Genomic DNA, 55,838 nt, shown 5'->3' with positions numbered 1-55,838 from the left:
TCCTGTGTGACCGCGAAACGCGCCAGGCGGCCGCCAGCGCGCTGGATCTGGGAGGCAATGACCTGCTCGCGGGGGCATTCGATCCCGATGAGCTGGCGCTGCGGCTACAGAACCAGATCGCCCGCAAACGCACGGCGGACCGGCTGCGCGCCACGATGCGCGACGGGTTGCATGCGGCCGTCACCGATCCACTGACCGGTCTTTACAATCGCCGGTATGCCCTGCCCCATCTCGCCCGGGTCTCTCAGGAAGCGCAGTGCACGGGGCGTCGCTTCGCAGTGCTGATCGCCGATCTTGACCATTTCAAGCAGATCAATGACGTCTACGGCCACGCCGCGGGTGACGCGGTGCTTGCCGGTGTCGCAAGACAGATCAAAGAGAACCTGCGTGCCGTCGACCTTGTGGCGCGCATCGGCGGCGAAGAATTCCTGATGGTCCTGCCCGATACGGACAGCCACCGGGCACGGCGCACCGCGCAACGGCTATGCCAGGTGGTCCGCAACGCCCATTTTCTGGCACCGGGTCAGGACGTACCGCTGCGGGCGACGGTCAGTATCGGCATGGCGATGGGGCCCCGATGTTCTGCCTCCACGAACAACGAAGGCGACGATCTGCTGACACTGGCGGATCGTGCTCTCTATGCGTCGAAATCCGAAGGGCGCAACAAGGTCACGCTTAGCCGCGACGCCGCGTAGGCCCGCAGGTCTGCCAAGGAACCGACCGACACGCCGTAAAGCGGCGCGCCAGCCCGGGGGAACGCATCAGTCTCGCGGTGGTTTGCGGCGCCAACGGCGGTCACCGCCCGTCGCGAGGCGGTCGAGTTCTGCCTCCAGCCTGTCAGCATAGGCAGAGAGCTCTTGCGGGCTCATATCTGCCAGCCACTCCGCAAAGATCTTTTGTCCGGCCCGCTTGCGTTGTTCCGCCCGTTCCGACTGGCGGATAAGGACGTCATTCAGCGCCCCGATGTCCAGCGGTTCGGTTCTGAGAATGTCCAGCACCGTACCGTAATCCGCCATCAGCAGGCCGCGTTCGTCTTCGCGTGACACAAGGCTTTCGCGCAACCGCTTGCCGATCTGGCGGCGGTCGGCATCGCTCAACGCGCGCGTGTAGGGGGCAACCATGTCGCGTGACGGCGCCCGGCGATCACGGTCAGGCCCCAACGCCAAACTGCCCGCAACGATGCCAATCACCAGAAGGTTCAGCGCCAGCGACACAAACAGCAGCAAGCGCGGCCAGAGCCTGCGCTTACCGGTCTTGCCAGACTTGATCTCGGGATCCGCCATGTCTCAGCCTTCCGTCATCGCGATGTCGTATTCTGTCAGCGGATCAAGGAACCAGCTGTTCTCTGCATCAGAGCCCACGCCCATCAGCGCCGCCAGTTGATCCGAAACGGAGGTCGGGGGGTTCACACCGATCCACACCCCGGCAATGGTGGCTGCCGCAAGGCCGGTCAGGGCAGGCCAGCCGCCTATGCTGCGCAGCAGTTGCCGCAAGACGCTTTCTTGGCGTCGTGCGGGGGCGATGACCTTTGCCCGTTCGGCCTGCTCGACCAGCGCGTCGTCAAGGATACGCGCCATCAGGGCCGCGTCGGGGTCGGGTGTCGCCTTGCGGGCGGCATGGAAAAACGCTTCCAACTCGCTGAATTCCTGCTGCTTGTCAGTCATCGTAATACCCCAATTCGCCGCGCCGCCCGGCCAGTGCCTCTGCCAGCGCTCTCTTGCCCCGCGCGGTCAGACTTTCAACCGCGCGCGGACTGATGTCCATGATCTCGGCAATCTCGGGATTGCCCAGACCTTCGATATGCCGCAGCACCACGGCCTGACGTTGCCGCTCAGGCAGGGTCTGAAGCGCGCCCTGCAAGGCCTCGGCCCGTGCGACCTCCTGTAGACCTTGCTCTGCCCCGATGGCCGGGTCTTCAGGCTCCGGTATCGAGTCGATGTCCACTGATCGCCGCTTGCGCAGACGGTCGGTGCACAGGTTCGCCACGACGCGGTAAAGCCAGGTGGAAACCTTGGCCTCGCCCTGCCGCCAGTCCGCCGCGACCCGCCAAAGACGCAGCATGGCTTCCTGGGCGACATCCTCGGCTTCGGCCCGGTCGCCAAGAAGGCGGTAGGCGTGGCCCAGAACCTTCGGCGTCAACCGTGCGGTCAGCGCCCGCGCAGCCGCTACATCGCCGTTGGCATAAAGCACCAACAACGCATCGTCCGGAACGTCACTCATGGCGTCAAAGGGCATATCCATTGTCCGTCAAGGGCTAGCCTGTGCGGCGCGAAGGTGCAATGCGGGTCGGGCCCGGTTCAGGCCCGACCCATTGTCTTATTTGTTGCCGTGGCCGCGGCCGTGGCCTTTCTTGCCGCCACGCATCTTGTCGCCGCGCATCTCGAACTTGGCGAATTCCTCTTCCGAGATCACGCCGTCCTCATCCGCGTCCAGCCGTTCGAACATGCCCTTGCCATCACGGCGCGCGGTCATCTCCTCAAGGCTGAGCTGGCCATCATCATTGGCATCCATGCGCTCGATCATGCGCTCAACACCGCGCGCGGCACGGTCCTGACGCTGCGCCTCGACCTGGGCTGCCATTTCTTCGGCGCTCAGAAGGCCGTCACCATTGGCGTCAGCTTCTGCAAAACGCGCGTCACGCGGCGCGGTCAGTTCCTCGGGGCTCAGTTGCCCGTCAGCGTTGGTGTCCAGTTCGGAAAACTCCGGCCGGTCCATCATCGGGCCCCGTGCGCCACGGTCCCCACGGTCGCCATTGCCATGTGCGACTGCAACACTGCCCATTGCGATTGCGGCAACGGTGAGGCTGGTAAGAATGGTCGTGCGTTTCATGTGTCGTTATCCTTATTGCTTTACTGCTTCGAAACCGGCCTTTCGATCGGCTTTCTGGAAACTGATACGCGGCAGATCCGGCATCCCGTCGGTGAAACGCACTTTTTTCATCGCACCCGGTCACGTCGGCGTGATTTGCGACATCCGGACGCAAGGACAGGATGCCCACTTTTCAACGCGCGCCGCGAGGCGCATTTTCAGATCTGGAAACGCGAGGATCTGCAATGGCACTTGAGAATGTGACCGTCGAAGATGATGTGAATGTGGCGGCGGAACGCCCCATGATGCCAGCCATTATGAAAGGCTGGCGCAGACGTTGCCCGAATTGCGGCAATGGACCCCTGCTCAGCGGGTATCTGAAGGTGCGCGACACCTGCCCTGTCTGCCGTGAAGAGCTGCACCACCACCGCGCCGATGACGGCCCGGCCTATCTGACAATCCTGTTTGTCGGCCACCTGATGGCGCCTCTGCTGCATATCGCTTTTGTCATGTTCCGGCCCGAACCCTTGGTGCTGTTCACCATATTCGCGGTTGGCTGCGTGGCCTTGTCACTCTATCTTCTGCCAAGGCTAAAAGGGGTCATCGTGGCCATCCAGTGGGCGCGGGAGATGCACGGGTTTTCGCGTAGCCCGGCCTGACACGTTTTGAAAAGGCAGCGGCTTGACTGACACCGCAGACAAGACAGCCCTACGGGACGCCGCTACGGTGATCGTGGTGCGGGACGGCGAGGTTGCGCCGCGCGTGCTGATGGGACAACGCGGCGCAAAGGCCGCTTTCATGCCCAACAAGTTTGTCTTCCCCGGCGGCGCGGTCGATGCCGAAGATGCGCAGATCCCCCTGGCGGCGACACTCAGCACAACCTGCCGCACCCGTCTGGACGAGGGCGCCAAAGTCGGCATCTCGAACGCGCTTGCCGCCGCGGCCATTCGCGAGCTTTGGGAAGAAACCGGGCAAATTCTGGGGCGCCCCGGCCTCTGGCCCGGAAATCCCCCGCCTGATTGGCAGGGTTTCGCCGCGACGGGGCATGTGCCGGACGCCCGCGCGCTGCAATTCGTCTTTCGTGCCATCACCCCGCCCGGCCGTCCGCGCCGCTTCGACGCGCGTTTTTTCCTGCTGCGGGCCGAGGCGCTGATCACGGACCCGGATCATTTCGATGACGCCTGTGACGAGCTGAGCCATCTGCAATGGATCCCTCTGGAAGAGGTGCGCCACTTCGATCTGCCATTCATCACAGAGGTCGTTCTGGCAGAGGTCGCCGCGCGCCTGCACGACACCAACCCGCCGGATTCCGTGCCGTTCTTCAGGAATGATGACGAGGAAAGCCTGTTTTTGCGTCTGCGCGGCCGCGCGCCTAGTTCAGCAGAATAAGGCCAAGAATGCTGGCGGTCAGAAGGGCGATGCCCAACGCTTCGCGGCGGCTGATCTTTTCATTGAAGACCAGCACCGAAGCGGCGAGCGAAAAGATCACCTCGATCTGACCCACGGCAAAAACGTAAGCCGCGTTCTGCTGGGTAAAGGCCGTGAACCAGCACAGGCTGCCCGCCATGCCCGTGATACCCATCCAGACAGCAGTACGCCGCGCCGACCAAAGCGCAGCCAGCTGCCCCGGTTCACGCCAGTTCAGCCATAAGCCCAACGCCACGGTCTGGGCGACCGTTACCACGGCCAGAGAAACACCAGCGCGCAGCAGCGGATCATCGCTGCCCACCTCCAGCGTCGCGCCGCGATACCCGACCGCGGAAACGGCGAAGAACGCGCCAGAGGCCAGCCCCAAACCCGCCGCCCTGTTCCACAACCGTCGCGTCCAGTTCCCCTGCATCCCAGCCCCGTCCGACAAGACCAGAACGCCGATCAACCCCAGCAGGATGGCCGCGAAGGCGGGCAGGCTGATTCGGTCGCCCAGCACCACCAGACCCACCAGAACGGTCTGGATCACCTCGGTCTTCTTGAAGGTGATGCCGACGGCGAAATTACGCTGTGCAAACAGTGCGACCACGCACCATGTCGCCAGGATCTGCGTCAGCCCGCCGGTCAGCGCATAGGCCCAGAAAAGCCCCGTCAGCCGTGGCAGCTCTGCACCCGTCCAGGCCGCGTATCCAAGCGTCAGCGTGACGATAAAGGGCACCGAGTAGGCAAACCGCGCCAGCGTCGCCCCGCCCGAGGACAACGTCCCGGTGCTGAGGTGTTTTTGCAGCATGAAGCGCAGCGTCTGAAAGGCCGCAGCCGCGACCGAAAGGGCGATCCAGGGTTCCATCCCGCCCTATTGCCCGGATTTCAGACCCGTGGCCAGAGGGGGTGTGGCACCGGATCCTTGGCGCGCAGAAAATGGCGCCGGAATATCTGCCCGTAAGAGGCGTAGCGATACCCTTCATTGCGATCCAGATACCGCTCGGGATGCGCCCGGTAGAGCTTTGGCAGGCGGTACCAGGGCTGTCGGGGATGCATGTGATGCACCACATGCAGGTTGTTGTTGAGGAAAATCCACGCGAGCGGGCCGCGATCCTCGATGATGACGGTCCGGCCGCGCGCGCGCTCATGCGCCTGATGCTCCAGAAAGGTTCGGATCTTCAGGATCGACAGCGCGCCATAGCTGGACAGCAGGAAGGCCCAGACCGGCATCTGCCCCAGAGCGGACATCCACCAGACCACCAGCGCAACGGCCGGAATATGCGCCAGCCAGCCCGCCAGAGCGCGGCTATTACCTGCCCGGATCGCGCGCCAATCGGCCGCCATGAAGCTGATCTGCCCCACGGCTGGCCCGATCAGCAGTCGCCCTGCCAGCGTGTTGTTCACGCGCAAGACCCCTTGCACCCAGCCCGGCAATTCGCCCCAGACGGCGGGATCGAGATAGTTGCATTCGGGGTCGTCATATGGATCGGTCAGGATGGCGTCCTGATGATGGGCCATATGCGTGTCGCGAAAGCGCATATAGGGCACCACCAGCGTCAGCGCCGGGAAAACCAGTGCGGCATTCGCGTAGGGGCTGCGAAACGGATGGCCGTGCAACATCTCGTGGCTCAGCGAGCTGTGCAGCGCCGCCCCCACCGCGACAAGGACCATCCCCAAAGGCAGCCAGACCGCGGCGGCAAACGTCGTCCCCAGAACCCACAGCGCATAACACAGCATCAGCACTGCCAGTGTCGCCCATTCGAACCTCGTCACCTTGCCGATCGCCATCCTGTCCCCTTTTTCTGCTTCACAATTGGTAAGCTGAACGCGGACATGTCGGGAATTCGGAATGTAGTTAACAAATATCCGAGTTGATGATATTTATCACCATATGCAGAACATTACCGACAAACTCAGCCGCGCCACACAGTTTCGCGCTCGTCTTTCACAGGCAATGAAGGACGGCGATATGAGCCAGAGCGCGCTGGCGCGTGAAACTGGCGTGGATCGCTCGACGATCTCGCAGCTCCTGACCGGGGACGGCGGGCGCTTGCCCAACGCCCATGTGGTGGGTGCCTGCGCGGCGGCGCTGGGTGTTTCGGCAGACTGGCTGCTTAGCCTGTCGGACCGGCCCGAAAGCGCGGCGCGGATGCTGGCCGAAAGCCTGACGCTGACGGATGCGCCACGTGCGCTGATCGATGAACAGATATTCGCCTGGCACCGGGAGGCTGCCGGCTACAAGATCCGTTATGTGCCCGCGACCCTGCCGGATATGCTCAAGACCGACGCGATCCTGAACTGGGAATATACGCCTCAGCTTGGCCGCACGCCCGCGCAAGCGATCAATGCCAGCCGCGACTGGCTGGACTGGATCCGCAACTCTTCCTCGGATTATGAAGTCGCCGTGCCGATGCATGAAATGTCGAGCTTTGCACATGGCACCGGCTATTACGCCGGGTTGGATGCGCAGAGCCGTCACGAACAGATCGACCGCATGCTGACGCTCAGCCGCAACCTCTATCCCCGGCTCAGGCTTTACCTTTACGATGCGCGGCGGCTTTATTCTGCGCCGATCACCGTGTTCGGGCCGCTTCTCGCCGCGATCTATATCGGGCGTAAATATCTGGCCTTCCGTGACAGCGCACGTGTGCAGACCTTTGCGGCGCATTTCGACCATTTGGTCCGGGAGGCCGATGTCAGCGCCCGCGCACTGCCTGCATGGCTGGCAGAGCTCAAAGGCACGATTCAGTAAGGCATCGGATGCGCCTTATGCGCAGTGTCCAATGCCTCCAGCAGTTCCGACGACAGTTCCACATCAGCCGCGCCAAGGATGTGATCCAGCTGCGCCAAAGTCGTCGCCCCGAAGATCGAAGATGCCACAAACGGCCGCCGCGCCGACCAGGCAAGCGCCATTTGGGTCGGGTCGAGGCCGAAGTCACGGGCAACGCCCAGATACGCGTCGACCGCGTCCAGAACACGGTCGCCCTTGCGGCCCCCCATTTCCGGGCTCAGCGTCATGCGCGACCCTTCGGGAACTTTGCCCCCCTGGTATTTGCCGGTCAGATAACCACATCCAAGCGGCGAGAACGGCAAGAGCCCGATATCCTCGTTCAGGCAAAGTTCGGCCAGATCGGTATCGGCCAACCGGCACAGCAGCGAATATTCGTTCTGAAGCGTCTGGATGCGCGGGCCGCCCATGCGTTCAGCGATGGCATTCCAGGTCATCGTGCCCCAGACATCCTCGTTCGACATGCCGAAATGGCGGATCGTGCCGCGTTCGACCTCGCGTTGCAGCGCACCGATGCAGTCCTCCATATCCGCGACCACGTCGTCGCGGTTCTGCCCGGACGGGTCATAGCGCCAGTTCTTGCGGAACATGTAGCTGCCGCGGTTGGGCCAGTGAAACTGGTAGAGGTCGACGTAATCGGTCTTCAGCCGTTTCAGCGATCCTTCCAGTGTCGCGCGGATCGTCTTGGAGGTGATCGGCGCGCCCTCCCGGACAAAGTTTTGCCCCTCGCCGGAATGCTTGGTGGCCAGGATCACGTCGCTGCGGCGGCCGGTGCTGGCAAACCAGTTGCCGATGATTTCTTCGGTCAGGCCGACGGTCTCAGGCTTGACCGGGTTCACCGGATACATCTCGGCCGTGTCGATGAAGTTGATGCCAGCATCCAGCGCGCGGGCAATCTGCGCATGGGCGTCTTTCTCGGGTGTCTGCACGCCGAACGTCATGGAGCCAAGGCAGAACTCGGACACAGTAAGGCCGCTGCGGCCAAGCGGTTTCATCTTCATCGGGGCAGTCTCCTGTTGCGCGTGCGCCGGACCCTAATGCCTTCATCGGCGGGATTGAATCGGAAAATGCCCCTGATCCGGTTGATCCGGCCCGCCGTTGCAGGGATTTCAGCGCAGCGGTGCGGCCTCGGCAATATCGACCTGCGCCACGGCCACGGATTTCAACACCGCGAAACAGGTCTGGCCGGGGGCAAGCCCCATCGCCTCGGCGCTGCGGCGGGTAATGCGCGCCAACAGATGTTCGCCCCCAACTGCGAGCTGAACCACCACGCCGGGGCCGCCGCCACGGTGCAGGGCGCTGATCGTCCCTTCAAGGATATTGAGCGCCGACAGCCCCTCTGGCCGTGTGCGCGACAGGATCACGTCCTGCGCGAGGATACGCACGCGAAGTGGATCACCTGCTGCGCGATGAACTCCGGGCAGGAAAAGCCGCCCGCCGGGGGCCTCCAGCTCTGTCAGCCCATCGGGATGATGCGCGACCACCCGGGCCGTCAGCAAGGCACCGGCATCGCGCACGCCCATATGCGGCACAAGCACGGGGTCTGCCATCAACTTTGCTGCCGGGCCGGATCGCAGTACCTGCCCGTTTTCCAGCAGCACCAGATGGCTGGCCAGCCGCGCAACCTCTGCCACGGCATGGGTGACATAAAGGATCGGCACGCCCCCTTCGGAACACAGCCGATCCAGAAACGGCAGAATCTCTGCCTTGCGGGGGGCGTCGAGCGCGGCGAGCGGTTCATCCATCAGCAGCATGACCGGGTCGGACAATAGCGCCCGCCCGATCGCCACGCGCTGCGCCTCTCCCCCCGACAACGCGCCGGGGCGGCGTTCCAGCAGGTTTCCCAGGCCCAGAAGGTCGACAACACGATCCAGCCCCTTGGTATCGGAACGGTGCGCATAGGTCAGGTTGGCGCGCACTGTCAGATGCGGGAAAAGCCGCCCGTCCTGAAAGACATAGCCCAGCCTGCGCCGGGGCACCGGGACGGATATCCGCCCGTGCGTGTCCAGCAGCACGCGATCATTGACCACGACCTTTCCGGCATTTGGTTTCAGCAAACCGGCCACGGCCTTGATCACCGTCGATTTGCCAGATCCGGAATGCCCGAACAACACGGTCACGCCGGAAGGGGCCTCAAACGTCACGTCCAGCGTAAAGCCCGGAAAGCTGTGGTTCAGATCGACCGACAGGCTCATCGCCCCGCCACCCTTGCAGCGACCCGGCGGGCCATCACTTCGGAGACAAGCAAAGCGGCCATCGCGATCACCACGGAGACGATCACCAGCCGCAGCGCAGAGGCCTCGCCCCCCGGCACCTGCAGAAAGGCGTAGATGGCCGAAGGCACGGTACGGGTCTCGCCGGGGATGTTGGAGACAAAGGTGATCGTCGCGCCGAACTCTCCCATCGCCTTGGCGAAGGCGAGGATGGCCCCGGCCAGCACACCCGGCAGGATCAGCGGCAATGTCACAGTCAGAAACACCCGCAGGCGCGAGGCGCCAAGCGTGGCGGCGGCCTCTTCTAGCCCCGGATCAACCGTTTCAATGGCCAGACGCATGGCCCGCACCATCAGCGGGAAAGCCATGATCGCAGCCGCGAGTGCCGCCCCCGTCCAGCGAAAGGCCAGAACGACGCCAAAGGTGTTTTCCAGAAACTCGCCAATCGGCCCACGCCGCCCAAAGCCCAGCAGGAGCACATAGCCTGTCACCACCGGCGGCAGGATCAGGGGCAGATGCACGATCCCGTTCAGGATCTGCCGTCCCGGGAACCGCCCGCGCGCCAGCAACATCGCAACTGCCAGACCGAAGGGCAGGCTGGCCGCGACGGCCAGGCAGGCCACCTTCAGCGACAGGGCCACCGCCTGCCATTCATCTGGTCCAAGAAATGCCATCCCGGGGGTTTAACGTCCGGGGCAGGCAAGGCAAAGGGGCGGCAGGTATCTCATATTGACGGTGGGTCCTTGCAAATCGGTTGGTCCCGCGCAGGATGGGCCGGACAGAATCGGCTTGGCAAGGCCGCTTTGGTCGGGGGGGATCAAAAAGCACAACTCGCGACGCGAACTGTCGGGTTCGGGCAAGACCTGAGCGGCACAATTGCACAGGTAGACGACCATGACGCTTTTGATCTCCTTCGCCTCGCTGTTTCTTTCGGTTGTCCTGTTGCAACTTTCGTCGGGCGGCGTGGGGCCTCTGGATGCGCTGTCGGGCATCGCGCTGAATTTCACCACTGCCGAGATCGGGATGCTGGGCTCTTCGCATTTCGTGGGCTTTTTCATCGGCTGCTGGTGGGCGCCGCGCCTGATGGGATCGGTCGGGCATACGCGCGCCTTTGCGGCCTTTACCGCGCTTGGCGCCATTGGCCTGCTTGCGCATATGCTGCTGATTGATGCCTATGCCTGGGCGGTGATGCGCATTGCCACCGGTATCTGCGTCGCCGGGGCCTTCACCGTCATTGAAAGCTGGCTGCAAGCGAGCGTCACCAACGAGACACGCGGTCGCGCCATGGGCACCTACCGGCTGGCCGACATGGGGGCCGCGCTCGTGGCGCAGCTTATCATCTCGGTGCTAGAGCCCGCATCTTACGTGTCCTACAACCTGCTGGCTCTTCTTTGCTGTGCCGCGCTTTTGCCGCTGACGCTTTCGCGCCGCTCGCAGCCCGAAACGCCCGAAGCCCCCCGCCTGCATCCAAAGCTTGCCTGGGACCGGTCGCCCTTGGCCGTGGCCGGGGTGATCGTCTCGGCACTTTCGGGCGCATCGTTTCGGATGGTCGGCCCGGTTTACGGCGAAGGCGTGGGGCTGGAGATTGACCAGATCGCACTTTTCCTGGCCACGTTCATTCTGGGCGGCGTGCTGTCGCAATACCCGGTGGGATGGCTCGCAGACAAGTTTGACCGCCGATGGGTGCTGATCGGTTTGTCCGTTGCGGCTGTTTTCAGCTGCGCCGCAACAGTCATGATACAGGGGCACGGCACGACCGGGGTGATGATCAACATCTTCATCTTCGGGGTGACCACCTACCCAATCTATTCGGTCTCTGCTGCGCACGCCCATGATTTTGCGGAAAACTCCGAACGGGTGGAATTGTCAGCGGCCCTGATGTTCTGGTACGCCGTCGGTGCCATCGCCGCGCCGTATCTCGCATCAAAGCTGATGGTGGCATATGGTTCGACCGCGCTGTTCGCCATGATCGCCGTTGGCCATATCGTGCTGGTGATCTTTGGCCTGACCCGCATGCGCGCCCGCCCAACGGCTGAAAATCGTACTCGCTTTATCTACGCCCCGCGCACCAGCTTCATGATCGGGCGCTTGCTGGGACGGTCGCGCGAAGAAAACCTTCGCGGACAGGACGACTGAGCGCTTTGGCTGGCCTCTGACCTCTGGCCCTTGGCCGCGTTTGACGATAGAGGGGGGCGGACTGACGACAGGGATTAACATGGCACGCCATCTCATCACTTCGGCGATCCCCTATATCAACGGGATCAAGCACCTTGGAAACCTCGTGGGCAGCCAATTGCCTGCGGATCTATACGCCCGTTTCCAGCGCGCGCGCGGCAACGAGGTGCTGTTCCTTTGCGCCACCGACGAACACGGCACACCTGCCGAGCTGGCCGCTGCGAAAGCCAGTAAGCCGGTGGCCGAATACTGCGCCGAGATGCACGGCGTCCAGGCACAGATCGCAGAGGGGTTCCGCCTGTCCTTCGACCATTTCGGGCGGTCCTCCAGCGAGCAGAACAAGAAGCTGACCCAGCATTTCGCCGGACGCCTTGCCGATGCCGGGCTGATCCGCGAAGTCAGCGAAAAGCAGGTTTACTCCAACGCGGATGGCCGGTTCCTTCCCGACCGCTATATCGAGGGCACCTGCCCCAATTGCGGCTATGACAAGGCGCGCGGCGACCAGTGCGAAAACTGCACCAAGCAGTTGGACCCGACCGATCTGATTGACCCGCGCAGCGCGATTTCAGGCTCGACCGACCTGGAGGTGCGCGAGACGAAGCACCTCTATCTGTGCCAGTCGCAGATGAAGGACCAGCTGGAAGAGTGGATCGACACCCGCGAGGGTTGGCCGATCCTGACAACCTCGATTGCGAAGAAATGGCTGACCGACGGCGACGGCCTGCAAGACCGGGGCATCACCCGCGATCTGGCATGGGGCGTGCCCGTCAAGAAGGGCACTGAGGAGTGGCCGGGCATGGAAGGCAAGGTCTTCTACGTCTGGTTCGACGCCCCCATCGAATACATCGCCGCCGCGCAGGAATGGGTGGATGCGGGCAAAGGCACCGACTGGGAGCGCTGGTGGCGCACCGACAAGGGCGCGGATGACGTGCGCTATACCCAGTTCATGGGCAAGGATAACGTGCCGTTTCACACGCTCAGCTTTCCCGCGACGATTCTGGGATCGGGCGAGCCGTGGAAGCTGGTCGATTACATCAAGTCGTTCAACTACCTGAACTATGACGGCGGCCAGTTCAGCACCTCGCAGGGGCGCGGCGTGTTCATGGATCAGGCGCTGGAGATCTTGCCCGCCGACTACTGGCGCTGGTGGCTGCTAAGCCATGCGCCCGAAAGCAGCGACAGCGAATTCACCTGGGAGAACTTCCAGGCTTCGGTGAACAAGGATCTGGCCGATGTTCTGGGCAACTTTGTCAGCCGTGTGACGAAGTTCTGCCGCTCGAAATTCTCCGAGGCCGTGCCGGAAGGCGGAGCCTACGGCCCGAGCGAAGAGGCGCTGATCGAGACGCTGACCACCCGCATCCGCGCTTACGAAGGCCATATGGAGGCGATGGAGGTTCGCAAATCGGCGGGCGAGCTGCGCGCGATCTGGGTGGCCGGCAACGAATACCTGCAAGAGGCCGCACCGTGGTCCACCTTCAAGACAGACCCTGAAACGGCCGCAATGCAGATCCGGTTGGCGCTGAACCTGATCCGGCTTTACGCCGTGCTGTCCGCGCCGTTCATTCCAGATGCGTCCGCGCAACTGATGCAGGCGATGCAGACGGAAGATGACAGCTGGCCCGATGATGTGCCCGCAGCCTTGCAGGTGCTGGAACCGGGCCACGCCTTCACCGTCCCCGAGGTCACTTTCCGCAAGATCGCGGATGATGAGCGCGAAGGCTGGCAGGAACGCTTCTCGGGCGTGCGCAGCTAAGCCACTACGCGGGTCATGCGCCGGAAGGAGCGGGAAATCGCCCCATCCTTTCGGTTGCTTTACCCATTCGAAAACCAACACCAACCGCGCCCAAACAAAATGCCCGCGCCGGGAGTTATCCGGCACGGGCGAAATGCCGCGCAAAGATCAGGGTTCAGGCGGCCCTTTTCCGAACCAGTTCTGGAGTGTTTTCGCCCGTGACGGGCGAGCTGATATATTCGGCATTGAGCGTCTTGATTGCCCCGCCCAGATGGTCCCGGCCGATGACAAATTGCACGTCCACACGGCGCGGCCCCTGATGTGCGCCCAGAACCTCGATCCCTTCGCGGTCCATGGCCGTCAGGCCGCGCAGCAACACTTTCAACCCCGACAGATCGCGCCCGATGACAGAAGCAATGGCCAGCGCCCGCACCTGAACCTTGGACGATGGGTAGAGCTTTTCCAGATCAGCAGAGACACGGCGCACGGTTTTCAGTGACGCCTCCACATAGTGGGTGATCGTGTTGGCGTTCGACGTCTTGGAGACGATACGCACGTTGTGACGGCGCAAAGCCTCCAGAATCTCTGTATCGTAGCCTTTGACGCCCACCATGTCTGGCTCGAACAGCTCCAGCGCGACGACTTCAAGCCCCGTCACGATCTCCACGCAAGGCGTCTGGGCGGGGGTTTCGTCGATCAGCGTACCGGGATCTTCGGGTTCGAACGCGTTAGTCACGCGCAGCGGTACCTCGGCCCGGCGCAGGATCTTGGCGGCTTTGGGATGAATTGCCTCCATCCCCATATTCGACAGCTGATCAGCGACGTCATAATTCGTGTGGCCAATCTTGCGCGCATTTTCCGCGCCCACAAGGCGGGGATCTGCAGAGCAGAGATGGAATTCCTTGTGGATGATCGCCTCTTTCGCGTCTGTCAGCGCCGCGAGATTGGAAAATGTCACCTCGGAATAGCCGCGGTCGAATTCCTTCATCAACCCTTCGGAACATTGGGCGTAGCCGGTCACGATGGGCAATTCGGTGGTCAGATCGACATCCGCCAGCCCCTGCATGATCCGCGTCGCAAGATCCACCTCGGCGCTGTCACGCCAGCCTGACAGATCCACGAACCGCGCGTTCACGCCGTGGCGCTGCAACAGAAGCGTGGTGACGAAGGCGGAATGCGCCTCTCCCAGACCGGACAGCAATTCGCGGATCACCATCATGTGGTGGGACAGGCGGAAATGCCCGTAAGAGCACAGGCGCTGAAGATCGAAAAGACAGCTGCGCGCACCCTCGATCCGGTCGCGCACGAATTCATCGGCGGTTTGCAGATCGGCGGCGTGGTCCAGCACATCGGCATGCGCCTTGGCCATCTCGCGCCCGACATCCGACAGGGCATCCAGCCAGCCGTGATCGTTGTCGGCATTGGAAAACAGCGCGTAGACGCCGGGTTTGCCGGTTTTCTTGTGCTCCAGCAGCAGATCGGTGATCCCGCCAAAGGCGGAAACCACGAAAATCCGGTTGTAAAAGTCGTCCAGATGCGGCCCGGCAATCAGCGTATCGCGCAGTTCTTTCACGCGGCTCATCGATGTGCCGCCGATCTTCTCGACAGTGTGCGAGGTCTTGGTCATCAATTGATCCGTCCCGGCCCCTTCAGGGGGCCTTTTCTGGTGTCAGGAATCGACAAGCTCGTAGGACCCGTCAGCGCGGTGCACTTCCTTGCCCGTGACCGGCGGGTTAAAGCAGCAGGCCATGACCAGCTCTTCCTCGGCGCGCAGCACGTGGCGGTCATGCTTGTCGAGCGCATACATGACGCCGGGAACAATCTCATGCGTCTCGCCGGTGGCCAGGTCGGTGATCGACCCCTTGCCCTTCATGCAATAGACGCTTTCGAAATGGTTCTTGTATTCGAACGTGTGCTCGGAACCTGCGTCCAGAAAGGTGATGTGGAAGGAAAAACCCATCCCGTCATCCGCCAGCAGCATTCGGACAGAGGTCCAGTTGGCATCCGCAACGACGCGAGATTTTTCGTCTTTGACGATCTTGTTGAAATCACGAACGATCATTCTGCTCTTTCCTTCTTACTGTGCGGCCAGACGCTGCCCTGTGACAGAGGCACGGGTGGCGTCCAGCAGAATATCCAGACCTTTGCGGAACAATGCGTTCGGCGTGGTCAGCGGGGCAAGCACCTTCACGACCTCGTCTTCGGCACCCGAGGTTTCGATAATCAGGCCCATCTCGAACGCACGCGCGCAAATCTCTGCGGCCAGATCGCCAGAGCCGACATCGATCCCCTGCATCAGCCCCCTGCCCTTCAGCGAAGCCCCCGGCACTTCATCGGCGATCGCCTGCAAACCGCTGGTCAGCATCATCGCTTTCTCGCCCAGCAATTGCTGGAATTCATCATCGGCCCAGAATTTTTCAAGCGCGACGCGCGCGGTGACAAAGGCGTGGGTGTTGCCGCGGAAGGTGCCGTTATGTTCGGCGGGCTTCCAGATATCATGCTCTGGCTTGATCAGCAGCGCGGCGAAGGGCAGCCCCATGCCACCGAATGACTTGGCAAGCGTGATGAGGTCAGGTTCGATCCCCATCTTCTCGGTGCTGAAGAAGGTGCCGGTGCGACCGCAGCCCGCCTGAATGTCATCGACAATCAGTAGCGCGCCATGTTCCTTGGCCAGCCGGGCAATGCCCCGCATCCATTCAGGGGAGGCGGCATTCAGCCCGCCCTCGCCCTGTACCGGCTCCACGATGAAGGCGGCCGGAGCATCAATGCCGCTGGACGAGTTGGACAGCATCATCTCGATCTGCGCCAGCGTATCCACATCCTCGCCAAACGCGCCCTCGAACGGCATATGCGTGACATCGGCCAGAATGCCGCCGCCCGCGCCGCCGCGCTTGGAAGCATTTCCCGTCAGGCTGAGCGCGCCCATCGTCATGCCGTGAAAACCATTGCTGAAGGCGATGATGTTGCGACGCCCGGTGACCTTGCGCGCCAGCTTCATCGCGGCCTCAACAGCGTTGGTGCCGGTCGGGCCGGTCATCATTACCTTGTGGTCCATGCCACGCGGCTTCAGGATCAGACGTTCAAACGTTTCCAGAAAGCGCGTCTTGGCATCCGTGTGCAGGTCAAGCGCATGGCTGAGCCCGTCGCTCGCGATATGTTCGATCAGCGCGGCCTTCATATCCGGGTCGTTATGCCCGTAGTTCAGAGAGGAACAGCCGGCGAGGAAATCGATATAGGTGCGGCCCTTCGCATCGGTCATTTCCGAACCGGATGCAGAGGTGAACACCGTGTCAAAGCTGCGGCAATAGCTGCGCGCCTGCGACTCGCGGCGTTTGTAAATGGCGGTGTTCGAGATATTTTCAATAGACATGCGGTATCCTTCGATTGTGCAATCGAGCGTGAATTTTCAGTGGATAAGCGGGATCAGGCCGCTTTGCGCAGCGCCTCGCGGAAGGCGATCGTGACCATGTTCTCGGTCGCGTGCCGTCCGTCAAAGTGCCCGTCACGGGTGAAATGCGGCGTGTCGGAAATCTCTGCGCCGATGCGCTTGGCAAAGCCCCTGAACAGCCCCCAAGAGGCGTCATTGTCACTGGTGATCGTGGTTTGGATCTGTGTGACGTCATCCAGTTCGTCACGCTCGATCAGCTCTGCCAGCATGCGGCCGCCAAGCCCCATCCCACGGGCATCGGGATGAACGGCGACCTGCCAGACAAAAAGCGTGTCCTGTTGCGACGGCGGTACATGGCCGGAAATCCAGCCTAGGACCTGCCCGTCGCTTTCCGCGAGGATGCAGGTATCGGCGAAGTGGTCGCACTGGATCAGATTGCAGTACATCGAATTCTCGTCGAGCGGCTTGCAGGCCTTGACAAGATCGCTGATCGCGGCCCCGTCCAAAGCTGTCGGCTTACGGAATTCCAACTGCATTCTCATCTGTTCTCGCCCTCTCCAGTTCCTTTGAGAGGCTAAATATAGCGCTTCTTGAGAATATTCAACAATCAAAGTAGTTTTTTACAAACTCGTCATATAGCCCATATTTTAATCGATTTTTTGCTTAGCCTTTTAACAGAAAACAGGCAATGAACGGAACCATCCATCAAACTACTTAGGTGAATTGAAACATTTCGCAACTTCTGCCACGATAGCAAAGCTTTGGAGAAAGTTGGCAAAGATGAACCGGACAGACATCAGCCTGATCGCGCTGCGCAAGATCCTGCGCGCGACGGAGCTTTACGGACGGAAACTGGCTTCAGCTGCCGGGCTGACGGCCGTGCAGTTTCGCGTGCTTCAGGTCGTGGCCGAACGCGAGATGATGACCCCGAAAGACATCGCCATGCAGATGGGTGTTTCGCAGGCCACGATCACATCGCTGATCGACAAGCTTGAAAAACAGGGGATGGTGCGCCGGACTAAGTCCGAGGCCGACCGGCGGCAGACCAATATCACGCTTACAACGCGCGGGCGCGAAACGGTGGACACGGCCCCGGACGCGTTACAGCAGCGATATGTTCGCCAATTCGAAGCTCTGGAGGGATGGGAGCAGGCGCAGTTGATCTCGTCTTTGGAACGCGTCGCTGCCATGCTGGACGCGGCAGAGCTTGACGCAGCGCCCGTGCTGGACATCGGGGACATCCGCAAGCCGCAGTAATGTAGCCGCGCAAGCCCCGACGACACCCCAAGCCTCTGCCGACAGAGACGCGCGGCAGAATCAGGTTTTCAGATCCGCGAATTCCGTCAAGAGCTTCTCTGCAGAGGCCTGCAGCAGCGATATGTCCGCACCCACAGCGATAAAGCGCGCTCCGCGGGCGGCGACGCTGCGGACGATATCGCCTCTGAAGGTCAAGATGCCCGCGGGCTTTCCCACAGCAGCAATCTTCGCGGTCGCCTTCTCGATCACTGCGACGACCTCCGGATGGGCGGGCTGGCCGGGGAACCCCATGCTTGCCGCAAGGTCGGCGGGCCCGATAAAGACCCCGTCCACACCCTCGACCGCAGCGATCTCTTCAACATTGTTGATTGCCTCGACGGTTTCGGCCTGCACCAGCACGCAGATCGCCTCGGCGGCGCGTTCGGCATAATTGGCAACCTTGCCGTAGCGCGAGGCGCGCGTCACGCCGGCCACGCCGCGAATACCCTCCGGCGGATAGCGCGTGGCCGCAACGGCGGCCCGGGCCTCTTCGGCGGTATTGACCATCGGCAAGAGCAGCGATTGCGCGCCGATATCCAGGAAAAGCTTGATGAGGACAGGATCGTTGGCTGCCGGACGCACCACCATATGTGCCGCACCACCTTCGGCCGCCTGCAACTGGCTGGCGATGATGCGCAGATCGGTCGGAGAATGTTCAGTGTCCAGCAAGATCCAGTCATAGCCGGTATCGGCCAGCATCTCGGCAACGAAGGAATCGGGGATGCATGCCCAAAGCCCAAGCTGGACCTTCCCTTGCTTTAGTGCCTCTTTGAACGGGTTGCGTGGCAGGTCGACCATGGTTTTGGCTCCGGGTGGATATGCGGGAATTGATGGCGCGGCCCGGATAACCCGGGCCGAAGCCGTGTCAGCTTTGGCTCAGATCGCCGGGCAACAATGACTCTGGCAAATTCTGGTAGCAGACCGGGCGCAGGAAGCGGCGGATTGCCAATGTGCCCACGCTGGTGGCGCCAAAATTGGTCGACGCCGGGTATGGCCCGCCATGCACCATGGAGTCGCAAACCTCGACGCCCGTGGGGAAGCCGTTGGCAAGGATACGGCCAGCCTTGCGCTCCAGCACCGGAATCAGGGCCTGGCCATGCGCCGTGTCACCATCGTCCATATGCAGGGTGCAGGTCAGCTGGCCCTCAAGCGACTTTGCCATCGCCAGCATCTCGTCAAAGTCCGCAACCCGGACGATGAGGCCCAGCGGTCCGAACACCTCTTCGCCAAGCGCGTGATTGTCCAGCCATTCCTTACCGGTCGTGGCATAAAGGTAGGGCGTGGCATTGCGCAAATCGCAGGTCGAGGTCAGCAGTCCCTGAACGCCTGCAGTGCCTGCGATCCGGTCACGCCCCTGCCGATAAGCGGCCGCGATACCATCTGTCAGCATGGTCTGCGCGCCCATTGGCTCCAACGATTTGGTGGCGGCGTCGATGAAGGCATCAGCATCGGGCCCGTCGATCACGACCGCAATCCCGGGATTGGTGCAGAACTGGCCGGCCCCCATGGTCAGCGACCCGGCCCAGCCTTCGGCCAGCGCAGCACCGCGCGCCTGCAACGCTGCGGGCAGCAGGAACATCGGGTTCACAGAGCCAAGCTCGCCGAAGAACGGGATCGGCTTGTCACGCTGTGCGCACAGATCAAACAGCGCGCGGCCACCGCCAAGAGAGCCGGTGAAGCCAACCGCGTTGATCAGCGGATGCTGCACCAGAGCGGTGCCAACGTCGCGCTTGCCGCCCTGGATCAGGCTGAACACGCCCGGATGCATGCCGCAGCTTTGAATCGCCGCAAAAATGGCTTCGGCGACAATCTCGCCGGTGCCGGGATGGGCAGAGTGCCCCTTGACCACAACCGGGCAGCCTGCGGCCAGCGCCGAGGCCGTGTCTCCCCCCGCGGTCGAGAATGCCAACGGAAAGTTCGACGCGCCGAACACGGCCACGGGGCCGATGGGGCGTTGCACCATTTTCAGGTCTGGCCGGGGCAGCGGCGCCCGGTCGGGCAGCGCCGCGTCATGGCGGCGATCAAGGTAGTCGCCCTTCAGGATGTGATCTGCAAACAGGCGCAGCTGGCCGACGGTTCGGCCACGCTCTCCCTGAAGCCGCGCTTCGGGCAGACCGGTTTCCTGCGTGCCGATCTCTGTGATGGCATCCCCGCGCGCGTCAATCTCGTCCGCGATGGCGTTGAGGAATTCGGCGCGCTCTTCGCGGGTGGAATAGCCAAAGGACCAGAATGCCTCTTCCGCGGCCAGGCAGGCTGCATCGACCAGCGCGGGCGTGCCGACGCTGTAGTCATGGGCGGGCCCGTGGGCAGGCTCGGATGAGAAGGTGGCATCGCCAGCGACCCACTCCCCTGCGATCAGGTGTTTGCCGTGTGGGGTGAATGTCGATTTGTCCAACATGGGTCGCGTCCTTTCGTATCGTGTCTATTCTATGTGCCCGACGGGCAAAGCAGTCAGCGCTGACCCAGGCGCCGCGTGCGGCGCCGAGGGTAAATTGTGTTGCCCAAGAGGTCAGCCACAGACCTGCCGGAGTCAAGCTGGTTTCCCTTGGGTCGCGGGGCTGGCCTTGCCCGCAAGTCTATTGCCGCGCTGATTGGCTGGGCGCTATGATGGTAGTTGTCGCTTGCTTGCGTTTTGGAGGCCATTCCGTTTGTCAGTTGATTTCTGGCTCCGGCACAGCGGCGCCGAAATCCGTGCGCAGAAAATCGAAATCACAGCCTTTGTCGGCCTGTTCAACATGGGACGAGAACATCTTGCCATATCCGCGTTCATAGCGCGGGGCGGGTGCTGTCCATTTCGCCCGGCGGGCGTCCAGCTCTGCCACGCTCAGCGCTACATTCAGGCTGCGATTGGGTATGTCCAGTTCGATGATATCGCCGGTTTCGATCAGGGCAAGTGGTCCGCCGATGAACGCCTCGGGCGCCACATGCAGCACACAGGCACCGTAAGAGGTGCCGGACATGCGCGCATCCGACAGTCGCACCATGTCGCGGTGGCCATCTTTCAGCAGCGCCTTTGGCATCGGGATCATTCCCCATTCCGGCATGCCCGGCCCCCCTTGCGGCCCTGCATTGCGCAGCACCAGAACGTGGTCGGGCGTCATCGGGTAGTTCTCGTCATTGATGATGGTTTTCAGCTCGGCGTAGCTGTCCGCGACAATGGCGGGGCCTTTATGCGTCTGGAATTTCGGGTCCATAGCGGCGGGCTTGATCACCGCGCCATCGGGGGCGAGGTTGCCCTTCAGCACAGCAAGGCTGCCCTCGTGGTAGACAGGGTTCGACAGCGGCCGGATCACGTCGTCATTGTAATTGACGGCATGGGCAATGGTCTCTCCCAGCGGCTTGCCGGTGACGGTGGTGACGCTCAGGTCCAGCTTGTCGCCCAGTTCCTTCATCAGGGCGGGAAGGCCCCCTGCATAAAAGAAGTCCTCCATCAGGTATTCCGTGCCGGTGGGCCGGATATTGGCCAGCACCGGCGTGGTGTGGCCGATCTCGTCCAGATGCTCCAGTGTCAGCGGCACGCCAGCACGCCGCGCCATCGCGATCAGGTGGATGATCGCATTGGTCGAACAGCCCGTTGCCATGGCCACGGTAACCGCGTTGCGCGTGCTTTCCCAGGTGATGATCCTGTCGGGCGTCAGATCCTCCCAGACCATCTCTACCGCGCGACGCCCGCAGGCGGCGGCCATACGCTTGTGCCCGGCATCCGGTGCCGGGATGGAGGATGCGCCGGGCAGCGTCAGGCCAAAGCCCTCGGCAATGCTCATCATCGTGCTGGCGGTGCCCATAGTCATGCAGGTGCCATAGCTGCGCGCGATACCGCCCTGCACCCCGTCCCACTGATCTTTAGTGATGGTGCCGGCGCGGCGTTCATCCCAGTATTTCCAGACATCCGTGCCAGAGCCCAGCTTTTCGCCCGCGTAATTGCCGCGCAGCATTGCGCCCGCAGGCATGAAGATGAAGGGCAGCCCCATACTGACCGCGCCCATGACCAGCGCGGGCGTGGATTTGTCACAGCCGCCCATCAGCACCGCCCCGTCAATCGGGTGGGCACGCAGGGTCTCTTCGACCTCCAGCGCGCCCATGTTGCGGTAGAGCATCGAGGTCGGCTTCAGGAACTGTTCGCTGAAGGAATGCACCGGCATTTCCACCGGTGTGCCGCCCGCCTGCAAGATGCCACGCTTCACCCATTCGGCGCGGTCGCGCAGGTGATGGTGGCACGGTGACAGATCCGACCAGGTATTGATCACGGCGATGACGGGCTTGCCCTCCCAGTCTTCGCTGGTCCAGCCCATCTGCATCGCGCGGCTGCGATGCCCCATCGATCGCAGGTCATCCGGTGCGAACCAGCGGGCAGAGCGCAGGTCTTCGGGCTTCTTGGTCTTTGTCATCACATCACCTCAGGAAATCGGCGTGGCAAAGGTGAACATCACCCAGATCAGCGCGGCGGCCAGCACGGCGCCTGCGATCCATGGCCATTTGCCATAACCGTCGATGTCATCGCGGGTGTCGCGTCCGATCATGGGACAGTCCTCTTCGGTATCAGTTGAGCGCTTCGGGGAGCCAGAGTGCAATTTGCGGGAAAGTCATCACCAATACCAGACCGATGATCTGGAGCGCGATGAAGGGCAGAACGGCAAGGAAGATCTCTTGCAGGGTGACATCCTTTGGCGCCACCGATTTCAACCAGAAACAGGCGGGACCGAAAGGCGGCGACAGGAAATAGATCTGGATGTTCATCACGAAAAGGATGCCGAACCAGATCTTCGCCTGATCCTCGGTCAGGCCAAGCTCTGGCGCAAGCGTCATCACCACGGGTGCAAAGACCGGCACTGTGATGAAGACGATGGCGATCCATTCCATGAACGTCCCCAGCACCATCAGGATCAGCATCATCACGATGATCGTGCCCATGGCAGACAGGCCCAGGCCAAGGAACATCGAGCGCATGAAATCCGCACCGCCCACAAGGTTGAAGATACCCACAAAGCTGACCGCACCCAGCACCAGCCAGATGATCGTGCCGACCGTTGTCATGGTTCCCAGCATCGCGGCCGAGAGAACCTCCCAGTTGAACCGGTGGCGCACGGCGGCCACGAAGAGCGACCCGATGCAGCCCACGGCGGCGGCCTCGGTCACGGATGCCACGCCGCCATAGATCGACCCCATGACCGTGCCGATCAAGAGGATGCAAAGGATTACCGCCGTCAGCCGGTCCTTTGAAAGCCGTTTCTCGTTGCCGGTCTGGGCGGCGACCTCTGCCGCGGTGGGGGCGAGAGAGTGGTTCAGGTTCACACGGATCAGGACGTAGCTTGCGTAGAACACCGCCAGCATGATGCCCGGCAACGCCCCCGCCATGAACAGGTCTCCGATTCCGACCTCTGCCGACAAGCCGTAGACGATCATGATGATCGATGGGGGGATCAGCGTGGCCAGCGCCCCGGCCGCGCAGATAAGACCAATGGTCAGTTTACGGTCGTAGCCCAGACGAAACATCTGCGGCAGCGCGACAAGGCCGAGCATCACGATCTCGCCGCCCATCACCCCCGACATGGCCGCAAGGATCACCGCGACAACCGTTGTTTGCACCGCCACGCCGCCGCGCAGATTGCCTGCGAATATCGACATCGCGTCGAAAAGATCTTCGGCAATGCCCGCCCGTTCCAGGATAGAGGCCATCAGCACGAAGAACGGAACGGCGACCAGCGTGTAATGCTCCAGCAGCCCTGCGGCGTTGGAGCTGACAAGGAACAACCCGCGCGGCCCAAAGAAGGTAATCGCCATGATGACAGAGACGATCAGCGTCACGATCCCCAGCGGCATGCCGGTCATCATCAGCGCCACAAGCAGGATCACCACGATCAGCGAGACGGTTCCAAGATCCATCGCCCGCATGTTGAGCGCCTTGGACGGATCCAGCGCGTTGCCGATGCCGGAGAATGCATCGGAAACGGCCGCGGCCCATGAAATGTCAAAAGCGTGGCCAAGCAGTGCCGCAATGAAATAGACCAGCATATAAAGCGCCAGCAGTTTGACCGCCCAACGCGCCGCGTTTGATCTGACATGCCGATGCAGGTTCACCGTCAGCTGCGTGAGGTACAAGAACGCCCCCACCACCATCACGGTTTTCAGCACCATCGGCAGCGGCGAATTGAATGCCGACCCGGATTTCTCGATCCGGCCGATGCTGACATAGGCCCTAACCGAGGCGTCAGCGAGAAGCATGTAAAGCGCCACGATGCCCACCAGCATCGCGAACAGATCCAGCCACCAGCGCTGCCGGTCGCTGGCCATAACGTGAAAGACGGTGATCCCGATATGGCGTTTTTTCAGCGTGATATAGCCCGAGGACAGCATCCACGCGCTTGCACAAAGCATCATCACCGTCTCAAATGCCCAGTAGGTCGGTGCGTTCAGCGCATAGCGCGAAAAGACTTCGTACAAGGTCGCGACTGCCGCCACCATGTAGAAGACAGAGATCCCAATTCCGAGCGTGTGGCTGAAATGGTCCACAACGGTGTAATCGTCGCGGCTGAGATCCTGCTCGTCATGCAGCGGATCGTCTCCCGCGACTTCCAAAGGCGCGCTGGCCAGATGCTCGTCATATTCGCGGCTCATGCCGGATAGCCCCCCGCTGCCCACCTCCCGGGGTGGTCCGATCATCATGATGCCCATCCCGCGCCGAACGCGAGGTGGGCATCCCCCTTTCTAGACGGATCTCAGAGCAGGCCCGCTTGCTTCATGAAAGCGACGTGGGTTTCGTAGACCTCTTTGGCCAGATCGGTCTGGGACGCGAAGTCGTTCCACGCTTCCTGAGCAATGACGCGCAGCTTGTCGCGTTCTGCCTGAGGCCAGTCGATGATCGTCAACTCGCCCGCAGCCTTGTCGCGCGCCACCAGTTGCCGGTCGAGCCGGTCAAAGTACTGCCGCAGACCGTTATAGGCAGCAAGGTACCATGTCTCCAACGCCACTTTCTCGGCATCGGAGAGCTCCTCCCAGACCATTTCGGAAACGGTGAATTGCAGGATCGGGGTCGAGTGAATGCCCGGGAAGATCGGGTATTGCGCGATCTTGTGCATGCCATTGGCATCATTGTTTGCGTAGGCGGAATTATCCGCCGCGTCGATCACGCCTTTTTCCAGCGCACCGTAGGTTTCAGAGCCCGACATGGACACCGGAGCAGCGCCGGCACGCTTGAAGACATCCGCGGCCAGCCCTTCGGGCGAACGGATCTTCAACCCTTTCAAATCAGCCACCCCGTTGACGGGCACCTTGGACACAAACGCCTCGCGCGCATAGGCACCACAGCCCACGACATGCACGCCCGGAAAATGCGTATCATAAAGCTTTTGCAGCATCTCCTTGCCGCCACCCTGTGCGCAAAACGCCTGAATCTGGTCAGCGGAATCGTAGCCTGCAATGAGGTCACCCATCAGGGCAAAAGCCGGGTCGATACCCGCGAAATAATTGATCGATGTCAGGTCACCGTCCAGGATGCCCACACCGATGGCTTCTGCCGTCTCGCGGCGCGGCACGACCGCATCAACGGGCAGCAGTTCCACCGACAAGGCGCCGTCAGTCATCGCTTCCAGCTTGGGAACCCATTCCTCGTTGAGATAGGCCAACGACGCGTGGCTCGCATTGGAACTGGTCTGAATCTTCAGCACACGGTCCGCGGCCATTGCCGCGCTTGCGGAAACGGCAAGACTCACTGCCAGGGTGACAGCCCCGGTTACCTTCTTCAGTTTTGACGATTTCATTGGTTTCCTCCCTATTATCGTGCTGCGACGCCACGAAATCGGAGGCTGTGCAGAAACGACTAGTCAGCTAATATATTAGTAAGGTAAGCTAGGCAAGAAATCATTCGTTCAGGAACGCCGGGACAAACCAATCGAAGGGCGATAGGAAGGCGCGCATGAAACTGACGCTCAGCCCAACAGAACAGGGAATATTCGCCTCGGCGACCGGCACCACGCTCGGCGCGTCGGCCGCGCAGCGCGTCTATGAAAACCTGCGCCAGCGGATCGTGAACCTGGAGCTGAAACCGGACGTCACCCTCTCCCGGACCGAGCTGGCAGACCATTACAGCGTTAGCCAGACGCCTATTCGCGAAGCGATGCAGAAGCTCGAACAAGACGGGCTTGTCCGGATATTTCCGCAATCCCGGACGGTCGTGGCACGGATCGACGTCAAACAGCTTCATGAAACGCAATTCTTGCGGGTCGCCATCGAGACAGAGGTTGTCCGGCAGCTTGCCGAACACCCAGACCCGGCCGCGCTCCACCGCGCACGGATCTTTCTGAACATGCAGGAGGCTCTTCGCGACAGCCCCGATCAGGCGGACATGTTCAGTGACCTCGACAAGGCGTTTCACCGGGCGCTGTTCGAAGGTGTGGGCATGATCGGGCTACATATTTATCTGGGTGGCAGGCTGGGCCATCTCGCCCGCTGCCAGCGGCTTGAACTGCCGAAAGCGGGCAAGATGAACGGTGTTCTGGACGGTCACCGCGCCGTACTTGATGCCATCGAGACCGGCGACCCGGACGTTGCTGCGCGTGAGATGCGCAAGCACCTGACCGGAACCATCCTGCGAATTTCCGTGCTCCAAAAAGAGTTTCCCGACTATTTCACCTCGGAACAGCTTTGACGCGCCGGCCGCATGTCAGAAAAGCGTGAGGATGCGGAAGACCCCCAAGAGCAACAAGGCCGCCAGAAAGCTGAAGGTCAGGTTCCAGCGCCATGTCAGGGTGATGGGGGCAAGCCCGCTGACCCGCCCGGTCAGCAATACGACCGTTGAAAACGGAGAGAACGTCATTGCCAAGGCCCATCCGCAGGAAATCGACAGGGCGATCAGCGTGGGGTCCGCAGGCATCACGGGCAAGGCCCCGAACAGGCTGCCGAAGAAAATCGCCATCATGATCGGGCTCAGTGCCGACAGGCTTAGCAATGCAATGACAGACGGCAGCAGCCCTAGGAGGACGTAGTCAGGCACGGCGTCAATGCCCAGGGCCTGCCCCAAGGCCTGCGCCGGGATCAGCCCGGCCAGCATTCGCCCGATATAGCCTGAACAGGCCAGCGTCACCGCGATGGGCGCGGCCTTTGGCAGGGTATCGCGATAGAGCTCGCCAAGGCGGTCCTGAAGAACCGGCCACGCGTCTCCCTTTGCATTCTGCGCCCATAGCCAGCCCACCAGCATCACCGGACAGGCCACGATCAGACCAAAAACGATGGTATCCCCCGTGGCCCAGGCAACAATCGCCGCCATTCCCAACAGCCAGCCGCAGGCCGCCAGGAACATCACTGCGGCGTGACGTGGAAACGGCGGCGGCACAATCGGGCGGCGCCCCCGCGTCCGCCGGTAGCGAAGCTGGTCTTCGATCCCGCCCAAGGCCATCACGCCGAAAAAGATCACAAGGCCAATCAGGATCCACCGCAACCGGTCGACGCCTTGCATCAGCTCCATCAACACCAGCGGCGCAATCGCGGTTGGTGACCAGATCACACTCCATGCAAATCCGCGCAGAAGAGCGCTCAGCTGCCGCCGCTCCCGGATGGGATTCAACGGATCGTCCGGCGCGGCCTGACGAATGCCGCGCTGTATCAACGGGACAAGAAAGCTGACGACGCCGACATTGAACAGGATCGACATGATCGCGGTGCCGCCATTCAGCGCGTAGTAGCGCCGCCGCGGGGGCTGGCGGGTAAGATAGGCACCCAATTCGCTGACGGAGGGAGAGCTCGCGGCAGCCTCGTGCAGCAAGCCCAGAAGCAGGATGAAGGCCATCAGGAAACTCGCCTGATCCAAAGCGCCGGGGATCATCCCGTCCTTGCCAAGCGGGAAGAAAAGCGCGAGCGCGGTGGTCAGGGCGCTTGTGCTCAGCAGGTAATATTCGCGCATCCCCAGCCTGCGAAATGACAGGATTATCACCGCACCCAGGCTCGCCCATGACAGCCAGCGCAGCGTCTCCAGCCCCGTCATCCGGGCGCAGATCTCCAGCCCCATTACGGCGACGATTGCAGCGGACAGCAAAGACCGCGACCGCATCACGACGCGCAACCGGGCTGCCCAGACACAGCGTTTTGCAAACACGGTGGGGATGGCAAACGCATAGGTCGAGCTTTCCGTTCTGGGCCGTAGCTGTTGCGGCATCCACGAGCAGACCCAGAGCCTGACAAAGGCCAGCTCTGCCACGCAAAAAGATGCGCGGGCATAGGTCTGTTGATACCGTCCTGCTGTTGACATAGTAATATATCAGTAAAAGGCACTGTCCAGAGGTACAGTTGGGTCTGGCACAGTGAAACCGCAGAATTTTCCGCCCAACCGGGCAAGAATTAATCGTGGGGGATCACAATGCAGACACGGCAATTGGGGCGTGATGGCCCGGAAGTTTCTGCCATCGGCATCGGGGCCATGTCCTTTGCAGGGTTTTATGGCGAAACCACCGAGGCAGAGGCGCATTCCCTGCTGGATACGGCGGTGGAGCTTGGGGTCAACCATCTCGACACGTCCAACGTCTACGGGATGGGCAAATCGGAATCGATCATCGGCAGCTATATCGCGCAGCGGGGCGACAACCCGTTCGTGATCGCGACAAAGGCCGGCATCACCCGCGACCCCGCATCAGGAGAGCGCTATTTCGACAATTCGCCCGCCCATCTTGAAGAAGAGCTGGACAAAAGCCTGTCGCGGTTGGGAGTGGAGTGCGTTGATCTGTTTTATGTCCACCGACGCGAGGCTGCACGCCCCATCGAAGAGGTGGCAGAAACTTTGGCCATGCTCGTGCGTAAGGGCAAGACCCGCTCCGTCGGCCTTTCCGAAGTTGCGCCCTCCACCTTACGCCGGGCAGTGGCGGTCCATCCGATCGCGGCGGTTCAGTCGGAATACTCGCTGTCCACGCGGGCGCCCGAGCTTGGGCTGGTACAGGAATGCGAACGGCAGGGAACAGCGCTGGTGGCTTTTTCGCCAGTGGGCCGGGCCCTTCTGACTGATCGTCCCCCAACCCCGCAGCGGATCGCATCCTCGGCCTTCCTCGCCGGAAATCCGCGCTTCGTCGCCCCCAATTATGCCGCGAATATCGCTGCAAGCGCGGCCCTTCGGACGCTCGCAGCCGAAGCGGGAACCAGTGCTGCCGCTCTGGCCATCGCGTGGTTGCTTGCAAAATCGCCCTCGGTGATCCCGATCCCCGGCACACGCAATCCGGCGCATCTGCGCGAACTCGTCGCCGGGGCCAATATGAAGCTGTCAGATGCGGAGCTGACCCGGATCGAAGATGCGCTCCCCGTCGGATGGGCGCATGGCGACCGTTACACCACGGCGCAATGGGTCGGGCCGGAACGCTACTGCTGATCTGCCCTTCAGCGGGGACGCGCCTTTGGGCACGCCCCGCCAGCGCGATGCTGTGTCAGCCGCCAAGCGATTGCAGCAGCGCCACCGACGGATCGCCCGTTGCAGGCAGGCCGATGCTGGCCTGATAGGCGGCAATCGCCTTGCGGCTGTTGGACCCCAGCACGCCATCCGCCCCGCCTGTGTCGAAACCGCGCGAAGTCAGCCGTTGTTGCAGCCTGACGCGTGCGTCCTTTGTCAGGCCGAATTCGTCGGGCGGGAAACTCGCACGGATCGGGCCGCCGCCAGCGATGCGATCTGCCAGATGCCCGACACCGATGGCATAGCTGTCAGAGTTGTTGTAGCGCTTGATCACGTTAAAATTCGACGTGACTGCAAATTGCGGCCCGCCGGGTTGCGGCTGGATGATCCGGCCTGCCGGGGCACCGTTGCCCACTTCACCGCCCCATCTGACACCACGCGTCCATCCGTTTCGCGAGAGATAAGCTGCGGTCGAGGCGAGCGAGTCTGACGGATCTTCGGACCAGATGTCACGACGCCCGTCCCCGGTGAAGTCGACCGCGAAGGCCTGGTAAGAGGTCGGGATGAACTGGGTATGCCCCATTGCGCCTGCCCAGGACCCCTTGAGGTTGGCGGCCGAGACATCGCCCGATTGCAGGATTTTCAGCGCAGCCACCAGCTGTTTCTCGAAAAACGCGCCCCGGCGCCCGTCGAAGGCCAGCGTAGAGGTGGCCGACACCACCGGCACATCGCCGCGCCGCTCCCCGTAGAAGCTTTCCAGCCCCCAGATGGCAGCCACGACCGGCGCTTCGACGCCGTAACGTGCCTCTACCGCAGCGAGGGTTGCGCGATGCCGGGAAAAGGCGGCCCGCCCCTTGGCCACGCGTTCGTCCGACGCGGCGATTGCAAGGTAATCCTCAAGGCTGCGGGTGGACTCGGTCTGATTGCGGTCACGCGTCACGACACCGGGCAGAAAACCCGTCCCGCGAAAGCCCGCGTCCAGCGTCGAGGCCGATATGCCTTGCGACATGGCGCGCGCGCGGAAACCCGCCACCCAAGCATCATAGGCCGCGTTCGGCGTTGGCCGCAGGTCAGCGGGCAGCCCCCCCGATCCTGCGCTTGAGGCCCGATAGCCACCACCATTGCCGCATGCTGCGAGGCCAAAGGCGCCCAGCCCAAGAAGAAACATTCTACGATTTGCGTACATTTACCTGCTCACCACATTATTTTTGCCCAGTCTACCGCAGCGCCCCTCTTCCGCAAGGCGAGATATGAAGGGACGCGCTACCGGGTCAGTGGGTGGTCAGGGTGGCTTGGCGGAAAGGGCCCACAGGGACGCATGCCAAATGTGGCCTCATCCGGGCCGGACGGCTGCATGACACTCGGCCGATGCACCCGTCCTGTTGTCTCAAAGCGTGGACTGACCGCACGCCCCGTGGGGCATGCGGCCTTTCGGGTCGAACCGTTTACAGCAGGACGAGCAACCCGCCGATCAGGATGCCGGAGACCAGCAGCTGCACCACGCAGAAGCCCATGATGTCACGCGCCTTCAACCCGGCAATCCCCAGCATCGGCAGCGCCCAGAACGGCTGCAACATATTGGTCCAGGCATCGCCCCAAGCAACGCCCATCGCCACACGGCTTATATCAGCACCAAGCGCCTCTGCGGCCGGCAGCATGACCGGGGCTTGTACCGCCCATTGACCGCCGCCGGAGGGAACGAAGATGTTCACGATCCCCGCCGAGATAAAGCTCCAGAACGGCAGCGTTTCCGCGGTAGAGATGGAGGCGAACCATGCCGACATGCTGGCGGCAAGCCCGGAGCTGGTCATGATCGCCATGATGCCCGCGTAGAACGGGAACTGGATGACGATGCCCGCACCCCCTTTTACACCTTCATCCAGCGCGCCCAGAAGGTTGCGGGCGGTGCCGTGAAAGGTGATCCCAAGCGACAGGAACAGGAAGTTGATGACGTTAAGGTTGATCCCGCCCCCGCCTGCAAAGTGCAATGCCAGCCAGATCAGGCCCGGAATGCCAACCAGCCACATCAGGATACGGCTGTTTTCAAGCCGCTCCGCCGGGGTCATTTCGGCGGGCGAAGGGGCGGCAGGCATCCTGTCGTCAAGCATGGCAGGATCAATCAGATAGGTTTCCTCTGCCGGGGGGATCATCATCCGGTTCGCCAGCGGCATCGCGATGAACAGGGCCGCGACGATTGCGAGGTTCCATCCGGCAAAGATCGTCTGCGAGGTGGAAATCAGCCCGATCTGGTCTTCGGCGAAATGGCCGGGTGTCGAGATTGTCAGCGGAATTGAGCCGGACAAGCCACCATGCCAAATGATGAAGCCCGAATAGGCAGCGGCGACCAGAAGCCGGTAATCGACCTTGACCTGCCGGGCCAGCTCCTTGGCGAAAATGGCACCGACAACCAGCCCGAACCCCCAGTTGAGCCAGGCCGCGGCCAGTGAAACGACGCTGACAAGCACGATGGCCGAACCGGGGGATTTCGCCAGCCCGGCGATTTTCGACAAGGCCGCCCGCACGGGCGGGGAAGAGGCGAGGATGAACCCCGTGACGAGGACCAGCAGCATCTGCATGGCAAAGGTCAGAAGCGCCCAGAAACCGCCGCCCCACATTTCGAGAACGGCCTTCGGGCTTTGCCCCTCGAAAAGCATCGCGGCGCCTGCCGCGACGAGGGTCAGGATCAGTACGAAAATGAAAGGATCAGGCAGCCACCGCTCCATCATGCGGGTGGCGGGCCGGGATAATGCGCGCAACATTGCGAGCCTCCAGTTGATGTGGAACTGCCTCACCCTTGCACCCATTCAACCCACAGATGCAAGATGCCGCGCACTGTTGAACGCCTTATTTTCCGCGACAATTTCCCTCATATCCGGACATCCGGCATTTCCCTCCGCCCGCAACAGGCCATGTGCCGCCCGGCACGGCCATCTCAAGCCTGCCTCAGGCGATTTTTCGGGCCAGGCCGGATCGGCGGGCCGCTGCCATTTGACCCAAACGTGACAGGCTCGGGCTTTTCCTGCCCGGCCGGTTCTGGCAGTGTGATCTCATGAAACGGTTTGTCCTGAGCTTCTTGTTTGTCACGGTCCTTGCCCCGGCGCTTGCGTCCGCGCAATCGGCCATGTCCGCCTTGGAATTCGAACGCTACGTTCAGGGCAAGACCCTCTATTTCGCCTATGGCGGAGAGGCCTATGGCGTAGAGCGCTATCTTGGCAATCGTCGCGTGCAATGGTCGTTCATGGATGGCCAGTGCAAAGACGGGTTCTGGTACGAAGAGGCTGGCCAGATCTGCTTTGTCTACGATGACACGCCCGATCCGCAATGCTGGTCCTTCTTCAAGGAGCCGGGCGGATTGCGCGCGATCTTTGAGAACGATCCGGAAGCGACCACACTTTACGAGGCGCAGCAGGACGACAAACCGATGCTGTGCTACGGGCCCGAAGTCGGGGTCTGAGCCGCGCCTGTCGCCGCACGTTCCCCTTATGGCAGGGCACCCGGACCGTTCGTGCCCGTAACAGGCAAAGCCCTTAGAAAAGAGACCCTTGTTCGGGCGGCTTTTTCGGGTTGCGCTTGCGCGTGGGCGCAGAGCCGAGCTTGAACCGGCCATCGGCAAATTCGATCTCTATCGCCGTGGCGGCGGCGGCGGCGGCAGTGTTGGTGACCACCTTGTCATCGCCATGCACAATCGCGTAGCCGCGTGCAAGCGTGGCGCGGTGGCCCAAGGTTTCGCGCAGCCGGTCCAGCCCTTCCAATCTTGTCTTCACCTCGTCGATACGGCGGGATTGCGCCTCCGTCAGACGCCGGGTCAGATCAGCCAGCGTACGCTGTTTGGCACCAAGATCGGCGCTGATGGGCCGAGAAGACAGCCGCACGGAAATCGCCTCAAACGCGTTGCGCCGGTCTTTCGTGCTGCGCGACAAGGCGGGGGCAACGCGGGGGGCAAGCGCCGCCAGACGGCGCCTTTCTGCAGCGGTCGCGCGGTGCAGCAGCGACGGGCGCAGGCTGCCCGCAATATCCGAGAGCGTCACGCGCCTGATCTGGACCGACCGGATCAGCGCGGCAGGCAAGCGGTCTGACTGAACATCCAGCCTTTGCCGGGGCCCATCCAGAAGCGTTTCAGGCCTAGGCAGGGCACGCGCGAGGTCTCGCAGACGTTGACTGCTCCGATCCAGCCGGCCGGTCAGCGCATTGCCAAGCCGCGCCTGTGCGTCGCCCACCCAGGACAGCAGCTCCAGCCGCACTGGCACGGCATGTTCGGCGGCCGCAGTTGGCGTCGGGGCGCGAAGGTCAGAGACGAAATCGATCAACGTGGTATCGGTCTCGTGCCCGACTGCTGAGATCAGGGGGATCTCTGATTCCGCCGCCGCGCGTGCGACGATTTCTTCATTGAACCCCCAAAGATCCTCGATCGAGCCGCCGCCACGCGCCACGATCAGAAGGTCAGGCCGGGGCAAGGCTCCGCCCGGTGTCATGGCGTTGAAACCCCGGATCGCGCGGGCAACCTCTGGCGCGCAGGCCGCCCCCTGCACTGCTACCGGCCAGATCAGCACCTTGCGCGGAAAACGGTCGCGAAGACGGTGCAGGATATCGCGGATCACGGCCCCCGAGGGCGAAGTGACGACGCCGATGATCTCTGGCAGATAAGGCAGTTTCTTCTTGCGCGCGGGATCGAACAGCCCCTCGGCCTGAAGCGCCGCCTTGCGCTTTTCCAGCATCGCCATGAGCGCACCCATGCCCGCAGGGCGAATGTCTTCGATCACGATCTGGTATTTGGACTGCCCGCCGAACGTGGTGATACGGCCGGTCGCGATAACCTCCATCCCCTCTTCCGGCTTGGTGGCAAGGCGCCCGGCGACGCCCTTCCAGATAACGCCTGAAATGACAGAGCGGTCGTCCTTGAGGTCGAGATAGATATGCCCCGAACGCGGCATCGACACCCGGCCAACCTCGCCGCGAATGCGGACATGGCCAAATTCGCCTTCGATCACCCGCTTGATCGCACCGGAAATTTCCGTGACGCTGAATTCGGGGGAGTTCTCGCCGGGGACGGGATCGTAAAAAAGATCTGACACTGCGCTGATTTCCTGCCTGTTTCGCGGCAGCTTAAACCCGGCAACCGGCAAGGCCAAGCGCCCTTGCCATTTTGCATCGGGCAAGGGCAGTCTGATCGGATGTTGCGCCCGCTCCTGATCGTCCCGATTTGCCTTGCTGCGGCGTGCAGTAACGAAGCCAGCCATTTGCCAAACCCGTTGCTTCTGCCGGGTCAGGCCATTGCAACGGGGATCGGAAATGCGCGCTACAACGCGCGGCGCTCGCAGGTGTCGGCGCATGTCGCGCAGCACCATTCGGCGCTGATTGCCGAAATCACTGTCGGTGGTGGGCCCCGGATGACCGAGGCCATGGACAGAGCACGCGTGCCCGAGGACAGACGACCCGTGCTGCTGCGACGCCTGCGCGAGGACATCGTGCTTTACAGTGCAGATGCCGAAGCGCTTGTTGTCGCTTTGATGGTGCATGGCGGCTAGCGCGCTTGTGCCTCCGCGCCGCGCGGCCTAGAAGGCGTGCGGAACGACACTGGGCGGATTTCTGGGCGGAGGCGATGCAATGAACATCCTCATTCTTGGCGGCGGCGGGCGCGAACATGCGCTGGCATGGGCGATGATGCAAAACCCCAAATGCGACAAGCTGATCGTGGCGCCGGGCAATGCCGGTATCGCCCAGATCGCCACCTGCGCGACGCTTGATACCGAAGACGGTGCAGCAGTGGTGAATTTCGCCGAAGCCGAAGCGATCGACTTTGTGATCGTGGGGCCAGAGGCGCCCTTGGCCGCCGGGGTCGCTGACCGGCTGCGTGATGCCGGGCTGTTGGTTTTTGGCCCCTCCGCTGACGCGGCGCGGCTTGAGGCATCCAAAGCCTTCACCAAAGAGATTTGCGACGCCGCAAACGCCCCCACCGCCGCTTACGGCCATTTCACCGATGCCGAGGCCGCCAAGGCGCATGTTCGCGCGCAGGGCGCACCCATTGTGGTAAAGGCGGACGGGCTTGCTGCTGGCAAAGGCGTGATCATCGCCGAAACCGTGGCCGAGGCCGAAGCCGCCATTGACGACATGTTTGGCGGCTCTTTCGGAGAGGCGGGCGCCGAGGTCGTGATCGAAGAATTCATGACCGGTGAGGAAGCCTCTTTCTTCGTGCTGTGCGATGGTGAGGAGGTTCTTCCTATCGGCACGGCGCAGGATCACAAGCGCGTCGGCGAAGGCGATACCGGCCCCAACACGGGCGGCATGGGCGCTTACTCCCCCGCGCCTGTCCTGACCGACGAAATCGCAGAGCGCGCGATGCGCGAGATCATTCGCCCGACGATGACCGAGATGGCACGCCGGGGCACGCCCTATCAGGGGGTGCTTTATGCCGGGCTGATGATCAAGGATGGCGCGCCACGGCTGGTAGAATACAACGTCCGCTTCGGCGATCCGGAATGCCAGGTGCTGATGATGCGGCTGGGTGCACAAGCGCTGGACTTGATCCACGCCGCCGCTGACGGGCGCCTGTCAGAGGCGCGCGTCAACTGGGCAGAGGACCACGCGATGACAGTGGTCATGGCGGCCAAGGGCTACCCTGGCAGTTACGAAAAGGGCAGCATCATCAGTGGCTTGGACGCGGTGGCGGAAGACAGTTTTCACATGGTCTTTCATGCCGGAACGAAGCAGCAGGACGGTCGGATCACTGCCAGTGGCGGACGCGTCCTGAATGCGACCGCGCGGGGGGCCACCCTCGCCGAGGCGCGTGATCGTGCCTATGCGCTGGTCGACTCTATTGACTGGCCAGAGGGCTTTTGCCGCCGGGATATCGGCTGGCGCGCACTTTGAACCGACGCTGCAGCGTTGTTGTCCGGTGATGACATCGCGGCGGATCAGGTTCATCCAGACCGCGGCGGTAGGTCTGCAATTGCGCGCCGCTGCGCGCGTTTACAGAATTGCTGGTGGTGGGTGGCAAATCAGCCGCAGCGCATCGCCCTGTCAACGCTGCCAGCACCGTTGAACGGCCCCAGGTCGCGGCGGCGCAGTTCTTTCCCGCGCATCGTCACGCCAACAACCCTGCTCCAATCGCTGGTCACAAGGACCATCTCGGCACTCTGCTCGCAGTTCCGGATGCCCCCGGTGATATGGTCTTCGCCGATGCGATGGTTGGTCACCCCATCCATTTCTGCGACCTGAACCAGCCCGGCTCCACGTACGCGGAAGATCCGCAGCACCCGGGCAAGATGGGGTCGGTCGACCCAGGCGATCTCTGCCAATCCATCACCATCAAGGTCGGCCACCCCAACCGGTGCGAGCCAGCGGTTCTGCTGGCCAATGAAGGGCCCTGCGATCACGCGCACCCCGTCCGCATTGACGTCGAAAATCAATGCCCGGGCACCCTGCCCCGCCTCGCTGTTCACGACGAGCACTTCGGGGAGCGGGTCATCGCCCAACTCGACGATACGGGGCGCGACATCTTCGAAAATGCCCCCCTCCAGCCGCATGACAAGCGACCGTGCGCCGCCGGAATAGGCCTCATCGGCACCCGGCCCCCAATCCAGAGACAGGCTTGACCATTCAGGCGTGTCCCCAAGGATGGTATGCCCGTAGGGCGCTGCGGGCGGCGGGTCAGAAAGGTAGCAGACCTGACGCAGGATCGTACCGTCCCCTTGCGTGCAGGCCTCTTGCGCGCTGGCGCCGGTGGCCATCAGGACCAGAAGCAGCGCCAGTCCACGCATCAGATCTGCTTTTCGGGCATCTGCACAACGAGCCCTTCAAGCTCATCCGTGACCTTGATCTGACAGGTCAGACGCGACCGGATGGGATCAGGCTCATAGGCGAAATCCAGCATGTCCTCTTCCATGTCATCCTTGGCGGGCAGCTTTTCCACCCAGGCCGGATCGACATAGACATGGCAGGTAGAGCAGGCGCAAGCGCCGCCGCAGTCAGCCTCGATGCCCGGAATGTTGTTGTCCCGCGCGCCCTCCATGACGGTCAGCCCGCTGGCCACATCGACCACATGTTCCGTTCCGTTGTGTTCGATATAGGTGATCTTCGCCATTTCGGCTCCTCATTTCACGATATTCAGATATTCCTAGCCAAGCGGCCGGGCGCGCACCACCCCAAACTGACAGCCCGACCCGTTGGGGGCGAGGTCCGGGGGCCTGTGCCCAAGAATTGCCGGGCTTACCCAGCCTTTGCCACGGGGGCACCGCGCATCAAGCGTCTGACCAAGACGGCGGCCGTTTCCTTGCCGCCGAGGTTTTCATGACAAGGGGCGCCCGTGGGCGCCCCTGTTGCGGTTTCGAACTGGCAAGCCAGCCAAACCTTAGCCTTCGTCGAGACCCAAAGCGACAAAGCGCGGATCACCGCCACGACGAACCAGCAGCAATAGCGATTTGCGGCCGGCCTCGCGGGCTTCGGTGATGCGATCCTCGAAATCGCCAATGCTGACCACCTTGCGCTGTCCTGCTTCGGTGATCAGATCACCGGCGCGAAGACCTTTTTCATAGGCCTGGCTGGTCTCGTCGACATCCGTGACCACAAGCCCTTCGCTGTTCGGGCCAAGATCCAGCTGCGCTTTCAAGTCATCGCTCAGCACCTGAAGCGTAAGGCCCAGAACCTCGGATTTCGAAGGCTCTTCCGGGGTCACATCGCCGGGCTGTGCGGCAGGCACCGCGCCTTCAGCCTCTTCGCGCCGCCCGAGCGTGATCTTCAGCGTCTCTGACACGCCTTCACGGATCACGACAACGCGCACGCTCTTGCCAACCTCGGTGTTACCCACCTGACGCACCAGCCCGCGCGTGTCTTCGACAGAACGGCCATCAAAGCTGACAATGACGTCGCCTTGCTTGATGCCTGCTTCCATGGCCGGGCCTTCCGGCACATCGGTCACCAGCGCGCCAGCGGTGGCCTCAAGGCCCATCGCCTCTGCGACATCGTCGGTGACGTCCTGAATGCGAACGCCAAGCCAGCCGCGGCGTGTCTCACCAAATTCCTTCAGCTGATCGACAACCCGGGTAACGACATTGGACGCCATCGAGAACCCGATGCCGATGGAACCGCCATTCGGCGACAGGATTGCCGTGTTCACGCCGACAACCTCGCCATCCATGTTGAAGAGCGGACCACCAGAGTTACCACGGTTGATCGCCGCATCGGTCTGGATGTAGTCGTCATAGGTGCCTGAAAGCGCCCGGTTGCGGGCCGAAACGATACCCGCGGAGACGGAAAACCCCTGACCAAGCGGGTTGCCCATCGCCATGACCCAATCGCCCACGCGCGCAAGGTCGCTGTCACCAAAGCTGACAAACGGCAATGCCTCGTCCGCTTCGACCTTCAAAAGCGCGATATCAGTGTTGGGATCTGTCCCCACGACCGTGGCGGGCAGTTCATTGCCGCTGAAAAACTCGATCGTCACTTCGTCGGCGCCGTCGATCACGTGGTTGTTGGTCACGATGAACCCATCTTCGGAGATAACGAATCCGGATCCAAGTGCCGAGGAGCGGCGCGGCCGGTTGCCCTGCCCGTTACGGTCCTGAAACTCGCGGAAGAAATCCTCGAACGGGGAGCCTTCGGGGACGATCCCCTGCGGTCCGCTGCGGCCTTCGACCACGGTAGAGGTGGTGATGTTGACGACAGCCGGGCTGATGCGCTCGGCCAGATCCGCGAATGATTCCGGCGCGCCGCGCGCTGCGGCGACAACTGCCTGTGACATGATCAGCATCACGGTAAGGCCGGACAGCCAGATCATCCGGAGCCGGTGCCCCGAGGTCTGTGTATTTGTGATTGCCTGTGGTTGCACTCGACTTCTCCTTGTCAGTGACGTGAGATGGCCGGTTCATGGAAAACCGCCGCTTTGTGGTCACAATGTAGGCACTGAATTGGTGAACGCAAATCGACGCCATGTCCACTCACAGCTCGATCAACGCGTTGTGAGCACGCCCGAAGAGCCGGAAATCGACCATGTGACGCTGGCTTGCGGCCTTGTTTGCCGGGGGATCTTGCGGATGCGAGCGCCTAAACCGCATGACCGAACCCACCTGATTCTATGCCCGAGGCGGCCCGCGCGCGCTTCCATCTGCCCAATTCCGCATGTCGGGAAGCGATTTGTTGCAATTGGCCCCTCGCGCCCCCGCCACATCTTCCCTATAACGCCCCGGCGACCTACGGAGAGCTATACATGACCTCAGAATTGTCCCCCGTTGACAGGGCCAAGTTTGCATCTGCCGCAAGAGCGGCAGAGTTTGTCGAAGATGGCATGCGGGTCGGGCTTGGAACCGGATCGACTGCGGCTTGGCTTGTGCGTTGCCTTGGCGACAAGGTTCGCGACAACGGCCTGAAATTCCGGGGCGTCCCGACATCCACACGTACGGCAAAGCTGGCCCGGGAGGTCGGCATCGAGGTCATCACGCTCGACGAGGCTGGCTGGCTTGACGTCACCATTGATGGCGCGGACGAATTTGACGGCGATCTCAACCTGATCAAGGGCGGTGGCGGCGCGCTGTTGCAGGAAAAGATCGTGGCGACAGCGAGCGACAAGATGGTCGTGATCACCGATCCGGCCAAATCGGTCGAAACGCTTGGGAAATTTCCGCTGCCGGTAGAGGTCATCCCCTTCGGCATGCGCACCACGAAGACGCTGATCGAGGAAGCCTTGGGCTCGATGGATGTGAGCGGACGCGACGTCACGCTGCGCATGGATGGCGACGCCCCCTTCGTGACGGATGAAGGCAACCATATCCTTGACCTGCATCTGGGCCGCATAGGCAACGCCCGGCAGATGGCATTGACGCTGAACCAACTGCCCGGCGTGGTTGAAAACGGCCTGTTCATTGATATTTGCGATGTCGTGGTCATCGGCCACAGCGACGGCCAGGTGGAACTGCGCGATGTCACATCGGGCGGGGCACAGCGGCAGCGGCCGGATGCGCCCAAGACCGACAACCTCTTCAGGGACCTGGACGGCTAACGACCGATAAGTCCGGCAGACCGATGGTTCCTCAACGAAAATCGAGGCAAATGTGATGGAATTCGATTACGATCTCTTTGTGATTGGCGGTGGTTCTGGCGGCGTTCGTGCGGCGCGCGTCGCAGCAGGCGAAGCCGGTGCCAAGGTGGGTCTGGCAGAAGAAAGCCGCTATGGCGGCACCTGCGTCATCCGTGGCTGTGTGCCCAAGAAACTCATGGTCTTTGCAAGCGAATATGGCAGCATTGCCGAGGACGCCCAGGCCTATGGCTGGAAGATGATGGCCGGTGGTTTCGACTGGCCAGCTTTCCGCGGCAAGCTGGAGGCAGAGCTGGACCGGCTTGAAGGCGTGTACCGCCGCCTGCTGGCCAATTCCGGGGTCGAGACGTTCGACCAGCGCGCCCGGGTTGTCGATGCGCATACGGTCGAACTGGCGGATGGGACGCGCAAGACGGCAAAGCACATCCTGCTGGCAATGGGTGGCTGGCCCGTCAAACCGGACATGCCGGGCGCCGAGCTTGCGATCACATCGAACGAAATCTTCCACTTGGATGAATTGCCCAAACGGCTGCTGATCCTTGGCGGCGGTTACATCGCCTGCGAATTCGCCTGCATCATGAACGGTCTTGGCGTCGAAACCACGCAATACTATCGCGGTGCTCAGATCCTGCGCGGCTTTGACGGCGAAGCACGCGGGCTGGTGTCCGAAGAGATGATGCAATCGGGCGTCGATCTGCATCTTGGTACGAATATCATCGAGATGAAGAAGGTCGATGACGGCATCTGGGTCAAGGCAACCAATGGCGAAGAGCGTGTCTTCGACCAGGTGATGCTCGCAACCGGCCGCGCCCCGAACACGACAGGCATCGGTCTGGAAGACGCAGGCGTGAAGCTTGGCCGCAGCGGAGAGGTGCTGGTCGACGAGTATTCCCAGACCTCCGTCCCGTCGATCTATGCAATCGGTGACGTGACGAACCGTGTCCAGTTGACGCCGGTTGCCATCCGCGAGGGCATGGCCTTTGTCGAAACGGTGTTCAAGGGCAACCCGACACCCGTCGACCACGAGTTGATTCCGACGGCAATCTTCACCCAGCCCGAGGTGGGCACGGTTGGCCTGTCCGAGGAAGACGCCCGCGAAAAAGAGCCGGTGGAGATCTACTGCACCAGCTTCAAACCGATGCAAACGGCCTTTGCCGGGCGCACGGATCGTGTCTTGATGAAACTTGTGGTCAGCAAAGAGACCCGCAAGGTGCTGGGGTGCCACATCGTGGCACCGGGCGCGGGCGAAATGATCCAAATGGCGGGTATCGCTATCAAAATGGGCGCAACAAAAGAAGACTTCGACCGGACAGTTGCGGTGCATCCCACCATGTCCGAAGAGATCGTCACCATGCGGCAACCTATCCGCACGGCTTGAAATTCGCGCATTTGTCCACAGTTTCCCTATAACACAAAGGGATGTGCGCATTGAACGAGGAGGCTACGGTACAGATGGCAGGAAACAGCGGCGGCCCATGGGGCGGCGGAGGCAATCGGGGCTCCGGCAACGGTAGCGACGGGAATGGCGGTGGTCGGCGCCCCGATGACGACGGCGCACAGATCCCCGAGATCGACGAACTGGTCAAAAAGGGCCAGGAACAGCTGCGCGTGCTGATGGGCGGACGCGGCGGCCGGGGAACGGGCAACGGCTCTGGTGGCGGCGGCGGGCCAAGCTTTTCGCGGGGCACGATCGGTCTGGGCATCCTGGCGGCCGTCGGTCTTTGGGCGTTTTCAAGCTTTTACACCGTGAAGCCCGAAGAACAATCGGTTGAGCTCTTCCTTGGCAAGTATTCTGCCACCGGCAATTCCGGTCTGAATTTTGCGCCCTGGCCCTTTGTCACCTACGAGGTCATCAACGTGACCTCGGAACGGACCGAGAATATCGGCGACGGGCGCGGCGCAAACGGCGATGGCCTGATGCTGACCACCGATGCCAATATCGTGGACATCGGTTTTCAGGTGGTCTGGAATATTTCCGACCCGGCGAAGGTGCTGTTCAACATCCGTGATCCACAACTGACGGTGCAGGCGGTTTCCGAATCGGTCATGCGCGAGATCATCGCCGCATCCAACCTTGCGCCGATCCTCAACCGTGACCGGGGTCTTATCGCGGATACTGCGCTCGACAACATCCAGCAGACGCTTGATGACTACGAAAGCGGCATCAACGTGGTGCGTGTGAACCTTGACCGGGCCGACCCGCCCGCAGAGGTGATTGACGCCTTCCGCGAAGTTCAGGCCGCCGAACAGGAACGCGACCGGTTGCAGCGCCAGGCTGACGCCTATGCCAACCGCGTATTGGCCGAAGCGCGCGGTGAAGCTGCGCAAAAGCTGGAAGAGGCCGAAGGTTACCGCGCAAGCGTGGTCAACCAGGCCATCGGTGAGGCAAGCCGCTTCATCGCTGTCGCCAGCGAGTTCAATCAGGCGCCGGAAGTCACCCAGCGCCGTCTCTACCTTGAGACGATCGAACGCACGCTGGGCAAGGTCGACAAGATCATCCTGGACGATACCAGCAGTGGTGAAGGACAGGGCGTGCTGCCCTATCTGCCGCTGAACGAGCTGCGCCGATCCGGCACCAGCACCACTTCCGGAGGGTCGAACTGATGCGTAAATCCGCCTTTCTTCTACCCGGCGTCGTCATCGCGATCATCGCCGTGTCAATGTCCGTCTTCATCGTGGACGAGCGCGAGAAGGCGCTTGTGCTGCAATTTGGCCAGATCCGTCAGGTCGTCGAAGAACCGGGGCTTGGCTTCAAGGTTCCGCTGATTCAGGAAGTCGTGAAATACGACGACCGCATCCTGTCGCTGGACACCGACACGATCGAGGTCACGCCATCGGACGACCGCCGACTGGTTGTTGACGCCTTCGCGCGTTACCGGATTTCTGACGTGGTTCAGTTCCGCCAGGCCGTTGGTGTTGGTGGCATTCGGACTGCCGAGGATCGTCTCTCGGCCATTCTGAACGCGCAGATCCGCGAAGTTCTGGGTGCCGATCAGGTAACCTCCGACACGATCCTGTCGGTTGAACGCCGGGATCTGGCAGTACGTATCCGTACCGCTGCCCGGACCCGCGCCGAAAGCCTTGGGCTGGAAATCGTCGACGTTCGCCTGAAGCAGACCAACCTGCCGCAGCAGAACCTCGAAGCGACCTTTGCCCGGATGCGCGCCGAACGTGAACGCGAAGCCGCCGACGAGATCGCCCGCGGTAACGAGGCTGCACAGCGTGTTCGCGCCGCTGCCGACCGGACCGTTGTGGAAACCGTGTCAAACGCCGAACGGGATGCCGACATCACCCGAGGTGAGGCCGACGCAGAACGTAACCGCGTTTATGCCGAAGCCTTTGGCGACAACACGGAGTTCTTCGCCTTCTACCGCTCGCTCGCCGCGTTCGAAGAGACTCTTCAGCCGGAGAATTCCACGCTGGTGATCTCGCCCGACAGCGATCTGCTCAGCCCGCTCTTCGGGGCGATCCGTGCGGATGGTCTGGGTGCCGTCAATATCGAGAATATGGATGTCGAGAAGCTTCGGCAGATGGCACCGGTAAGCCCCGGCGCGCCGGAACTGCCCGAAGAGGCCCTGCAGCCAGAGACCGATGGCGCTGAGGCAGACACAATCGAGGACGGCGCCGCCGAAGCGCCGGCTGCGTCCAATTGATCGAAACTCTGATCCTTGCGATCGGACTCGTACTCTTGGTGGAGGGGCTGGCATGGTTGCTGGCCCCTTCGCTTATCGAGACCTTGCTCGAAGCGCTGCGAAACCTTGACATTGACGCCCGGCGCCTCGTCGGTTTGACTGCGATGGCGATGGGGGTCCTGCTGGTGTGGATCGCCCACTGGCTGGGCGCCTGACCACCGTCGGCGACCCAAGCGATTTGCACCCACGCCGCAGGCGGCAATGAAAATGTCGCCCCACGCATCTCCGGCTCTTGCAAGCTGCGCTAGATCGACACTCAGCACGCAATTTAGGGAAGGCGCGACATGTTTCTTTCTGTCTTCGAGATGTTCAAGGTGGGCATCGGCCCGTCCTCTTCGCACACGATGGGGCCGATGGTCGCCGCAGGGCGCTTTCTGGACCTGCTGCGCGGCTCGCCCTTCCAGGTGCACGGGCTGCGCGCCAGCCTGCACGGATCGCTTGCGCATACCGGCGTGGGGCATGCCACGGACCGCGCAACCGTGCTGGGCCTCGCAGGCTTTCAGCCCGAAAGCTACGACCCCGAGGCTGCCGAGGCCGCCCTTGCCCGAATCCGAGACACCAAGCAGGTCACGCCAGAAGGGCTGGCACCGTTGCAGTTCGACCCGAAGAAGGATCTGCGATTTGACTTCGGGCCCGCGCTTCCCGGTCATGCCAATGGCATGATTCTGCTGGCCACGGACGCGCAGGGCGATGTCGTGCTGCAAGAGACTTACTATTCGGTCGGCGGTGGCTTTGTCCTGACAGAGGCCGAACTCGCCGCCGGTCGCGATACCGATGAGGGTGACCCCGTCCCCTACCCGTTCAAGACGGCCGCAGAGATGCTGCAGATGGCTGAGAACAATGGCCTGAGCATTGCCGAAATGAAACGCGCAAACGAGGTGTCCCGCGGCACGGCAGAGGGGCTGGACCGCGGCGTGAAACGCATCTGGCAGGTGATGAATGATTGCATCGACCGTGGTTTGGAAAACGACGGGATTCTTCCCGGCGGCCTGAATGTCCGGCGTCGTGCACGCGGGATTCACGACGCGTTGCAGTCGGAACGTGGTCGCAATCAGCCGGCCCCGCATACGATCAACGACTGGATGAGCATGTATGCCATGGCGGTGAACGAAGAAAACGCCGCCGGTGGTCAGGTCGTGACTGCCCCGACCAATGGCGCTGCGGGAGTTGTGCCCGCGACGATTCGCTACTGGCTGGACCACGTGCCGGGCGCCAGCGCTGCGCGCATCCCCGATTTCCTGCTGACGGCTGCCGCAATTGGTGGACTGGTCAAATACAACGCATCCATTTCGGGCGCCGAGGCGGGCTGTCAGGCGGAAGTGGGCAGCGCCTCTGCGATGGCCGCCGCAGGGCTTTGCGCTGTCTTGGGGGGCTCGCCGGCACAGATCGAAAACGCTGCTGAAATCGCGCTGGAGCACCATCTTGGCATGACCTGCGACCCTGTCAAAGGTCTGGTTCAGGTGCCCTGTATCGAGCGTAACGGGTTGGGTGCGGTAAAGGCCGTCACCGCCGCCAGCCTTGCCTTGCGCGGCAATGGCACGCATCTCGTCCCGCTCGACGCCTGTATCGAAACCATGAGGCAAACCGGCGTAGACATGGCCGAAAAATACAAGGAGACCTCATTGGGCGGGCTTGCGGTGAATGTGCCCAATTGTTGACGTAAGGTAAGGCAAAGCTGGCGCCGCCAAACCGCCTTAGTTCCGTACACACGTAATGCGATTTCACCACACGTAATACGCGAAACCGGATTGCCAAGCTTTGGCTCTCGGCTTAGCTTGGCCGGATGATGGACAGACCCCTACTTGGTATCGGGCTCATGCTCGGATTTTGTGTCGTTGCACCTATGGGTGATGCGGTTGCCAAACTCCTTGGCGGGGTGGTGCCCATCGGAGAATTGCTGCTTTGGCGATTCGCCGTACAGGCGCTTGTCCTCATCCCTCTCATCATGGCCACCGGGCGGCCTTGGCGCATGCGCGGACGGGTCTTGCGGCTGACTATTCTACGCACCGTGCTGCACGGAGTGGGAATCGCGATGATGTTCACCGCGCTGCGCTACCTGCCCCTTGCGGATGCCGTGGCGATTGCTTTCGTGATGCCTTTCCTGATGATGGTCCTTGGGCATTACGTGCTTCAAGAAGAGATCGGCTGGCGCCGGATGGTTGCCTGCGCGGTCGGTTTCATCGGTACGCTGCTTGTTGTGCAACCCAGCTTTCAGCAGGTTGGCTGGCCCGCCCTGCTGCCCTTGGGTGTCGCCCTGAACTTCGCGTTTTTCATGTTGGTCACACGCCAGATCGCGAAGGAAACCGATCCGATCGGCCTTCAGGCCGTCAGCGGTGTCATGGCGGTGGTGATGATCGCCCCGGCAATCCTGCTGTTTGGCCATGTCGAAGGGTCTGCCTTCGAATGGGTCACGCCAAGCACGGACACTCTGGGATTGCTTCTGGGGATCGGCCTTCTGGGCACGCTGGCGCATCTGCTCATGACATGGTCGCTGCGCTATGCGCCTTCGGCCACGCTCGCCCCGATGCAATATCTGGAGATACCTTTCGCGACGCTGATCGGCTGGATCATCTTCAGCGAACTGCCGAATGCCTTGGCGTCGGTCGGAATACTCATCACGATTGCGGCGGGGCTGTATATCGTGCTGCGCGAACGCGCGATCAGCCGGTCAGCCCCCACGCCTCCAGGACCTGCGCAAATGCGCTCCGCGGCAGAATAACCAGCAGTCCCGGCCCATCGGTTTCCAGTTCGACCGGCCCCGTCACCTCGTTCGAGGTGCCGATACGGCCGTCCGGCGTGAAGTCGATACCATCAATCGGCCAGCGCAGGCCGCGACTGCGCCCTGCCACCTGTCTCATCGGAAAGAGCGAAAACCTGGTCCCAAACGGCAGATCAAGTGCAATGCGTCGCGGTGCAGCAAACACGACATCCACGGGTCCAACCAGCATGTGCCGCGCGTCGTAGCGCGCCAGCACCGACAAGACCGCAAGCTGGTGATCCAGCCGGTCCCCGAAAAAACCCGCGCACAGAATGGCCGGAGCATCGATAGAGCGCAGGCATTTTTCGAAATCCGTGCTGTCCTGTTCGCCGATACGGTGCAATCGGTCAGCCGGGATCGCCGCCTTCGCATCCGCTGAGACAGAGTCCAGATCGCCGACAACCGCGTCGGGGATAATATTGCACGACAATGCCACATCCGCGCCACTATCGGCTGCTACAACCTGCGGAGCGTGGCGCAGACAGTCACGCAAAACAGACGCGTCGTGAGCACCGCCCCCGACCAGCGTCACCGGATTGGAACTGCTAAATATGACTTCGTTCATAGGTACTTAATGACGTTTTCAGATAAAGAACACAATGTTGCACAATCAGCCGGAATCCAGGGGCGTTCGACACGGAAGCATAGCGCGCCTTCGCCCATCTGGAATTCCCATAGACCTACGAAAGTGACGTGCGGATGGTGACCACGGGTGCGTTCAATGATCCAGCAAAACAATTCGATCCGAAGCGGGAGGAGAGTTCAGGGGCCGGGGTCACAGCGGGACAACGGTGGCGTGTGCTCAAGGTCAAACGTTCGGAATTCAGAAACGCTGTTGCCGCGGGGAAACTGCAGGAAATCACCCAAGACGCGGTGCAACCCGACGAAATCGGTTTGCGGTCCGCTACGGCCACCGCAGGTGACGGACATCCGGCGGATGAGGACGAGGACGCGGCTGACATGACCCGGCTCATCGCCAAGGCCGACGCCGAAATGGGCAATCCCGCGGGGTCGCGCCGCCGTCACGCGCTTGCCCATCTCCGGGCGGCCGCCGCAGCCACACGGGCAGGTCTGGAATCGCCAAACAAGTGCAATGAACCGGATGCCGAGACGCGCTACCGGCAGGATCTTGCGACCTCGGCCGATCCGGATACGTCCCATGAGCACCCCGTTTACGCGACGCTGATGCTGGTGCCAGAGCAGCGAACGGATATCACCCATCAAGCGATGACTTCGCGCAAACCTTCGCAGGTCAACGCCGACGCCTTCCGACATGACCCAAGGGTTCAGAGCGACCCGGGTGCAGACCAAATCGATTTCCCCGAATTTGTTCGTGTCAGGGGCGCCACCGCCCTGCCCGATCTGATGGAGGCCGCCGTGGTCTATCTGTCATACGTTGAAGACTGTAAGCAGTTCACCTTGCAGCAGCTGATGCGCAAGATACGCGCTGTCGAGACATCGAAATCGACCCGTAAGGCACGCCTCCAGGTTCTTGCGAACCTCATGAAAGACGGCAAGGTCGCGAGACTCAGCAAAGGGGTTTTCGCCGCGCCAAACTGCACCTGACGCTGTTTCAAACGGTTGATTTGGCGCATTGCGGACAACCCTGAATGCCCGCGTGGCTTAGTACCTACCTAGGTTCTTCGCACGACCCGTTGCGCAATGACGCACATTCACATGTTGCAGATACCAAGATGAATGCAGCTGGGGCCATTGCATTGTCGCAAATCAGGCCTAGCTACGGTTCAGCATCACGCACCAACATCTGCCCTTCGAAATCATGCCGTCACATCGCAAGCCGCTCCGCGCGGCCCGTGGAACTGCTTGACCTTTGCGACAGACAAGACCAACGCAGGAACAGGAATACCCATGCCCCAGTCTCAGACAGAAAACCGCAAATTCGTACTGGCCGAACGCCCGCAGGGCGAGCCCAATGACAACACGCTCCGCCTTGAGACTGCGCCCGTTCCTACTCCAAGGAAGGGACAGATGCTGTTGCGAAACGAATTTCTGTCCCTCGATCCCTACATGCGCGGCCGGATGAGCGATGCACCGTCCTATGCGGCGCCGGTCGAGATTGGTGACGTCATGGTCGGCGGGACCGTGGCGCAGGTTGTCAGCTCTGACGTCCCCGGGTTCGAGGCCGACGATTGGGTCGTGGCTTTCGGGGGATGGCAGGACTACGCCCTTTCCGATGGCACAGGGGTCATCAACATGGGCAAATCCCCCGAAAATCCGTCCTGGGCATTGGGTGTTCTGGGCATGCCAGGGCTGACCGCATGGGCCGGCCTGACGCAGATCGGCCAGCCGAAAGAAGGCGAAACACTGGTCGTTGCAGGCGCCAGCGGCCCCGTCGGCGCGACTGTCGGGCAGATCGGCAAGATCCTGGGACTGCGCGTCGTAGGCATTGCCGGCGGGTCTGAGAAATGCGCGCATGTCGTCGACACGCTGGGATTTGATGCCTGCATCGATTACAAGGCTAACGGCTTTCCCGAGGCCCTGAAAAACGCCGTTCCTGACGGTATCGATATCTACTACGAAAATGTCGGCGGGGCGGTTTTTGATGCGGTGATGCCGCTGCTGAACACCTCGGCGCGGATCCCTGTCTGCGGCCTGATTTCACAGTATAACGCGATTTCGCTTCCCGACGGTCCGGACCGGCTCAACCTTCTGTTGGGGACAATTCTGAAAAAGCGCATGACGGTGCGTGGCTTCATCGTCTTTGATGACTTCGGCCATCTTTACCCGGAATTCGCCAAGCAGGTGGGCGGCTGGGTCGCCGACGGCCGTATCCGTTATCGCGAAGAAGTCATCAGTGGTCTGGAACAGGCGCCCGCCGCATTCGTTGGGCTGCTCAGAGGCGAGGCATTCGGCAAGCGTGTCGTCAAGCTTAGCGACTGAAACACACCTACGGAAAGGCGCTGACTGCATGAAAATACTGATGGTTTTAACCTCGCACGACCAACTGGGCGATACCGGCAAGAAAACGGGCTTCTGGTTGGAAGAGTTCGCGGCCCCCTACTATGTCTTCAAGGATGCGGGCGCCGAGATAACGCTGGCATCGCCCAAGGGCGGCCAGCCACCGCTCGACCCCGGCAGCGATACCGAGGATGCACAGACAGAGGCAACGACGCGCTTCAAGTCCGACAAGGATGCGCAGGCCGCGCTCGCGAACACCCGGGTTCTTTCCTCCGTTTCTGCCGATGGGTTCGACGCGATTTTCTATCCCGGCGGGCACGGTCCTTTGTGGGATCTGGCCGAAGATGATGACAGCAAGGCGCTGATCGAGGCCTTCGCCGGATCCGACCGCCCTGTCGGGGCTGTCTGCCATGCCCCTGCGGTTTTCCGGCGCACTATGGGCACGGATGACAAGCCGCTGGTGTCCGGCAAAACGGTGACCGGGTTCACCAACACCGAAGAAGAGGCCGTGGGGCTCACGGATGTGGTCCCGTTTCTTGTCGAGGATATGCTGAAGGCCAATGGTGGTATCTACCGCAAGGGTGATGACTGGGCGTCTTTCGTCGTCGTGGACGGCAAGCTGGTGACCGGGCAGAACCCCGCCTCCTCTGAAGAAGCGGCGCGCAAGTTGCTTTCACTGCTGTAAGATATGGCACAGGGCCGTCCTTCGTTGGCGGCCCTGTACGTCGCTTGATGCGCGATTGCAGCAATGCGCCCCGGTCATCATCCCCTGCCTTTACTGCCCGGACAGGATCCAGCCCGCGGCCTTCTCGGCGATCATGAGGGTTGGCGCATTTGTGTTTCCACTTGTGATCTCTGGCATGATGCTGGCATCAACGACACGCAGACCTGCGACCCCCTTTAGTCGCAGATGAGGGTCGAGCACCGCAGTCGGGTCGTCCTTATGCCCCATTTTCACCGTCCCGACCGGGTGAAAGATGGTGGTCGCGATATCGCCGGCGAGCTTGGCCAAGTCATCGTCGCTCTGATACTGGATACCGGGCTTGAACTCCTCCGGTACGTAGGGGGCCATGGCCGGTTGCGCCATGATCTGGCGGACCTGCCGCAGGCTTTGCGCCGCGACTTTGCGGTCTTCGTCCGTCGCCAGGTAATTGGGCGAAATCCTCGGCGCAGCTTGGAAATCGGACGAACCGATACGCACATGTCCGCGGCTTGTCGGGTTGAGGTTGCAGACACTGACGGTGACTGCCGGAAAGTCGTGCAGATCCTCGCCAAAGGCTTCAAGGCTCAGCGGTTGAACGTGGTATTCCAGGTTGGCATGCGGGCGCGATGCGTCAGATCGGGTGAAAGCCCCCAGCTGGCTTGGCGCCATGCTCATCGGGCCAGACCGCCTGAACAAATATTCCATCCCGATCCGGGCCTTGCCGAAGATCGAGTTGGCAAGCGTGTTCAGGGTCCGCGTGCCCCTGACCTTGAACACGGCCCGGATTTGAAGGTGATCCTGCAGGTTCTCGCCCACCTGCGGGGCGTCAAGCACAAGGTCGATGCAGTGGGAGGTCAGCAACCCGGCAGGGCCAATACCCGACAATTGCAGGATGGCCGGGGAGTTCACCGCCCCCGCACAAAGCACGACCTCGCGCGCCGCACTGACCCGAACCGATGCGCCACCTCGATTGACCAAAGCTCCTTTACAGCGGGGCCGCCCATTGGTGCCATTTTCAAAGACCAGCTTTTCAACATGTGCTTCGGTCCAGACTGTCAGGTTGCTGCGCGATTTAATTGGCCGCAGGAATGCCTTTGACGTGTTCCATCGCCATCCCGACCGCTGATTGACGTCGAAATAGCCTACGCCTGCATTGTCACCACTGTTGAAATCATCGGTCTTTTCGATGCCGGCCTGCGCCGCAGCATCGGCAAAGCTGTCCAGAACGTCCCACCGCAGGCGCTGTTTCTCGACCCGCCATTCGCCGCCATGGCCGTGCAGGTCGGAAAAACGGCTGTTGTCGCCGGTCTGCGGATCGGCACCATCATCCAGCCTGTAATGGTCCTCATGCGCCTTGAAATCCTTCAGGGCGTTTTCCCAGTTCCACGCATCCTCGCCCGTCAGCTTTGCCCAATTGTCGTAATCGCGCGCCTGTCCGCGCATGTAGATCATGCCATTGATCGACGAACAGCCCCCCAGCGTCTTGCCGCGGGGATAGCGCAGGGACCGCCCGTTCAGCCCCTTGTCCGCCTCGGTATGGTACAGCCAGTCCGCACGTGGATTGCCGATGCAGTACAAGTAGCCAACAGGGATGTGGATCCACGGATAGGTGTCGGGCTTGCCCGCCTCAAGCAGCAGGACCCTGTTCGCCGGATCGGCGCTCAGCCGGTTCGCCATCAGGCAACCTGCACTGCCCGCGCCAACGACGATATAGTCGAAATTCATGTCGCATTCCGTTTTGCCTGCCTAGACGCGCAGCTTACACAGGCAAGCGCCGCCAAGGGAACCGTCGGTGCGTAACATTGCAGTGCAGGTAGCCGGTTGGCGCGTTTGTCCGTATGGGGATTATCGTCGCCCGCAAGGACGTGTCAGGTTCTTGCGGCTTCAAACCTGGCCCATGCGGCCTCGAACGCGTCGAAGTCAAATCCCGCCTGACGGGCCGGGTGCAGGATCAGGCTTTCGGTGTCGATCAGCTTGCGGATCGATGTTTCGAGAATGGGAAGCGTCTCGGGTGGGATCACAAGCGCGCCGTGGCGGTCGGCATGGACAAGATCGCAGTCAGCAATGGTTAGTCCGAAGATTGAAACCGGGGTCGCGATTTCGCGGACATGGACGAACCCGTGCGACGGCCCGACAGAGCCTGCCACGACCGGAAACCCTTCGGGCAGGTCGCCAAGGTCGCGCATCACACCGTTGGTAAGGGCGCCTGACAGGCCAAAGCCCTTGTGAATGGTCGTATTGATCTCTCCCCAATAGGCCCCGATCGCGTGCGGGTGGTCCAGATCCTCGACCACGGCGATGGCTGGGCGCGGACCGCTGGCCATGTGCCGGTAATAGTCCATCCGCCGTGCTTTGATGACCTCGGGCGGTTCGGTCGGCGGGGCAATGGCGGCGATCTTAGCTGTACGCGCATAACCGACCATTGCAGGCGCGTCTGGTGCAGAGCATTGCATGGTGCCCCGGGTAAACCGGTCGAACCCGCGCTTGCCTTCGGCCACTTCGATAGCATTGCAAACGGTGGGGGTGTCCACCTGTTTCAACAGGTCGAGAAGCGAATTGTCCATCAGTCCTCCAGCCAGCGCGCCAGCGCAGCATTGGTTGCATCGGGTTGTTCCAGCGTGGTCAGGTGACCGGCCTTTGCGATCACCTCCAACGTCGCGTTGTGCAAGAGCTCTGCCATCTGGGTATGGCGATCAAGCGGGCAAAGCCTGTCGCTCTCGCCCACCAGCACCAATGCGGGGCCGACATAGGCGGCCAGCGTATCCAGCTGGGCGGGGCGCGACATGAGCGCCCTTGATTGCCGAAGAAAGACCTCCGCCCCCAGCCCCATCGCCATGTCGAGCGCCAGCCTGTCCAGATCCGGTCTGTCGGCGCCGACATGGGTGTAATTCGGGATCATCTCTTCGCGCATCACGCAGGCAAGGTCGCCGTCGCGCACGGCCTGCATCTGGGGTGCGCGCCGTTGCTTTACCGCGTCTAGTTCCGCGCGGGGGTTGGTGTCCAGCAGGGCGATGCGGTCCACCCGCTCTGGCGCCTGACGCAGCACCTCCATCGCCACGATGCCACCCATCGAAAGACCTGCAAGGGCAAAGCGCGGCGGGGCGCCCGCAAGGATGTCTGCCGCCAGCGCCTCGACTGTGTCATGCGCAGCAATCGGCGCAATCTGCACAGCGCGGACCCCGGAAAATGCCGCGATCTGCGGGCCATAAAGCCGCCCGTCGCACATCATGCCCGGGATCAGCACCAGTGGTGTTTTGTTCGGCACCGCGCGGTACATGGCATTCTCCCTGCGATTGCTGCATCACATCGCCGGGCGCAGGGACATGCCTGCGCCCGAGCGGATTACGTTGTCAGCCGACCCAGGTGGGACCGGCAGGATCATCCGTGGCGATGACCCGGTACATGGAGGCTTCGCCTGTCATGGACACCTCCAGCCCATGCGCCTCGCCCGGTTTCATCAGCGCCGTGTCGCCTGGGTTGAGGATGGTCTCTCCCCCCTGCCAGGACAGTCGCCAATGCCCCCGGACGGGCATCAGCACGGTGGGTTTCTCGGGTGTGACCATATCCGGCCCCACGGACCCGCGGGTCAGGAATTCCACCTCGAAGCCGGGTTTGTCGCGCAGCAGGGCGTTCTCTCCGATCACCTTGGCGGGTTTCGTCGCGGCCAGCGCCATCAGATCCCAATAGCGGGCGACATAATCGCGGACGACATGCTCGACCGGGGTTTCGGGGATCGTGCTCAGCACATCTTCGGTCAGCAAAGGCATGGGCGAGACGTTATGCGGCAAGGTCTGGCCTTTCTTGCTGTCGTAGAGCACGCCGTTCTCGCCCAGGATCAGACCATGCGCCTGCGCCTCTTCGATCACCTGCGGCGCCCATGTCACGCCGCCACCCGCATCGTCGCCGCCCAGCACGGCCATGATCATCCCGTAATCCGTGCCGATATTTTCGAACCCGCGAAAGATTCCCGTGGGAATATTGAAGATGTCCCCCTCTTCGGCGACGAATTCACCAGCCGTGCCATAGCGGCCCCAGAAAAAGCGCCAGCGGCCCTTGAGGACAAAGAAAACCTCGGCCGTGGTGTGGGTGTGCAGCGAATTGCGGCATTTGGGTGGCTGGCCCGCCGCGCCAATGTTGAAACCGATCTTGTCGGTGATATGCACATGCTGGTCGGGGCTTTCGCTGACGCCCCCGCCAATGATGGTGAAGTTTTCCTTCTGGTCCGATCCCGGCGTGTGGGCGTCGATAAAGGCGGTTTTGCAGGGCTTCAATTCGCCGTAGCGAACGATGCGTTGGTCGATGGTGCTCATTGTGTCTCTCCGTGTGTCAGGGGTCTTGCGGCTCTGCCAGCGCCCCCCGGGGGACGGTTGTTCAACCGGCGCGCCCGTAACGACGCGCGATAGCTGTGAAAGCGTCGCGCGGACAGGCTTGCATCCAGCAGTAAGCCGCGTGCGGACATCTAGAGCGCACCGGTGTGGATCAGGATCTGTTTCCAGATCGACGTTTCATCAAAAAGCGTGAAGTCACGCCGCAGGCGGATCTCGCCCGGAATGACGGCCCCGAATTCGGCGTGGCTCGCCCCCATGACATGCACCTTGGCACCCGTGGGCCTGCCGAAAGCGCCCCACCCGTCATGCGTTCCCGTCAGGCTCCACCGGATGGCCGAGCGGGGTGGCATATGCGCATCCTCGCGCCCGATCTGGTGGTGGATTTCAAACTTGGCGCTTGGAAAAGCGGCGCGCAGCCCCATCCAGAACCGCTCTACCGGGTCCCAGCCATGCCCCGTCAGCCCGCCGGGATACTCGGACTGCGCGGCCCGGTCATACGCGGCCTTGATGACCCCGATATCGGCACCCATGATGCGGGTCAGAATATCGGCATGGCGCTGACCCCATTCATTGTCATTGCCGCGCCCCATATAAGGGCCGGGCTGATCAATTTCGGGCGTGAAGGGTTGAACGCATTCCTTGGGACCACCTTCGCGCGCGATCAGGTCACGGGCATAGTCCTCCGGATCCCAGCCCATCTGCCGGACAATCGCACCCTGATCGCGGATAAGCCATTCGTCGTCGATGGCGTTGTTCCTGGCGTGGCAATCGGCAATCACCCGGTAAGCCAGCCGCTTCCCCGTTGCCGTGCCGTATACACCATCCCCCATATGCGTGGCCGTGGTCAGGATGCGGTGGCTGGACAGCATGCCGTCCTCCGGAGTGCCCGACCAGATCACATCCTCGCCCAGCAATTCACGATCCGGGAATTCGGCAAGCGTTGCCATGGTGGCGCCGATGACATTCTCGTTGCCGATGACGACAGACCCCGGACTGCGCACCACGATGTCCTGAGCATAATAGTCGTGCAAAGTGGCCAGCCCGCGATCTTCCCAGATCTCTCGGGTGATCCCGATGATATAGTGCGGGAAGTTGCTGAACTTGGGGTCAAATCCCTTCATTCGTTCCATCCTTCGGGAATGCGGGCGGACCCGCGAACAATCAGTGGGCCGTCGATCTCTATCTTTCGCGGTGCCACGCCTTCACCGTCAATTTCCGCCAGAAGAAGCGCGACCGTTTC

The 55,838-nt window shown here is 62.0% G+C and carries 55 protein-coding genes (2 of these 55 cut by a window edge); 22 read left to right on the top strand and 33 right to left on the bottom strand.

Going from position 1 to position 55,838, the window contains the following annotated elements; all coding sequences use genetic code 11:
- Window positions 1-695: the 3' portion of a diguanylate cyclase gene (locus EDD52_RS16510; RefSeq protein ID WP_165907570.1), read on the top strand. The gene continues 694 nt to the left of window position 1, outside the view; only the last 695 of its 1,389 coding nucleotides appear in the window; the start codon falls outside the window, past its left edge; it ends in the stop codon at window positions 693-695.
- 66 nt (window positions 696-761) lie between these two features.
- On the opposite strand, the gene EDD52_RS16505 is transcribed toward EDD52_RS16510, so the two are convergent.
- The 4 genes from EDD52_RS16505 to EDD52_RS16490 all read right to left on the bottom strand — a co-directional run bounded on the left by EDD52_RS16505 (window position 762) and on the right by EDD52_RS16490 (window position 2,829).
- Window positions 762-1,283, bottom strand: coding sequence for a periplasmic heavy metal sensor (locus EDD52_RS16505; protein ID WP_132246987.1), 522 nt, complete (start codon window positions 1,281-1,283; stop codon window positions 762-764).
- Between the two features lie 3 nt (window positions 1,284-1,286).
- Window positions 1,287-1,664, bottom strand: a complete 378-nt coding sequence (locus EDD52_RS16500) for a hypothetical protein (protein WP_132246985.1) — start codon at window positions 1,662-1,664, stop codon at window positions 1,287-1,289.
- Window positions 1,657-2,241 (bottom strand): RNA polymerase sigma factor, encoded by a 585-nt coding sequence (locus EDD52_RS16495; protein WP_132246983.1) that lies wholly within the window; start codon window positions 2,239-2,241, stop codon window positions 1,657-1,659. The genes EDD52_RS16500 and EDD52_RS16495 overlap by 8 nt, the downstream gene beginning before the upstream one ends.
- Window positions 2,242-2,316: 75 nt before the next feature.
- Window positions 2,317-2,829, bottom strand: a complete 513-nt coding sequence (locus tag EDD52_RS16490) for an EF-hand domain-containing protein (RefSeq protein WP_132246981.1) — start codon at window positions 2,827-2,829, stop codon at window positions 2,317-2,319.
- 224 nt (window positions 2,830-3,053) lie between these two features.
- On the opposite strand from EDD52_RS16490, the gene EDD52_RS16485 reads away from it, so the two are divergent.
- Both EDD52_RS16485 and EDD52_RS16480 read left to right on the top strand, forming a co-directional pair.
- Window positions 3,054-3,467, top strand: coding sequence for a DUF983 domain-containing protein (locus EDD52_RS16485; RefSeq protein WP_132246979.1), 414 nt, complete (start codon window positions 3,054-3,056; stop codon window positions 3,465-3,467).
- A gap of 22 nt (window positions 3,468-3,489) precedes the next feature.
- Window positions 3,490-4,197: an NUDIX hydrolase gene (locus tag EDD52_RS16480; RefSeq protein ID WP_132246977.1), complete on the top strand. Its 708-nt coding sequence runs from the start codon at window positions 3,490-3,492 to the stop codon at window positions 4,195-4,197.
- Here the strand turns inward: EDD52_RS16480 and EDD52_RS16475 are convergent.
- A complete protein-coding gene (locus tag EDD52_RS16475) occupies window positions 4,181-5,083 on the bottom strand; it encodes an EamA family transporter (RefSeq protein ID WP_132246975.1) in 903 nt (300 codons plus the stop codon). The genes EDD52_RS16480 and EDD52_RS16475 overlap by 17 nt on opposite strands.
- Window positions 5,084-5,103: 20 nt before the next feature.
- Window positions 5,104-6,006 carry a fatty acid desaturase gene (locus EDD52_RS16470; RefSeq protein ID WP_243651978.1) on the bottom strand — a complete coding sequence of 301 codons (903 nt, stop codon included), beginning with the start codon at window positions 6,004-6,006 and terminating at the stop codon, window positions 5,104-5,106.
- A gap of 103 nt (window positions 6,007-6,109) precedes the next feature.
- On the opposite strand from EDD52_RS16470, the gene EDD52_RS16465 reads away from it, so the two are divergent.
- Window positions 6,110-6,970 carry a helix-turn-helix domain-containing protein gene (locus tag EDD52_RS16465; protein ID WP_132246973.1) on the top strand — a complete coding sequence of 287 codons (861 nt, stop codon included), beginning with the start codon at window positions 6,110-6,112 and terminating at the stop codon, window positions 6,968-6,970.
- Here EDD52_RS16465 and EDD52_RS16460 read toward each other — a convergent pair.
- From EDD52_RS16460 to modB, 3 genes are all read right to left on the bottom strand, one after another.
- Window positions 6,964-8,007 (bottom strand): aldo/keto reductase, encoded by a 1,044-nt coding sequence (locus EDD52_RS16460; RefSeq protein ID WP_132246971.1) that lies wholly within the window; start codon window positions 8,005-8,007, stop codon window positions 6,964-6,966. The genes EDD52_RS16465 and EDD52_RS16460 overlap by 7 nt on opposite strands.
- Before the next feature lie 108 nt (window positions 8,008-8,115).
- A complete protein-coding gene (gene modC / locus EDD52_RS16455) occupies window positions 8,116-9,201 on the bottom strand; it encodes a molybdenum ABC transporter ATP-binding protein (protein WP_132246969.1) in 1,086 nt (361 codons plus the stop codon).
- Complete coding sequence (gene modB / locus EDD52_RS16450; protein WP_132246967.1) at window positions 9,198-9,893, bottom strand: molybdate ABC transporter permease subunit; 696 nt, start codon at window positions 9,891-9,893, stop codon at window positions 9,198-9,200. The genes modC and modB overlap by 4 nt, the downstream gene beginning before the upstream one ends.
- A gap of 220 nt (window positions 9,894-10,113) precedes the next feature.
- Between modB and EDD52_RS16445 the strand changes: the two genes are divergently transcribed.
- Both EDD52_RS16445 and metG read left to right on the top strand, forming a co-directional pair.
- Window positions 10,114-11,355, top strand: a complete 1,242-nt coding sequence (locus tag EDD52_RS16445; RefSeq protein ID WP_132246965.1) for an MFS transporter — start codon at window positions 10,114-10,116, stop codon at window positions 11,353-11,355.
- A 79-nt stretch (window positions 11,356-11,434) separates the two neighbouring features.
- Complete coding sequence (gene metG, locus EDD52_RS16440; RefSeq protein WP_132246963.1) at window positions 11,435-13,147, top strand: methionine--tRNA ligase; 1,713 nt, start codon at window positions 11,435-11,437, stop codon at window positions 13,145-13,147.
- 154 nt (window positions 13,148-13,301) lie between these two features.
- On the opposite strand, the gene EDD52_RS16435 is transcribed toward metG, so the two are convergent.
- Genes EDD52_RS16435 through ectA form a run of 4 tightly spaced genes read right to left on the bottom strand, consistent with a single transcriptional unit; the run spans window position 13,302 to window position 17,050 of the window.
- Window positions 13,302-14,753 (bottom strand): aspartate kinase, encoded by a 1,452-nt coding sequence (locus EDD52_RS16435; RefSeq protein WP_132246961.1) that lies wholly within the window; start codon window positions 14,751-14,753, stop codon window positions 13,302-13,304.
- Window positions 14,754-14,795: 42 nt separating this feature from the next.
- The gene (locus EDD52_RS16430; protein ID WP_132246959.1) at window positions 14,796-15,188 is read right to left on the bottom strand and encodes an ectoine synthase; all 393 of its coding nucleotides are present in this window, start codon (window positions 15,186-15,188) and stop codon (window positions 14,796-14,798) included.
- Between the two features lie 15 nt (window positions 15,189-15,203).
- Entirely contained in the window at window positions 15,204-16,496 is a 1,293-nt protein-coding gene (gene ectB, locus EDD52_RS16425; RefSeq protein WP_132246957.1) for a diaminobutyrate--2-oxoglutarate transaminase, read from the bottom strand.
- A 53-nt stretch (window positions 16,497-16,549) separates the two neighbouring features.
- Complete coding sequence (gene ectA / locus EDD52_RS16420) at window positions 16,550-17,050, bottom strand: diaminobutyrate acetyltransferase (RefSeq protein ID WP_243651976.1); 501 nt, start codon at window positions 17,048-17,050, stop codon at window positions 16,550-16,552.
- Between the two features lie 244 nt (window positions 17,051-17,294).
- On the opposite strand from ectA, the gene EDD52_RS16415 reads away from it, so the two are divergent.
- The gene (locus EDD52_RS16415) at window positions 17,295-17,771 is read left to right on the top strand and encodes a MarR family winged helix-turn-helix transcriptional regulator (RefSeq protein ID WP_132246953.1); all 477 of its coding nucleotides are present in this window, start codon (window positions 17,295-17,297) and stop codon (window positions 17,769-17,771) included.
- Window positions 17,772-17,831: 60 nt separating this feature from the next.
- Here the strand turns inward: EDD52_RS16415 and EDD52_RS16410 are convergent, their stop codons facing one another.
- The 6 genes from EDD52_RS16410 to EDD52_RS16385 form a co-directional block, all read right to left on the bottom strand.
- A complete protein-coding gene (locus EDD52_RS16410; RefSeq protein WP_132246951.1) occupies window positions 17,832-18,608 on the bottom strand; it encodes an HpcH/HpaI aldolase family protein in 777 nt (258 codons plus the stop codon).
- Between the two features lie 67 nt (window positions 18,609-18,675).
- Complete coding sequence (locus tag EDD52_RS16405; protein WP_132246949.1) at window positions 18,676-20,208, bottom strand: aldehyde dehydrogenase (NADP(+)); 1,533 nt, start codon at window positions 20,206-20,208, stop codon at window positions 18,676-18,678.
- Window positions 20,209-20,461: 253 nt separating this feature from the next.
- Window positions 20,462-22,198 (bottom strand): L-arabinonate dehydratase, encoded by a 1,737-nt coding sequence (gene araD, locus EDD52_RS16400; RefSeq protein ID WP_132246947.1) that lies wholly within the window; start codon window positions 22,196-22,198, stop codon window positions 20,462-20,464.
- A 9-nt stretch (window positions 22,199-22,207) separates the two neighbouring features.
- Window positions 22,208-22,330, bottom strand: a complete 123-nt coding sequence (locus EDD52_RS16395) for a dihydroxy-acid dehydratase (protein ID WP_132246945.1) — start codon at window positions 22,328-22,330, stop codon at window positions 22,208-22,210.
- 19 nt (window positions 22,331-22,349) lie between these two features.
- On the bottom strand, window positions 22,350-24,473 hold the full coding sequence (locus tag EDD52_RS16390) for a TRAP transporter large permease subunit (RefSeq protein ID WP_243651975.1): 2,124 nt from the start codon (window positions 24,471-24,473) through the stop codon (window positions 22,350-22,352).
- A gap of 53 nt (window positions 24,474-24,526) precedes the next feature.
- Complete coding sequence (locus EDD52_RS16385) at window positions 24,527-25,567, bottom strand: TRAP transporter substrate-binding protein (RefSeq protein ID WP_132246943.1); 1,041 nt, start codon at window positions 25,565-25,567, stop codon at window positions 24,527-24,529.
- 155 nt (window positions 25,568-25,722) lie between these two features.
- Here EDD52_RS16385 and EDD52_RS16380 point away from each other — a divergent pair, with 155 nt between their 5' ends.
- Window positions 25,723-26,454 carry a GntR family transcriptional regulator gene (locus tag EDD52_RS16380; RefSeq protein WP_132246941.1) on the top strand — a complete coding sequence of 244 codons (732 nt, stop codon included), beginning with the start codon at window positions 25,723-25,725 and terminating at the stop codon, window positions 26,452-26,454.
- A 15-nt stretch (window positions 26,455-26,469) separates the two neighbouring features.
- On the opposite strand, the gene EDD52_RS16375 is transcribed toward EDD52_RS16380, so the two are convergent.
- Window positions 26,470-28,050, bottom strand: a complete 1,581-nt coding sequence (locus EDD52_RS16375; RefSeq protein WP_132246939.1) for a hypothetical protein — start codon at window positions 28,048-28,050, stop codon at window positions 26,470-26,472.
- Between the two features lie 108 nt (window positions 28,051-28,158).
- Here EDD52_RS16375 and EDD52_RS16370 point away from each other — a divergent pair, with 108 nt between their 5' ends.
- Window positions 28,159-29,154, top strand: coding sequence for an aldo/keto reductase (locus EDD52_RS16370; RefSeq protein ID WP_132246937.1), 996 nt, complete (start codon window positions 28,159-28,161; stop codon window positions 29,152-29,154).
- A 55-nt stretch (window positions 29,155-29,209) separates the two neighbouring features.
- Here EDD52_RS16370 and EDD52_RS16365 read toward each other — a convergent pair whose 3' ends face one another.
- Both EDD52_RS16365 and EDD52_RS16360 read right to left on the bottom strand, forming a co-directional pair.
- Entirely contained in the window at window positions 29,210-30,358 is a 1,149-nt protein-coding gene (locus EDD52_RS16365) for a lytic murein transglycosylase (RefSeq protein ID WP_132246935.1), read from the bottom strand.
- A gap of 259 nt (window positions 30,359-30,617) precedes the next feature.
- Complete coding sequence (locus EDD52_RS16360; RefSeq protein ID WP_132246933.1) at window positions 30,618-31,931, bottom strand: short-chain fatty acid transporter; 1,314 nt, start codon at window positions 31,929-31,931, stop codon at window positions 30,618-30,620.
- Window positions 31,932-32,221: 290 nt separating this feature from the next.
- Here EDD52_RS16360 and EDD52_RS16355 point away from each other — a divergent pair, with 290 nt between their 5' ends.
- Window positions 32,222-32,626: a hypothetical protein gene (locus tag EDD52_RS16355; RefSeq protein WP_132246931.1), complete on the top strand. Its 405-nt coding sequence runs from the start codon at window positions 32,222-32,224 to the stop codon at window positions 32,624-32,626.
- A 73-nt stretch (window positions 32,627-32,699) separates the two neighbouring features.
- Here EDD52_RS16355 and xseA read toward each other — a convergent pair whose 3' ends face one another.
- Complete coding sequence (gene xseA / locus EDD52_RS16350) at window positions 32,700-34,244, bottom strand: exodeoxyribonuclease VII large subunit (RefSeq protein ID WP_243651974.1); 1,545 nt, start codon at window positions 34,242-34,244, stop codon at window positions 32,700-32,702.
- Window positions 34,245-34,343: 99 nt separating this feature from the next.
- Between xseA and EDD52_RS16345 the strand changes: the two genes are divergently transcribed.
- Both EDD52_RS16345 and purD read left to right on the top strand, forming a co-directional pair.
- A complete protein-coding gene (locus EDD52_RS16345; protein WP_165907567.1) occupies window positions 34,344-34,697 on the top strand; it encodes a hypothetical protein in 354 nt (117 codons plus the stop codon).
- Window positions 34,698-34,776: 79 nt separating this feature from the next.
- Window positions 34,777-36,039 (top strand): phosphoribosylamine--glycine ligase, encoded by a 1,263-nt coding sequence (gene purD, locus EDD52_RS16340; RefSeq protein WP_132246925.1) that lies wholly within the window; start codon window positions 34,777-34,779, stop codon window positions 36,037-36,039.
- A 128-nt stretch (window positions 36,040-36,167) separates the two neighbouring features.
- On the opposite strand, the gene EDD52_RS16335 is transcribed toward purD, so the two are convergent.
- From EDD52_RS16335 to EDD52_RS16325, 3 genes are all read right to left on the bottom strand, one after another.
- Window positions 36,168-36,929: an FG-GAP repeat domain-containing protein gene (locus EDD52_RS16335; RefSeq protein WP_132246923.1), complete on the bottom strand. Its 762-nt coding sequence runs from the start codon at window positions 36,927-36,929 to the stop codon at window positions 36,168-36,170.
- The gene (locus EDD52_RS16330; protein ID WP_132246921.1) at window positions 36,929-37,252 is read right to left on the bottom strand and encodes a 2Fe-2S iron-sulfur cluster-binding protein; all 324 of its coding nucleotides are present in this window, start codon (window positions 37,250-37,252) and stop codon (window positions 36,929-36,931) included. The genes EDD52_RS16335 and EDD52_RS16330 overlap by 1 nt, the downstream gene beginning before the upstream one ends.
- 267 nt (window positions 37,253-37,519) lie before the next feature.
- A complete protein-coding gene (locus tag EDD52_RS16325) occupies window positions 37,520-38,944 on the bottom strand; it encodes a Do family serine endopeptidase (RefSeq protein WP_132247021.1) in 1,425 nt (474 codons plus the stop codon).
- A gap of 429 nt (window positions 38,945-39,373) precedes the next feature.
- Between EDD52_RS16325 and rpiA the strand changes: the two genes are divergently transcribed.
- The 7 genes from rpiA to EDD52_RS16290 all read left to right on the top strand — a co-directional run bounded on the left by rpiA (window position 39,374) and on the right by EDD52_RS16290 (window position 46,609).
- Window positions 39,374-40,162: a ribose-5-phosphate isomerase RpiA gene (gene rpiA, locus EDD52_RS16320; RefSeq protein ID WP_132246919.1), complete on the top strand. Its 789-nt coding sequence runs from the start codon at window positions 39,374-39,376 to the stop codon at window positions 40,160-40,162.
- Window positions 40,163-40,217: 55 nt separating this feature from the next.
- On the top strand, window positions 40,218-41,576 hold the full coding sequence (gene gor, locus EDD52_RS16315) for a glutathione-disulfide reductase (protein WP_132246917.1): 1,359 nt from the start codon (window positions 40,218-40,220) through the stop codon (window positions 41,574-41,576).
- A 74-nt stretch (window positions 41,577-41,650) separates the two neighbouring features.
- Window positions 41,651-42,802, top strand: a complete 1,152-nt coding sequence (gene hflK, locus EDD52_RS16310; protein WP_132246915.1) for an FtsH protease activity modulator HflK — start codon at window positions 41,651-41,653, stop codon at window positions 42,800-42,802.
- The gene (hflC, locus tag EDD52_RS16305; RefSeq protein ID WP_132246914.1) at window positions 42,802-43,851 is read left to right on the top strand and encodes a protease modulator HflC; all 1,050 of its coding nucleotides are present in this window, start codon (window positions 42,802-42,804) and stop codon (window positions 43,849-43,851) included. Before hflK ends, hflC begins: the two co-directional genes overlap by 1 nt.
- Window positions 43,848-44,045, top strand: coding sequence for a DUF2065 domain-containing protein (locus EDD52_RS16300; RefSeq protein ID WP_424449924.1), 198 nt, complete (start codon window positions 43,848-43,850; stop codon window positions 44,043-44,045). The genes hflC and EDD52_RS16300 overlap by 4 nt, the downstream gene beginning before the upstream one ends.
- 129 nt (window positions 44,046-44,174) lie before the next feature.
- Window positions 44,175-45,548: an L-serine ammonia-lyase gene (locus EDD52_RS16295; protein WP_132246912.1), complete on the top strand. Its 1,374-nt coding sequence runs from the start codon at window positions 44,175-44,177 to the stop codon at window positions 45,546-45,548.
- Window positions 45,549-45,676: 128 nt separating this feature from the next.
- Entirely contained in the window at window positions 45,677-46,609 is a 933-nt protein-coding gene (locus EDD52_RS16290) for a DMT family transporter (protein WP_424449923.1), read from the top strand.
- On the opposite strand, the gene EDD52_RS16285 is transcribed toward EDD52_RS16290, so the two are convergent.
- Window positions 46,551-47,213: a thiamine diphosphokinase gene (locus EDD52_RS16285; protein ID WP_132246908.1), complete on the bottom strand. Its 663-nt coding sequence runs from the start codon at window positions 47,211-47,213 to the stop codon at window positions 46,551-46,553. The two genes, EDD52_RS16290 and EDD52_RS16285, sit on opposite strands and share 59 nt — an antisense overlap.
- Before the next feature lie 233 nt (window positions 47,214-47,446).
- On the opposite strand from EDD52_RS16285, the gene EDD52_RS16280 reads away from it, so the two are divergent.
- The 3 genes from EDD52_RS16280 to EDD52_RS16270 all read left to right on the top strand — a co-directional run bounded on the left by EDD52_RS16280 (window position 47,447) and on the right by EDD52_RS16270 (window position 50,252).
- Window positions 47,447-48,214: a hypothetical protein gene (locus tag EDD52_RS16280; protein WP_132246906.1), complete on the top strand. Its 768-nt coding sequence runs from the start codon at window positions 47,447-47,449 to the stop codon at window positions 48,212-48,214.
- Window positions 48,215-48,517: 303 nt separating this feature from the next.
- Window positions 48,518-49,549 carry an NADP-dependent oxidoreductase gene (locus EDD52_RS16275; RefSeq protein ID WP_132246904.1) on the top strand — a complete coding sequence of 344 codons (1,032 nt, stop codon included), beginning with the start codon at window positions 48,518-48,520 and terminating at the stop codon, window positions 49,547-49,549.
- A gap of 28 nt (window positions 49,550-49,577) precedes the next feature.
- On the top strand, window positions 49,578-50,252 hold the full coding sequence (locus EDD52_RS16270) for a type 1 glutamine amidotransferase domain-containing protein (RefSeq protein ID WP_132246902.1): 675 nt from the start codon (window positions 49,578-49,580) through the stop codon (window positions 50,250-50,252).
- Window positions 50,253-50,342: 90 nt separating this feature from the next.
- Here EDD52_RS16270 and EDD52_RS16265 read toward each other — a convergent pair whose 3' ends face one another.
- The 6 genes from EDD52_RS16265 to EDD52_RS16240 all read right to left on the bottom strand — a co-directional run.
- A complete protein-coding gene (locus EDD52_RS16265; RefSeq protein ID WP_132246900.1) occupies window positions 50,343-51,995 on the bottom strand; it encodes a GMC family oxidoreductase in 1,653 nt (550 codons plus the stop codon).
- A 143-nt stretch (window positions 51,996-52,138) separates the two neighbouring features.
- Window positions 52,139-52,834: an RraA family protein gene (locus tag EDD52_RS16260; protein WP_132246898.1), complete on the bottom strand. Its 696-nt coding sequence runs from the start codon at window positions 52,832-52,834 to the stop codon at window positions 52,139-52,141.
- Window positions 52,834-53,547 carry an alpha/beta fold hydrolase gene (locus tag EDD52_RS16255; protein WP_132246896.1) on the bottom strand — a complete coding sequence of 238 codons (714 nt, stop codon included), beginning with the start codon at window positions 53,545-53,547 and terminating at the stop codon, window positions 52,834-52,836. Before EDD52_RS16255 ends, EDD52_RS16260 begins: the two co-directional genes overlap by 1 nt.
- A 73-nt stretch (window positions 53,548-53,620) precedes the next feature.
- The gene (locus tag EDD52_RS16250; RefSeq protein WP_132246894.1) at window positions 53,621-54,580 is read right to left on the bottom strand and encodes a cupin domain-containing protein; all 960 of its coding nucleotides are present in this window, start codon (window positions 54,578-54,580) and stop codon (window positions 53,621-53,623) included.
- 149 nt (window positions 54,581-54,729) lie between these two features.
- Entirely contained in the window at window positions 54,730-55,719 is a 990-nt protein-coding gene (locus EDD52_RS16245; protein ID WP_132246892.1) for a nuclear transport factor 2 family protein, read from the bottom strand.
- Window positions 55,716-55,838, bottom strand: partial view of a LacI family DNA-binding transcriptional regulator gene (locus tag EDD52_RS16240; protein ID WP_132246890.1) — the final stretch only. 891 nt of this gene lie beyond the right edge of the window; 123 of the gene's 1,014 nt are visible here — the last part of the coding sequence; its start codon lies beyond the right edge, outside the window; its stop codon occupies window positions 55,716-55,718. The genes EDD52_RS16245 and EDD52_RS16240 overlap by 4 nt, the downstream gene beginning before the upstream one ends.

The sequence above is a fragment of the Primorskyibacter sedentarius genome (assembly GCF_004342065.1).
Taxonomy (GTDB): domain Bacteria; phylum Pseudomonadota; class Alphaproteobacteria; order Rhodobacterales; family Rhodobacteraceae; genus Primorskyibacter; species Primorskyibacter sedentarius.
The sequence above is the reverse complement of the archived record's forward strand: the minus strand, read 5'-3'. Positions and strand labels throughout refer to the sequence as shown.

Bases quoted from the DNA above. Each gene is read 5' to 3' on its own strand.
- rpiA (WP_132246919.1), top strand. From the start codon at position 39,374: ATGACCTCAGAATTGTCCCCCGTTGACAGGGCCAAGTTTGCATCTGCC.
- EDD52_RS16500 (WP_132246985.1), bottom strand. From the start codon at position 1,664: ATGACTGACAAGCAGCAGGAATTCAGCGAGTTGGAAGCGTTTTTCCAT.
- EDD52_RS16495 (WP_132246983.1), bottom strand. From the start codon at position 2,241: ATGGATATGCCCTTTGACGCCATGAGTGACGTTCCGGACGATGCGTTG.
- EDD52_RS16375 (WP_132246939.1), bottom strand. From the start codon at position 28,050: ATGTCAACAGCAGGACGGTATCAACAGACCTATGCCCGCGCATCTTTT.
- EDD52_RS16430 (WP_132246959.1), bottom strand. From the start codon at position 15,188: ATGATCGTTCGTGATTTCAACAAGATCGTCAAAGACGAAAAATCTCGC.
- EDD52_RS16355 (WP_132246931.1), top strand. From the start codon at position 32,222: ATGAAACGGTTTGTCCTGAGCTTCTTGTTTGTCACGGTCCTTGCCCCG.
- EDD52_RS16490 (WP_132246981.1), bottom strand. From the start codon at position 2,829: ATGAAACGCACGACCATTCTTACCAGCCTCACCGTTGCCGCAATCGCA.
- EDD52_RS16285 (WP_132246908.1), bottom strand. From the start codon at position 47,213: ATGAACGAAGTCATATTTAGCAGTTCCAATCCGGTGACGCTGGTCGGG.
- EDD52_RS16365 (WP_132246935.1), bottom strand. From the start codon at position 30,358: ATGTACGCAAATCGTAGAATGTTTCTTCTTGGGCTGGGCGCCTTTGGC.
- EDD52_RS16445 (WP_132246965.1), top strand. From the start codon at position 10,114: ATGACGCTTTTGATCTCCTTCGCCTCGCTGTTTCTTTCGGTTGTCCTG.
- EDD52_RS16370 (WP_132246937.1), top strand. From the start codon at position 28,159: ATGCAGACACGGCAATTGGGGCGTGATGGCCCGGAAGTTTCTGCCATC.
- EDD52_RS16245 (WP_132246892.1), bottom strand. From the start codon at position 55,719: ATGAAGGGATTTGACCCCAAGTTCAGCAACTTCCCGCACTATATCATC.
- EDD52_RS16460 (WP_132246971.1), bottom strand. From the start codon at position 8,007: ATGAAGATGAAACCGCTTGGCCGCAGCGGCCTTACTGTGTCCGAGTTC.
- EDD52_RS16260 (WP_132246898.1), bottom strand. From the start codon at position 52,834: ATGGACAATTCGCTTCTCGACCTGTTGAAACAGGTGGACACCCCCACC.
- EDD52_RS16485 (WP_132246979.1), top strand. From the start codon at position 3,054: ATGGCACTTGAGAATGTGACCGTCGAAGATGATGTGAATGTGGCGGCG.
- purD (WP_132246925.1), top strand. From the start codon at position 34,777: ATGAACATCCTCATTCTTGGCGGCGGCGGGCGCGAACATGCGCTGGCA.
- modB (WP_132246967.1), bottom strand. From the start codon at position 9,893: ATGGCATTTCTTGGACCAGATGAATGGCAGGCGGTGGCCCTGTCGCTG.
- EDD52_RS16335 (WP_132246923.1), bottom strand. From the start codon at position 36,929: ATGCGTGGACTGGCGCTGCTTCTGGTCCTGATGGCCACCGGCGCCAGC.
- EDD52_RS16255 (WP_132246896.1), bottom strand. From the start codon at position 53,547: ATGTACCGCGCGGTGCCGAACAAAACACCACTGGTGCTGATCCCGGGC.
- EDD52_RS16415 (WP_132246953.1), top strand. From the start codon at position 17,295: ATGAACCGGACAGACATCAGCCTGATCGCGCTGCGCAAGATCCTGCGC.
- EDD52_RS16475 (WP_132246975.1), bottom strand. From the start codon at position 5,083: ATGGAACCCTGGATCGCCCTTTCGGTCGCGGCTGCGGCCTTTCAGACG.
- EDD52_RS16295 (WP_132246912.1), top strand. From the start codon at position 44,175: ATGTTTCTTTCTGTCTTCGAGATGTTCAAGGTGGGCATCGGCCCGTCC.
- EDD52_RS16275 (WP_132246904.1), top strand. From the start codon at position 48,518: ATGCCCCAGTCTCAGACAGAAAACCGCAAATTCGTACTGGCCGAACGC.
- metG (WP_132246963.1), top strand. From the start codon at position 11,435: ATGGCACGCCATCTCATCACTTCGGCGATCCCCTATATCAACGGGATC.
- EDD52_RS16385 (WP_132246943.1), bottom strand. From the start codon at position 25,567: ATGAAATCGTCAAAACTGAAGAAGGTAACCGGGGCTGTCACCCTGGCA.
- EDD52_RS16265 (WP_132246900.1), bottom strand. From the start codon at position 51,995: ATGAATTTCGACTATATCGTCGTTGGCGCGGGCAGTGCAGGTTGCCTG.
- EDD52_RS16330 (WP_132246921.1), bottom strand. From the start codon at position 37,252: ATGGCGAAGATCACCTATATCGAACACAACGGAACGGAACATGTGGTC.
- EDD52_RS16250 (WP_132246894.1), bottom strand. From the start codon at position 54,580: ATGAGCACCATCGACCAACGCATCGTTCGCTACGGCGAATTGAAGCCC.
- EDD52_RS16395 (WP_132246945.1), bottom strand. From the start codon at position 22,330: ATGATCGGACGCGACACCCGCGATGACATCGACGGTTATGGCAAATGG.
- ectA (WP_243651976.1), bottom strand. From the start codon at position 17,050: ATGCAGTTGGAATTCCGTAAGCCGACAGCTTTGGACGGGGCCGCGATC.
- EDD52_RS16410 (WP_132246951.1), bottom strand. From the start codon at position 18,608: ATGGTCGACCTGCCACGCAACCCGTTCAAAGAGGCACTAAAGCAAGGG.
- EDD52_RS16390 (WP_243651975.1), bottom strand. From the start codon at position 24,473: ATGATGATCGGACCACCCCGGGAGGTGGGCAGCGGGGGGCTATCCGGC.
- araD (WP_132246947.1), bottom strand. From the start codon at position 22,198: ATGACAAAGACCAAGAAGCCCGAAGACCTGCGCTCTGCCCGCTGGTTC.
- EDD52_RS16345 (WP_165907567.1), top strand. From the start codon at position 34,344: ATGTTGCGCCCGCTCCTGATCGTCCCGATTTGCCTTGCTGCGGCGTGC.
- EDD52_RS16465 (WP_132246973.1), top strand. From the start codon at position 6,110: ATGCAGAACATTACCGACAAACTCAGCCGCGCCACACAGTTTCGCGCT.
- EDD52_RS16270 (WP_132246902.1), top strand. From the start codon at position 49,578: ATGAAAATACTGATGGTTTTAACCTCGCACGACCAACTGGGCGATACC.
- EDD52_RS16405 (WP_132246949.1), bottom strand. From the start codon at position 20,208: ATGTTGGACAAATCGACATTCACCCCACACGGCAAACACCTGATCGCA.
- gor (WP_132246917.1), top strand. From the start codon at position 40,218: ATGGAATTCGATTACGATCTCTTTGTGATTGGCGGTGGTTCTGGCGGC.
- EDD52_RS16470 (WP_243651978.1), bottom strand. From the start codon at position 6,006: ATGGCGATCGGCAAGGTGACGAGGTTCGAATGGGCGACACTGGCAGTG.
- EDD52_RS16380 (WP_132246941.1), top strand. From the start codon at position 25,723: ATGAAACTGACGCTCAGCCCAACAGAACAGGGAATATTCGCCTCGGCG.
- EDD52_RS16290 (WP_424449923.1), top strand. From the start codon at position 45,677: ATGGACAGACCCCTACTTGGTATCGGGCTCATGCTCGGATTTTGTGTC.
- EDD52_RS16360 (WP_132246933.1), bottom strand. From the start codon at position 31,931: ATGTTGCGCGCATTATCCCGGCCCGCCACCCGCATGATGGAGCGGTGG.
- ectB (WP_132246957.1), bottom strand. From the start codon at position 16,496: ATGTCTATTGAAAATATCTCGAACACCGCCATTTACAAACGCCGCGAG.
- EDD52_RS16325 (WP_132247021.1), bottom strand. From the start codon at position 38,944: ATGATCTGGCTGTCCGGCCTTACCGTGATGCTGATCATGTCACAGGCA.
- EDD52_RS16435 (WP_132246961.1), bottom strand. From the start codon at position 14,753: ATGACCAAGACCTCGCACACTGTCGAGAAGATCGGCGGCACATCGATG.
- EDD52_RS16505 (WP_132246987.1), bottom strand. From the start codon at position 1,283: ATGGCGGATCCCGAGATCAAGTCTGGCAAGACCGGTAAGCGCAGGCTC.
- hflC (WP_132246914.1), top strand. From the start codon at position 42,802: ATGCGTAAATCCGCCTTTCTTCTACCCGGCGTCGTCATCGCGATCATC.
- modC (WP_132246969.1), bottom strand. From the start codon at position 9,201: ATGAGCCTGTCGGTCGATCTGAACCACAGCTTTCCGGGCTTTACGCTG.
- hflK (WP_132246915.1), top strand. From the start codon at position 41,651: ATGGCAGGAAACAGCGGCGGCCCATGGGGCGGCGGAGGCAATCGGGGC.